This is a genomic window from Frigoribacterium faeni (genome assembly GCF_011761235.1).
GTDB classification, from domain to species: Bacteria; Actinomycetota; Actinomycetes; order Actinomycetales; family Microbacteriaceae; genus Frigoribacterium; species Frigoribacterium faeni_A.
The window spans coordinates 981198-1036531 of record NZ_JAAOYW010000001.1; the positions used below are offsets into that span (position 1 = coordinate 981198).

The following is a 55334-nucleotide window of genomic DNA, read 5'->3' on the forward strand; positions in this document are numbered from 1 at the left end:
TCCCGGTCGGCGACGCGGTGCTCGACAGCTTCTACTACTCGGCCATGGCGTTCACGAACACGGGGTTCACGCCGAACGCCGAGGGGCTGGCCGCCTTCGAGAACGACTACTGGTTCCTCAGCCTGATCATGGTCGGGGTGTTCCTCGGCAGCATCGGGTTCCCCGTCATCTACGCCCTCGCCCGCAACCCGCGGAACCCCCGTCGCTGGTCGGTGCACGTCAAGCTGACGCTGCTCACGACGGCGATCCTCATCGTCGTCGGCACGGTGCTCTACATCGTGCTCGAGTTCGACAACCCCGAGACCTTCGGCGACATCGAGGCGGGGCCGACGGTGTTCCAGTCGCTGTTCCTCAGCATGATGACGAGGTCGGGCGGCTTCTCGACGATCGACGTCGCCGACCTGAACGGGTCGTCCCTGCTGGTCACCGACATGCTGATGTTCATCGGCGGCGGCTCCGCGTCGACCGCGGGCGGCATCAAGGTGACCACCCTCGCCGTGCTGTTCCTCGCCGCGTTCGCGGAGGCCCGCGGCCAGCGCTCGATGGAGGCCTTCGGTCGCCGCATCCCCAGCGACGTGCTGCGCCTGGCGGTCAGCGTCGTGCTCTGGGGCGCCACGATCGTCGCGGTCTCGAGCGTGGTCATCATGCACATCACGAAGGAGCCGCTCGACCACGTGCTCTTCGAGGCGATCTCGGCCTTCGCGACCTCCGGGCTCAGCACGGGGCTCACCGAGCGCCTGCCCGACTCGGCCAAGTACGTGCTCGCCGTCACCATGTGGATGGGCCGCGTTGGTACAGTGACGCTCTCCGTCGCCCTGGCCGCCAGCCAGCGACGCCAGCTGTTCACGAGAGCCGAGGAGCGACCGATCGTTGGTTGACAGGATCAAGCACGACGCGCCGGTGCTCGTCATCGGCCTGGGCCGGTTCGGCGCCGCGACCGCGGGCCAGCTCGAGCGTCAGGACCGGGACGTCCTCGCCGTCGACACCGACGCCGGGCTCGTGCAGAAGTGGGCCGACCGGGTCACGCACGCCGTGCAGGCCGACGCCCGCAGCATCGACGCCCTGCGGCAGATCGGCGCCCAGGACTTCTCGATCGCCGTCGTCGCCGTCGGCTCGTCCATCGAGGCGAGCGTGCTCATCACGGCCAACCTCGTCGACCTCAAGGTGCCGCAGATCTGGGCCAAGGCCATCAGCCAGTCGCACGGCAAGATCCTCGCCCGGATCGGCGCGAACCACGTCATCTACCCCGAGCGCGAGGCCGGCGAGCGCGTCGCGCACCTCGTCTCGGGCCGCATGCTCGACTACATCGAGTTCGACGACGCCTTCGCCATCGTCAAGATGTACCCGCCGAAGCCGGTGCGGGGCGCCTCGCTGGCCGCCTCGAACATCCGCACCAAGTACGGCGTCACCGTCGTCGGGGTGAAGAGCCCGGGAGGCGCGTTCGTCGAGGCGACGCCCGAGACGGTCATCAGCAACCACGACCTCATCATCGTGTCGGGCGACAGCCGCACGATCGAGAAGTTCGCGGGCCTCGAAGGCTGAGGCCCGCCCTCACCGCCCTCGGGCTCAGCGCCCCTCGGCGATCTCGCGGTTGCGGGCGAGGGCGGCCTGCGCGGCCCGGCCGAAGAGGTCGACGAGGTCGCCGCGCTCGAGCTCGGCCACGGCTCGCTCGGTCGTGCCGCCGGGGCTCGTGACCCGTCTGCGCAGCTCGGCGGGCGCCTCCTCGGCCGGGGCCAGGTCGCTCGCGGCGAGCAGCTCGCTCGCTCCGCGGAACGTGCCCTGCACCAGGGTGGCCGCCTGCGCGGGCGTGAAGCCCAGGCCGACCGCCGCCTCCTGCAGGGCCTCGATCAGCAGGTAGACGTACGCGGGGCCGGAGCCCGAGATCGTGCTGAGGGCGTCGAGCTGCGACTCGGGCACGACGACGACGTCGCCGACGACCTCGAAGAGCCGGCGGGCGAGCGCGAGGTCGTCGTCCGACGACCGCGAGCCGGCACTGAGGCCGGTGACTCCGAGCCCGACGTGCGACGGGGTGTTGGGCATGGAGCGCACGACGGCCACCGAGGCGGGCAGCGCGCGCTCCATCGTGGCGGTCGTGACGCCCGCGGCGAGGCTGACGACGACGGCGTCGGGCTCGAGCGCGGGGGCGATCTCGGCTAGCAGGTCGACCACCATGTGCGGCTTGACGCCGACGAGCACGAGTCGCGCGCCGGCGACCGCGGCGGCGTTGGCCCCGGGGTCGGTCTCGGTGGCCAGCGAGACGACGCCGTCCCGGCGCAGGGGGCCCGCCTTGGCCTCGGTGCGGTTCGTGGCGCGGATGCCGCCGTCGACGACGACGTCGGGGCCGAGCAGGCCCGCGAGGACCGCGCCTCCCATCGATCCGGCTCCGAGGACGGCGGTGGCGGGGAGTGTCGTGACCATGGGGCCATCCTAAGATCGACCCGAGACTCGAGGAGACCCCACATGAGCACGTCCGGCGGCAACAAGGCGATCTTCGCGGCGCTCGGCGCCAACCTGGGGATCGCGGTGACGAAGTTCGTCGCCTGGTTCTTCAGCGGCTCGTCGTCGATGCTCGCCGAGGGCGTGCACTCGCTGGCCGACTCGGGCAACCAGCTGCTGCTGCTGCTCGGCGGCCGGCAGGCCCGCAAGGCCGCCGACGCCGACCACCCGTTCGGCCACGGTCGCGAGCGCTACGTCTACGCGTTCGTCGTCTCGATCATCCTGTTCAGCGTCGGCGGCGTGTTCTCGCTCTACGAGGGCGTCGAGAAGCTGCGCGAGCCGCACCCGCTCGAGGTGCCGTGGCTGCCCGTGCTGGTGCTCGCCATCTCGCTCGGCCTCGAGGGCTTCTCGCTGCGCACCGCGATCAAGGAGGCGCGCCCCGCGAAGGGCGCACAGAGCTGGCCCTCCTTCATCCGGCGCGCGAAGGCCCCCGAGCTGCCGGTCGTGCTGCTCGAGGACGCGGCGGCGCTGCTCGGCCTGAGCTTCGCCATGATCGGCGTCGTGCTCACCTGGGTCACCGGCGACGGCGTGTACGACGCGATCGGCACGCTCGCCATCGGCCTGCTGCTCGTGGCCGTCGCCGTCGTGCTCGGCATCGAGACGAAGAGCCTGCTCGTCGGCGAGGGCGCCTCGGCCGGCGACGTCGAGGCCATCCGCACGGCGATCACCGCGGGGCCCGAGGTCGAGCAGATCGTGCACATGAAGACCCTCTACCTCGGCCCCGACGAGCTGCTCGTCGCGGTCAAGGTCGCCATGGACGGCCGCACGGTGCTGCGCGACGTGTCGGCGGCCATCGACGCGGTCGAGGCGCGCGTGCGCGAGGCGGTGCCGATCGCCCGGGTCATCTACGTCGAGCCCGACGTGTGGCACGAGCCCGGCCGGGTCGACCCGCCGACCGACGCCATCGTGATCCGCGCCGCCGACTAGCGCCGCTCGGCGAAGAAGGCGTCGAGCTGGGCCCGGCACTCGGCCTCGCGGACGCCGGCGAACACCTCGGCCCGGTGCGGCAGCCTGCGGTCGCGGAGGATGTCGTAGACGCTGCCGGCGCCTCCTGCCTTGTCGTCCCACGCGCCGTAGACGACCCGCGGCACCCGGGCGGCGAGGATCGCCCCGGCGCACATCGGGCACGGCTCGAGCGTGACGACGAGGGTCGTGCCGGTGAGGTGCCAGTCGCCCGTGTGCCGCGCCGCGGCCCGCAGGGCCAGCACCTCGGCGTGCGCCGTCGGGTCCTGCAGCAGCTCGCGCTCGTTGCGGCCGGTGCCGATCACCCGGCCGTCGGCGTCGAGGACGACCGCGCCGACGGGCACGTCGTCCGAGACGCGGCAGCCCTCGGCCTGGGCGAGGGCGTCGCCCATCCACGCCTCGAGCTGCGACGGGACGAGGGGCACGGCGACGCTCCAGGGGCAGGACTCGCGGGCCGGTCGACTCCGCTACCGTTGAGCCTATGCGAGTGCACGTAGCGGACCACCCCCTCATCACCCACAAGCTGACCGTGCTCCGCGACAAGAGCACCCCCTCCCCCACGTTCCGGGCCCTCACCGAAGAGCTCGTCACGCTGCTCGCCTACGAGGCGACGCGCGACGTGCGCACGACGCCCGTCGACATCGAGACGCCGGTCGGCCCCACCACGGGGCTCGCCATCAGCCAGCCCCGGCCCCTGGTCGTGCCGATCCTCCGGGCCGGCCTCGGCATGCTCGAGGGCATGACGAAGCTCGTCCCGACCGCAGAGGTCGGGTTCCTCGGCATGGTCCGCGACGAAGAGACGCTGCAGCCGACCACCTACGCCGAGCGCCTGCCCGACGACCTCTCGAACCGGCAGTGCTTCGTGCTCGACCCGATGCTCGCCACGGGCGGCTCGCTCATCGCGGCCATCGACTACCTGCTCGACCGCGGCGCCGTCGACGTGACCGCCGTCTGCATCCTCGCCGCGCCCGAGGGCCTGGCAGCCGTCGAGAAGGCCATGGCGGGGCGCGACGTCCACGTCGTGCTCGGCGCCGTCGACGAGAAGCTCAACGAGCAGGGCTACATCGTGCCCGGCCTCGGCGACGCGGGCGACCGCCTCTACGGGCTCGCCTGAGCCGACCCGCACCACCGGAGCGCCCGATCCGGCCACGTCCCCGCGACGTGCGCACGGATCGGGCGCTCCGTCGTGTCACCTTGACAGCGGTCGTACGGCTGGCCGAGAATCGCACCATGACCAACCACGTGTTCGCTCCGACCTCCCTCGAGGCCTCCGGGAGCGCCGGCATGATGATGCCGATGCACGCGGTCATGTGTCGAATGTGTGCCTGACCCGGCCACACACCTCGCCGAGTCGCAGCTGCTGACACCGCCAGCTGAGCTCGCGTCCTGACCCGGACGTCGAGTCATCGACTCCCGGACGCTCCGCGTCGTCACCCGACGCGCGTCTGGACGGTGCACCGCACCGACTGCTCGTGACGCACGGCACCATCGCCGGCGGGATCGAGCACCGTCACACATCGAGCGCGACGCTCCCGCCCCTGGCCGACGCCGGGCGGGGAGGCGTCCCGTCGCCGTCCCGCAAGGAACCCGCCTGTCATGTCCCTCACCCTCGACCGTCCCGTCACCGCCGCCCGCACCGTCTCGCCGGCCCGCACCTCCTCCGCCGCCCCGCTCGACCGGCCCGCCACCGGGTCCGCGACCACCACGACCGCCGCCGCCCCGTCGTCGGCACCGGCCGCTCCCGCCACGACCCGCCCCCGGGCCCTCCCCGAGGGCACCGAGGCCCGTGGCTTCGCCCTCTACGTCGGCATCGACGAGGTGACCGCCGCCCAGACCGGCACCGAGCTCGGCGACATCGTCGCCCAGATCAAGGCCCTGGTGGCGCAGATCGCCCCGGCCGCCGAGACGCACGCCGCCGTCGCCATCGCCCCGACGGGCGCGGGCGGACGAGACGTCGACGTCGTCCGCCTCGCGCTGCAGGACCCGTCCGCCGTCGCCGCCCGGCGCCAGGCCGCCGAGGTCGAGGAGGAGCCCGGCGCCCGCGGCGGCGTGGTCGTCGACATCTCGCGCAAGCGAGTGCTGCTCGACGGCGAGGCCGCGAACCTCACCTACAAGGAGTTCGAGCTGCTGCAGTACCTCGTCCTGCGCGAGGGGCGCACGATCGAGCGCTCCGAGCTGATCGAGGGCCTCTGGGCCGACGGCGACGACGAGGTGCCGAACGAGCGCACCATCGACGTGCACGTCCGCCGGCTGCGCGCCAAGCTCGGCGCCTTCGAGGACGTCGTCCGCACCGTGCGCGGTGCGGGGTACCGCTTCGACCGCCACGCGGACGTCTCGATCCGCCACGCGTCGACGCCCTCGCCCGACCTGTTCTGAGTCCGCGTGACGGGGTACGCGGCGGGGTACGACGGACCTGCCGGGCCTCGCGGTCAGTTCCCAGGAAAATAACGTTTCGATAACTGGACGACCGTTACCGGGTCGTTATATCGTGAGCGGGTCGAGGTCGTTTGCTGTGGCGGCCGAGGCAGGATGTGATTGCAGGACAACTCTTGGTGCAAGGGATGAGGGCCGGTCGCTCAGCGACCGGCCCTCTGTCGTGTCCGGGCTCGTGTGCGGGCTCGTGTCCGGGCTCCGGGCTCGCTCGGCGCGGCCGCGGCGGCCCCCTGTCGGCCGTCGTCCCTAGACTCTCGAGAGGGCCGAGACGGCCGAGAGCACGAGGAGCAGCATGAGCGAGACAGCGGTGGCCGTGGGCGCCTGGGAGTCGCTCTTCCGGGCGCAGGTGACGGTGATGCGCGAGCTCAACGCGTGCTTCCCGACCGACGAGATCTCGTTCAACGAGTACGACGTGCTCTTCAACCTCTCGAACCAGCCGGGCCGCAGCGCCCGCATCCGCGACCTCACCCGGCACCTGCTGCTCACGCAGCCGAGCATCAGCCGCCTCGTCGACCGCCTCGCGTCGCGCGGCATCGTCGCGAAGCACAGCGACCCCGGCGACGGCCGCGGCATCATCGTGTCGATGACCGACGAGGGCTCGGCCCTGTACCGGCGCACGGCCGTCGACCACGCCGCCGCCATCGCCCGCCGGGTCGGCGGCAGCCTCGGGCACGACGAGCTCGTCGCCCTCACCGAGCTCTGCACCCGCCTCCGGGTCGGGCCGGTCGACCCCGACGAGACGACGCCCTCCCCCGGGGCCCACCACGACGAGGGCGCCGCCGTGTCGGCGTCCGGGACGGACGCGACCGCGTGACCACCGCCTCCTCGACCACGAGCCCCGCGATCGTCTGGCTGCGCGACGACCTGCGCATCACCGACAACCCGGCGCTGACCGCCGCCGTCGAGCACGGCGGACCCGTCGTCGTGCTGTACCTGCTCGACGAGGAATCGGAGGGCATCCGCGCCCTCGGCGGCGCGTCCCGCTGGTGGCTGCACCACAGCCTCGCCGCCCTCGCGCACGACCTCGGCGAGCTCGGCGTGCCGCTGACCCTGCGCCGCGGCGCCGCCGCCGCCGTGGTGCCCGCGCTCGTCGACGAGGTCGGCGCCGGGGCCGTGCACTGGAACCGCCGGTACGGCCTCGCCGCCCGCGAGGTGGACGCGGCCCTCAAGACGGCGCTGCACGACGACGGCGTCGACGCCCACAGCCACCAGGGCTCGCTGATGTTCGAGCCGTGGACGGTGCAGACCGGCTCGGGCGAGCCCTTCAAGGTCTTCACGCCGTTCTGGCGCGCCTGCCTCAGCCGGCCCGAGCCGCGCGAGCCGCTGCCGGCCCCCGAGCAGCTCACGCCGCTCGACGAGGCACCGGCCAGCGACGACCTCGACTCGTGGCAGCTGCTCCCGACGCGGCCCGACTGGGCTGCCGGCCTCCGCGACACCTGGACGCCCGGCGAACAGGCCGCCCTCGACGTGCTCGAGGAGTTCGCCACCGGCCACCTCGCCGACTACGGGCAGCGCGACGTCCCGTCGCAGGAGGCCACGAGCCGGCTGTCGCCGCGCCTCCGCTGGGGCGAGGTGAGCCCGTTCCAGGTGTGGCACCGCATGCAGAGCGACCTGCCCGCCGCCTCCCGCGAGCAGGCCCAGGGGTTCCTGCGCGAGGTCGTCTGGCGCGAGTTCAACCACACGGTGCTCTTCGCCAACCCGCACCTCGCGACGAAGAACTACCGGCCCGAGTTCGACGAGTTCCCGTGGGAGGAGCTGCCCGAGGCCGACCTGGAGCGCTGGCGACAGGGCACCACCGGCATCCCCCTCGTCGACGCGGGCATGCGCCAGCTCTGGACGACCGGCTGGATGCACAACCGCGTCCGCATGGTGACGGCGAGCTTCCTCGTCAAGAACCTGCTCGTCGACTGGCGGGTGGGCGAGCAGTGGTTCTGGGACACCCTGGTCGACGCCGACGAGGCCAACAACCCCGCGAACTGGCAGTGGACTGCCGGCTCGGGCGCCGACGCCGCCCCGTACTTCAGGGTGTTCAACCCCGAGCTGCAGGCGAGCAAGTTCGACGGCCACCGCAACTACGTGCGCGAGTGGGTGCCCGAGGTCGACGACGAGTCGTACCCCGAGCCGATGGTCGACCTGAAGCAGTCCCGGCGAGAGGCGCTCGACGCGTACGAGACCATGCGACGGACGACCGCATGACCGCCTCGCCCCGCACCTCCGGCATCGACGCCGTCTTCGACGCTCGTCGCCGCGACGAGAAGGCCCCCAGCGCCGTCTTCGCCACCTTCGACCACGACGGCGTCACGCACCACGGCAGCCGGGGCACGGTCGACGGCACCCCGTCGGGCGCGGTGCCCGGCCCGCACACCGCGTACCGCATCGCCTCCTGCACGAAGAGCGTGACGGCGACCGTGCTGCTCGCGCTGCGCGACGAGGGCCGGCTCGTGCTCGACGCGCCCGTCGCGCACTTCGTCCCCGCCTTCGCCGACGTCGAGCTGCCGACCCCCGACTCCCCCGTGCCGACGGTGCGGATGCTGATGACCATGTCGGGCGGGCTGCCGACCGACGACCCGTGGGGCGACCGCCAGGAGTCGATCACCGACGACGAGCTCGACGCCCTGCTGCGGGGCGGGTTGCGCTTCGACAGCGTGCCCGGCACCGCCTTCGCCTACTCGAACCTGAGCTGGGCCCTGCTCGGCCGTGTCGTCTCCGCGGTGACGGGCAGCCCCTACCGCGAGGTCGTCGAGCGCACCGTGCTCGAGCCCCTCGGGCTCACGTCGACCGGGTTCACCGTCGACGTGCCCGCCTCGGGCGGCCTCGCCGTCGGGCACCGCCGCGGCGACGACGGGTGGGAGGCCCTGCCGTTCTCGGGCCCCGGGGCCTTCTCGCCCATCGGCGGGCTGTTCAGCACCACCACCGACCTCGCCCGGTGGGCCCGCTGGCTGGCGTCGGCGTTCGACCCCGAGGGCCGCGGCGACGTCGACGGCGTGCTCAGCCGCGCCTCCCGACGCGAGATGCAGCAGGTGCACCGCTCCGTGCCCGGCGTCGGGGCGCACCCCGGCGGCTACGGCTTCGGCCTGTTCGTCGAGCACCACCCCGACTTCGGCACCGTCGTCTCGCACAGCGGCGGGTACCCCGGCTTCTCGGCGCACATGCGCTGGCAGACCGCGACCGGGCTCGGCGCCGTGGGGCTCGAGAACGCCACCTACGCGCAGGTGTCCGTGCCCGTGGCGCAGGCGCTCGACGGCATGATGGCCGACGCCGAGGAGGCGCGGGTCGTCGTGCGTCCCTGGCCCGAGACGCTCGCGGCGGCCGAGGCCGTCGAGGCCGTCGTGCGCGGCGGCGCCGTGCCCGACGGGCTGCTGAGCGAGAACGTCGAGCTCGACGTGCCGCTCGAGCGTCGCCGGCGGCTCTGGGCCGAGGCCGTCGAGTCGGTGGGCGGCCTCGTGGGCGTCCCCGGGGTCGCGACCGGCGCCTCCTCGATCGTGCGCGACGAGCCCGACGTGCCGGACGCCTCCTCGGCCGTGCCCTCGCACCGCGTCTGGCACCTGCCCGCCCGTCGCGGGTCGCTGCGCCTCGAGGTCCGCCTGACGCCCGAGGGCCGCCCGCGGGTGCAGACGATCTCGGTGCGGGCCGTCCCGGCGCGCTGAGGGCCCTAGCCTGTCCAGGTGACCGTCCAGTACCGCTCCTCCCCCGTCGCCGGCATCGACCCCGTGCGCCTCTACGACCTGCTGCGCCTGCGCGTCGACGTCTTCGTCGTCGAGCAGGAGTGCCCCTACCCCGAGCTCGACGGGCGCGACCTCGAGCCCGACGCCGTGATGCTCTGGGCCGAGGAGGACGACCAGGTGCTCGCCACCGTCCGCCTGCTCGTCGACCACGCCGACGACGGGATGCGGATCGGACGCGTCGCGACCGCGGCCGCCGCCCGCGGCCGCGGACTGGCCGCCGACCTGATGCGCGTGGCGCTCGAGCGCTGCGCGGGCCGCCTCGTGCGGCTCGACGCGCAGGCGCACCTCGAGGGCTGGTACGCCCGGTTCGGGTTCGTCGTCGACGGCCCCGGGTTCCTCGAGGACGGCATCCCGCACGTGCCGATGTCCCGCTCCGTCCCCGACGCCACGGACTGACGGTCTCGGCGGGGCGCCCCGCCGGCGACCGCGCCCGCCTACACTCGGGCCATGGAACGCCGTCCGACCCCGCCCCGTGAGCGCATCCTCCAGGCCGCCCGGAGCGAGTTCGCCGCGCTGGGCCTCTCCGGCGCCCGCATCGACACGATCGCGCGCGAGGCCGAGGCGAGCAAGGAGCGCCTCTACGCGCACTTCTCGACGAAGCGCGACCTCTTCGACGTGGTGCTCGGCGAGAGCATCGACCGCTGGCTGCGCGCCATCCCCTTCGACGCCCACGACCTGCCCGGCTGGGCCCGGCGGCTCTACGACCACCTCGCCCTCAACCCCGACGACGCCCGCATGCTGCTCTGGGGCCAGATCGAGGGAGCCTCGCTGCCGAGCCCCGGCGTCGTCGACCACGACCAGCTGGAGGCGCGGCGGGCGGCGGTGCAGGAGGCCCAGCAGACGGGCGACATCGCCCCGGGCTGGAACGCCGACGAGCTGCTCACCATGGTGTTCGGCGTCGTGCTGGGCTGGTTCGTCACCCCCGCGGCGACCAACCTGCACGGCGGGCCGCACGAGCGCCGGTGCCTCGTCGTCGAGCAGGCCGTGCGACGGCTCGTCGGCTGACCGCCGCCGGCGTACCGCGGGGCGACGCGCGCCTCGTCGGGGTGCGGGCGCCCTCGGGGGCCGACCCGCGCCTCCTCGGCCCCGGCCGGTCGGGCCCGAGTAGCGTCGCCGTCGTGACCACCTCAGAGCTGCTGCCCGACCTGTCTCCCGACCTCCGCACCGTGCTCGACACGGTGCCCGACACCGGCACCGTCCAGGGCGGCGACGTCGTCTGGGACGACCGGGGCACGCCCCTCGAGGGCTGGCTCGCGACGCCCGGCGAGGCGTCGGACGAGCTGCGGCCCGCCGTGCTCGTGCTGCACGACTGGTTCGGCGTCGTCGACCACGTCAAGGTGCGGGCGACGATGCTCGCCCGCCTCGGCTACGTGGCCCTCGCCGGCGACGTCTACGGCCAGGGCGTGCGACCCGGACCGGCGGAGGCCGGGGCCCAGGCCGGCGCCTGGTACGGCGACGTGCCCGCGTTCCGCGCCCGCCTCGCCGCCAACCTCGAGCGGCTGCGGGCCGAGCCCGGCGTCGACCCGTCGCGCATCGCCGTGATGGGCTACTGCTTCGGCGGCTCGGGCGCGCTCGAGCTCGCCCGGTCGGGCGCCGACGTGGCCGCGGTCGCGTCGTTCCACGGCGGGCTCGGCACGGCCCTGCCCGCCGAGGAGGGGGCGGTCCGCGCCCCGCTGCTCGTCATGACGGGTGCGGCCGACCCCGTCGTGCCGGACGACGCCGTCGTCGGGTTCGAGGACGAGCTGCGCGCCGCGGGCGCGCCCGACTGGCAGATCGTCAGCTACAGCGGCGCGATGCACGCGTTCGCCGTGCCCGGCACCGACTCGCCCGACCACGGCGCCCAGTACCAGGCCGTCGCCGACCAGCGCTCGTGGCGGCAGCTGCAGGCGTTCCTCGACGAGGTGCTCTAGGCGACCCGGCCGGGCGGCGCGGCCGGGCGCTAGGCGCCGCGGCCGGGCGGCGCGGCCGGGCCCTAGGCGGCCGGGCCGCGGCCCGCGAGGGAGCGCAGCTGCACCGCGGTCGCGATCGCGGCGTGGGCCGCCTCGGCGCCCTTGTCCTCCTTCGAGCCGGGCAGGCCGGCCCGGTCGAGGCCCTGCTGCTCGTCGTCGAGGGTCAGCACTCCGAACCCGACGGGCTTGCCCGTGTCGAGCGACACCCGCAGCAGGCCCGACGTCGCGGCGTCCGACACGTACTCGAAGTGCGGCGTGCCGCCGCGGATGATCACGCCGAGGGCGACCACGGCGTCGGCGCCGGCCTCGAGGGCGGCCTTCGCGACCACGGGCAGCTCGAAGCTGCCGGGCACGCGCAGCACCTCGGCCGTCGCGCCGAGGCGCTCGACGGTGGCCAGTGCGCCGGCGAGCAGGCCGTCGGTGATGGTCTCGTGCCAGGTGCCGGCGACGACGGCGACGCGCACGCCGGTCCCGTCGACGTCGATCTCGGTGGGGGCGCCCTCGACGCTCATGCGGTGTCTCCTCGTGTGGGTCCGGTGGACGGGTCTCCGTCGGCGGGGGTGCCGGCGGCGGGGTGGACGGTGGTGTGGGCGGCGGCGGCGGCGTCCGCAGCGGCGGCGGTGTCCGCAGCAGCGGCGGCGGCCCGGTCTCGCTCGTCGAGCCAGACGACGAGCTGGGCGATCGACACGACGGGCACGCCGTCGCGTGCCCCGAGCGCGACGAGGCCGGGCCAGCGCATCATCTCGCCGTCGTCGGCGACGATCTCGCTGATCGCGGCCACGGGGCGCAGGCCGGCGGCGCGCATCAGGTCGACCGCCGCCTCCGTGTGGCCGTCGCGCTCGCGCACGCCGCCGGGCCGGGCGCGCAGGGGCAGCACGTGCCCCGGCCGCCTCAGGTCGTCGCGCGCCGAGGCCGGGTCGGCGAGCACCCGCAGGGTCGTCGCCCGGTCGGAGGCGCTGATGCCCGTCGTCACGCCGACGGAGGCGTCGACGCTCACGGTGTAGGCGGTGCCCCGCGCGTCCTCGTTGCGGGCGACCATCGGCGGCAGGTCGAGGGCGTCCGCGATCTCGGCGGCCATCGGGGCGCAGACGAAGCCCGACGAGACCCGCACGGTCCACGCGAGCCACTCGGGCGTGGCCAGCTCGGCCGACAGCACGACGTCCCCTTCGTCTTCGCGGCCCTCGTCGTCGGCGACGATGACGGGGCGGCCCTGGCGCAGGTGGTCGAGCGCGGCCTCGATCGAGGAGGCGCCGGTCGCCTCGGCCGCCTCGGCCGCGACGGCCGGGTCGGTCCGGTGCACGGCGGCGGAGCCGGGTCGGACCGTGCCCGCCGCGTCGGTCGTCACGCGGTCGCCCCTGCCCCGAGCGCGAGCATGCGGCGCACGTGCCGGGCGACGACGTCGGTCTCGACGTTGACCCGGGTGCCTGCCGCCGCGGCGCCGAGCGTCGTCGCCGCGAGGGTCTCGGGGATGAGGCTCACCTCGAACCAGCCGGGCTGCTCGCCGGGCTCGCTGATGGCGCTCACGGTGAGGCTGACGCCGTCGAGCGTGACCGAGCCCTTGTCGACGAGCAGGGGCGAGAGCTCGTCGTCGAGGGTCAGCCGGACACGGCGCCACGCCTCGCCCTGCTCGGTCTCGACGACGGACGCGGTGCCGTCGACGTGCCCCTGCACGATGTGCCCGCCGAGCCGGTCGCCCACCCGGGCGGCCCGCTCGAGGTTGACCGGCGAGCCCTCCCCCAGCCCGGCGAGCGTGCTCACCGTCAGGGTCTGCTTCATGACGTCGGCGGTGAACGCGCCCTCGGCGCGGTCGACGACGGTGAGGCACACGCCGCTGACCGAGATCGAGTCGCCGTGCCCGGCGTCGTCGACGACGAGGGGTCCGCGCACGGTCAGCCGGACGCTGTCGCCGACGTCGTCGACGCGGACGACCTCGCCGACCTCCTCCACGAGCCCGGTGAACATCAGCGCGCCGCCGTCGCGCCGGGAGCGGCCGCCCACGAGGGGGCCGGGGCGTCGGACGCGCCCGCGCGGCGCGCGGTCACGGCGGCGCACGAGGAGGTGCGGTGCAGCGGTGTCATGTCGGTCTCCGTCCGGATGGGGCGGCTCCGGGGGACGACGCTGGGTCGCTCGGCAGGACGCGCTCCACAGGAGGACGCCCGGCCCGCGCTTCCTCTCATCCGGACTGTGACCGTCGGCACCGGAGTTCCACCGGTTCAACCGGCACCACGCCCTGACGGGCGTCGTACCGGGTCGCGGGCTGTGACCGCCGGTTCAGATTTGCACTGACCCCGGAGCGCGTTGCTCACCGGCGACCCTAGCACCGCGGCCCCGGAGGCGGTCGGGCCCGGGCTCAGTCGACGACGAGGCCCAGGTGCGCGGCGAGGACGCCCGCCATCGACGCGAGCTGCAGCTGGTCGATCGTCGCGCCGCGCAGGCCGTCGAGCCCGTCGACCCGGTCGAGGTCGGTGGTGCGCAGGTCGGTGTGGGCGAGGGAGGCGCCGGTCACGTCGAGCGTGCCGACGCGGCAGTCGACCAGGGCCACCCGCAGCGCCACGGCGCCCTGCAGGTCGAGCTCGCCGACCACGCAGCCCTCGAGCACCACGTCGGTGAGCCGCGCCCCGCGCAGGTTGAGGTAGTCGATCTTGCCGCCCACGACCCGCACCGACTGCCAGGAGGCGTCGAACAGCTCGGCCGACCCCCAGCGCGGGCGCTCGACGCGGACGTCGCGCCAGGTCGCCCGGGCCGACGACAGCTCGGGGGCGAACGAGTCGGACACGACCGACTCGACGACGCGCGTGCCGCGCAGGCGGGCGCCGCCGAGCCGGGGCGACTCGAACACGCACTCGGCGAACGACGACCCCTCGAGGTCGCGGTCGGTGAGGTCGGCGTCGACGAACCGCTCGAGCTCGCGGTGGTCGCGCGGCCCGAGCAGGTCGGAGCCCATGTCGACGAGGCCCTGCGGGTCGAGCGGGTCGAGCCGCGGGGCGTCGGTGCCGCCGGCCGCGCTGGCGACGGACCGGGACGAGGGACGGCGGGGCGGTGTCATGCGGCCACGCTAGCGGCGGGGTCCGACAGCGCCGCCGCCTCCTCGGCCGCCCCGGCCCGCCGGGCGCTCAGCACTCGACGACGTTGACCGCGAGGCCCGCCCGGCTCGTCTCCTTGTAGCTGTCCGCCATGTCGCGACCCGTCTGCCGCATCGTCTCGATGACGGTGTCCAGGCTGACGACGTGGCTGCCGTCGCCGAGCAGCGCCATGCGCGCGGCCGCCACGGCCGTGCCGGCGGCGATCGCGTTGCGCTCGATGCAGGGCACCTGCACGAAGCCGCCGACCGGGTCGCAGGTGAGGCCGAGGTGGTGCTCCATCGCGATCTCGGCGGCGTTCTCGACCTGGCGCGGCGTGCCGCCGAGCAGGCCGGTCAATGCGCCGGCGGCCATCGACGAGGCCGAGCCGACCTCGCCCTGGCAGCCGGCCTCGGCGCCGGAGATCGAGGCGTTCCGCTTGTAGAGGGACCCGATGGCGGCGGCGGTCAGCAGGTAGTCGCGGGCCAGGGAGGCGCGGGTCGCCCCGTGGAACCGCATCGCGTAGTAGCCCACCGCCGGCACGATGCCCGCGGCGCCGTTCGTCGGCGCCGTGACGACGCGCCCGCCGCCCGCGTTCTCCTCGTTGACGGCCATCGCGTAGGCCTGCAGCCACTGCGCCGGGAGGTCGGAGGTGAGCAGCGACGAGGCCTGGCCCTGCTCGACCGCGGTGCCGGACAGGGCGTACCGCTCGGCCCGCTCCTCCTGCAGGCGCAGCCGCTCGGCGACCTGTCGGGCGCGGCGCGGCACCTTCATCCAGCCCGGCAGGACGCCGGAGGCGGCGAGGCCGGTGTCGACGCAGGCCTCCATGGCCGCCCAGCGCGCGTCGAGGCCGGCCCCCGCGGCCTCCTCGCCGTGCAGGGCGACCTCGTTGCGCCAGGCGAGCTCGGCGATGCCGAGGCCCTCGGCGTCGCAGAGGCGCAGCAGGTCGTCGGCGTCGCGGAACGCCAGGGGCGCCTCGCGTGCGGGCACGGCGTGCTCGTCGTCGCCGTCGCGCACGACGAAGCCGCCGCCGATCGAGAAGAAGGTGTCGCGGGCGATGCTGTCGCCGGCGGCGTCGAGGGCCTCGAGGCCCATCGCGTTGGGGTGCCGCGGGATGCGCGTGAGGGGCGCCATGCGCAGGTCGCCGCGGGCGAAGGCGATCTGGTGCGTGCCCAGCAGGCGGATGCCGCCGCCCGCCTCCACCGCCTCCTGCATGCGGGCGACCACGGCCGGGTCGCCGGTCTCGGGGTCGAGCCCCGCGAGGCCGGCGAGCACCGCCGACGGCGTGCCGTGCCCGAGGCCCGTCGCGGCGAGCGAGCCGTAGAGCACCACCTCGACCCGGGCGACGTCGGCGAGGCGGCCGGCGTCGCGCACGCCCTCGACGAAGAGCCGGGCCGCGCGCATCGGGCCCACCGTGTGCGAGCTCGACGGGCCGATGCCGATCGAGAAGAGGTCGAGGCCGGAGACGTAGTCGGTCATCGTGCTGCTCCTGGTGCTGTCGGGGAGTCGGGTGCGGACGCGGTCGCGCCCCGGGCGTGCTCGGCCATCGCGACCGACATGTCGGCGAGGAACCGCTGCACCGTGCGCAGCTCGGCGTCGTCGAAGCGGTCCATCACGGCCCCGCTGAGCCGGCCGAGGGGGCCGAAGAACTGGCCGGCGACCGCGCGCGCGGCCTCGGAGTAGTGCACGAGCACGCGGCGCCGGTCGACGTCGTCGCGGCTGCGGTGCACGTGGCCCGCCCGCTCCAGCCGGTCGATGACGCCCGTCGCGGCGCCCGAGGTCACGCCGAGCAGCTCGCCGAGCCGGCCCGAGGTGACGGGGTCGCCGCGCTGCTCGGCCTGCATGACGTGCAGCAGCGCCTCGAGGTCGATGTGGCCGAGGCCCTGCTGCCCGGCGAAGGCCTGGGCGACCCGCTGCGACTCGGTGGTGAGCCGCTGCATCGAGCTGACGACGTCGCGCCGGACGACGTCGTCGTGGGCGCGGGGGCGCTCGGCGTCGTGCCCGCCCGGTGCGGGCGTCGCGGTCGTCGTCGGGTCGGTCATCGCGCCTCCTCCCCCGATTCTCGTCGATCCCGGGCGCGCGGTGTGCCATGGGCTCAGTCGCTGAGGCTCTCCGGGCCCTGCCGTGGACCGGCGAGAGGCCCCGGATCGACCTCCGAGGCCACCCTCGGGTCGATCGGAGGCCTCTCGCCCTCCCGGTCGGGACCGTGGGTCAGCCGCAGGCGCCCCAGAGCCCGGTCCCCGCGTCGCGGGCCGCCGCCTCGGCCGCGACGAAGGCGTCACGGTAGCGGTACGGCTGGTCGTAGGTGTCCTCGGTGCCGAAGCCCGAGGCGACCAGCTGCTGGTTCAGCATGCCGCCTCCCTCGGTCCAGACGTAGCGGAGCAGCCGGTCGTAGCGGTCGGCGTCGCCCTGCGAGGCGTCGTCCTCGAGCCAGACCGTCGAGCCGACGGGCAGCAGGCCCGTCGTGTAGGCGCTCGCCTCGGGGCCGAAGCAGTCGACCGGGGCGTCGGGCTTCACCGTCTCGGGCGTGTCGACCCCGATCAGGCGGATGCGCTCGCGCCGGCCGTCGTCGGTCGTCACGACGACGAGCGTGTCGCCGTCGACGACGCGCTCGACGCCGGCCTCGACGGCCCCCGCGGGCACCGACGACGGCGGCGCGACGGCGCCCGGCGACCCGCCTCCCGGGCCGCCGTCGAGCAGCTGCGGGAACGCGATCACGACGACGGCGCCCACGACCACCACGGCGAGCCCGAGCAGGGCGCGCCGGCTGCGGGCGGAGGAGCGGGTGCGGCGACGGGACGCCGCGGTCGAGCGGCTCACTCGGCCAGCCGCGTGCCGCGCAGCTCGGGCAGGGCGAGGGCCGCGGCGGCGGCCACCACGAAGACGCCGCCGAACACGGCGAAGAGCACCGGCGTCCCGCCGAGGACGAGGAGGGGCGGCACCGTCAGCGGGGCCGCGATCGAGGCGATCCGGCCGACGCCCGCCGCCCAGCCCGCCCCCGTGCCGCGCAGCCGCGTCGGGTAGAGCTCGGGGGTGACCGCGTACAGCGCGCCCCAGGCGCCGAGGTTGAAGAACGACAGGAACATGCCCGAGACCACGATCTGCGCCGCGCTGCCGCTGACAGCGCCGACGCCGAAGGCGGTGGCCGCGACGGCCGAGCCGAGCAGGAACGTCGCGAGCGTACCGCGACGACCCCACCGCTCGACCAGCCAGGCCGACGCGGCGTAGCCCGGCAGCTGCGCGAGGGTGATGAGCACCGTGTACTCGAACGACTTCACGAGCGGGAACCCGGCCTCGACCAGCAGGGTCGGCAGCCAGACGAACGCGCCGTAGTACGAGAAGTTCGTCGCGAACCAGACGAGCCAGATCGCGACCGTGCGGCGGCGCAGGCCCCCGCCGAGCAGCGAGCCCACGGAGGCGCGGGGCGCGTCGGGCGAGCGGGTCGCGTCGGGTGCGTCGGTCGCGGCCGATGCCGGGGCCGGTGCTGGCGCCAGTGCCGGTGCCGCTGCCGGTGCCGGTGCCGCGGCCCCGGTCGCTGCGGGCGACGCCCCCGGCGCGGGCGACGGCACCGGCACGCCCGCGGCCTGCTCGAACAGCCGCACCGTCCGCTCCGCCTCGTCGTGTCGTCCGCGCGACTCGAGGAACCGCACCGACTCGGGCATGCGCAGGCGCACGAAGACGGCGTACAGCGCCGGCAGAGCGCCGATCAGCAGGGCCCAGCGCCAGCCGTCGTCGCTCGTCGGCACCACGAGCCAGCCCACCAGGGCCGCCGCGATCGAGCCGACGGCCCAGAAGGCCTCGAGCAGCACGACGACGCGGCCGCGGATGCGACGGGGCGAGAACTCCGAGACGAGGGTGGAGGCCACCGGCAGCTCGGCGCCGAGGCCGAGGCCGACCACGAAGCGCAGCACGAGCAGGGCGCCGACCGACCAGCTCAGGGCGCTGACGCCGGTCGCGAGGCCGTAGACGAGCAGGGTGAGGGCGAACACCGTCTTGCGGCCCAGCCGGTCCGACAGCGAGCCGCCGACGGCGGCGCCGATCGCCATGCCCGCGAACCCGGCCGAGGCGACGAACGCGAGGGCGCCCTTGTCGCTGCTCCAGACGACCGCGAGCTGGGCGATGACGAACGACAGCAGCCCGACGTCGAGGGCGTCGAGCGCCCAGCCGAGTCCCGAGCCGACGAGCAGGCGCCCGTGCCGCCGGGTGAAAGGCAGCTCGTCGAGCCGCTCGGTGCGGGTGGGGGGCGTGCGGGTCGCGACGTCGTCGGTCATCGGGGTCCTGGGGTGGGAGGGCGGAGGAGCACGGCCCGGTGCCGCGTCAGGGCGCCGGGTCCGCCGACGGGCCGCCCTCGGCGAGCGCGAGGCCGAGGTGCTGCGCGTACTGCTCGGCCCGGCGCCGCACCTGGGCGCGTCGACGATCGGTCCACGCTACCCAGGGATCGATCTCGACCGCGACCGTGCCGCGCGCGACCGTGCTCCGCCAGGTGCCGACCACGCGCCCGTCGACGACGACGGCGGGCAGGAACCGCCCGTTCGCGGCGGGCACGAGGCGACCGGCGTCGGCCGGCGCGAGCGACGCCTCCCTCGCCCCGTAGCCGAGCAGCAGCTCGTCGAAGGACGGCAGGAGGCGCAGGTCGCCCCGGGCGGGACGCCCCGGCTCCCCCTCCCCCCGCTCGATCCACGCGACGCCGTCGACGACGGTCGTCTCGACGTCGCCGACGAGCGCCACGGCGTGCCGTGCCTCGGTGAGCGTGAGGCCGCCCCACCACGCGACGTCGTGCACGGTGGCGGGACCCCGGCGTGCCAGCCAGCGCCGGACGTACTCGGCGAGCGCCTCGTCCCGGTCGCCGACGCCGCGCGTGCCGGGGAGCCACTCGTCGAACAGCGCGAAGCCCTGCTCGGTGCCCCGCGGCTCGGCGAAGACGATCACGCACCGTGCGCTGAGCCAGCGCAGCAGGTGCGAACCCCGCTCGCCCGCGGTGTCGACGCCGGCCCGGCCGACGGCCCCGAGCAGCTCGGGCCTCGACAGCCTGCCGTGCTCGGCGAGGGAGGCGACCACCGCCTCCTCGGCCCGGGCGAAGTGCTCCGGCTCGAGGCCGGCGCGTCGCCAGAGGCCCCGGCTGGCGAGCAGCGAGCGCGGGGCCAGCAGCTCGGTCAGCCACCGGAGGTCGTCGCCCGCGGTGACGAAGAGCGTGCCGCGGGCGGGCCAGCCGCGGACGACGCTGCGGTCGGCGAGGGCGGCCCGGACGGCGGCCGCGTCGGCGCCCCGGGTGCGGAGCGCGAGGGCCCACGTCGCGGCCGTGAGGTCCTGCGCCTGGGTGCCGAGCATGCCCCGCGCGGTGTCGGCCACGGTCGCGTCGCCGGGCACCGAGGCGCGCTGGGCCGCGGTGCGGGCGACGGCCACGGCGCGGAGGCGCGTCGTGGCCGAGGTGCCGGACGAGGAGGCGCGGGCCATGCCCGCAGTGTAGGAGCCGTGAAGGTGCCCGGCGGGTCGGGCGCGTGGACGATGTGACCGTAGGCTCCGGCGCACCGGACCAGCTCGGTCCGAGACGGAGGCACCACCATGGCAGAGAAATCGGCGAAAAAGGGAACAGCGAAGACGGCGGTGCGGAGCCTCAAGGAGAAGCGCGCCGACAAGAAGGACAAGCGCGACACCGCGTCGCACGCGGAGGACGCGGTCTCGTCCGTCAAGAAGCGCTGACCCGGCCGTCGGGGGACGCCGCCGCGCCGCGGCGCCCCTGACCACCGTCACGACCGGGACGTGCGCCGTCCGATCGGGTGACAACGGGCGTGATGCCGAGATACCCTCGGCTCGGGGCGACAGGGCCCCGATCTGGAGGACCCGCCATGACCCGACGCACCGCCACGCCCCTCTCCCGACCCGCCCGACAGGCGGGCACCCCGCGACGAGGCCGACTGCGGGCCGTCGCCGCCGCCGCCACGACCGGCGTCGTCGCGCTGGCCCTCGCCCTCGGGGGCGCGACCACCGCCTCCGCTGCCCAGGGGTCGTCGTGGGGCGAGTTCCAGGTCACGGGCTCGGCCCGGGCCTACACGGGCACCATGACGCTCGACGGCGGGTTCCCCGCCACGACGTTCACCTCGACCTCGCGGCAGGCCACCGTGCCCAGCGGCTCGAGCACCTGGCAGGCGGCCTCGACGCCGCCCGGCGTCCAGTACGGCAGCAGTCGGGGGCTGCCCTACCTGAACCAGCGCCCGGCGCAGGACTCCCCCACCGCCGCCGGCGCCGCCGTCACCACCTACACGTTCGCCTCGGCGACCCCCTCGTCGGGCTGGTCGTTCGTGCTCGGCGACATCGACGCCGACCAGGCCCGCGTCACCGCGACCGGCGTCGGCGGCGTCACCGTGACCCCGGACCAGCTCGGGTTCCAGGGCGTCTACAACTACTGCCAGGGCGGCGGGACGCCGTCCTGCGACAGCGCGGGCGTCGGCGACCGGCCGCGCTGGGACGCGGCCTCGCAGACCCTCGTCGGCAACCCGGCCGGCACCGACACCGAGGGCGCCGCGGGCTGGTTCAGCCCGTCGGTGCCGCTCGAGACCCTGACGATCACGTACCAGCAGCGCACCGGGTTCCCCGTCTACCAGACGTGGTTCGCGACCAGGACCTTCAGCGCGTCGGGGACGGCGACCGTCGGCACGGGCGAGACGGCGACGCCGTACGCCGGGGCCACCGTCACGATCAGGAGCGCGGCGGGCGCCGTCGTCGCGACCACCGAGACGGACTCGGAGGGCCGCTGGGCGGTGCCTGCCCTCGTCGCCGCCGCCGGCTACACCGCCACCGTCACGCCGCGGGGCGCGGACGACGCGCAGCCCGTCGGCTTCTCGACCGCCACCACGGACGCGACGGGGGTGGACTTCGTGTTCCCGGCCGACGCCGTGGTGCCCGAGACCGTGACGGCGACCGGCGTCGTCGTCGAGGGCGACGAGACCGGCACCCCCGTGGCCGGGCGCGAGGTGCAGATCGTCGCCGAGGGCTCGGACGTGCCCCTCGCCTCGACGACCAGCGCGGACGACGGCACGTTCTCGTTCGCGGGCCTCGACCCCGACAAGCAGTACGCGCTCGTCGACGTCGCGAGCGGCCTCTCGACCGGGTTCTCGGCGCCGCAGGACATCACCGGATACGTCGTGCCCGAGGAGCCTGCCACCGTCGCCGCCAGGGGCACGATCAGCAACGCCGACGGGACCCCCGCCGCGGGCCAGACGCTCGACTTCGTGCCGGTGCCCGACGACCCGGACGCCCAGCCGACGAGCCCCGACGCCACCGTGACGACCGGCGCCGACGGCAGCTTCGCGGTCGACGGGCTCACCCCCGGCGGCGACTACGTGATCGTCGTCGGCGACGACGCGGAGCACCCGATCCCCTTCACGGCTCCCGCCCTCGGCGAGACGCCCGTGCCGGTCGACCTCGTCGTGCCCACGGCCGACTCCGTCTCGGTCGACGGCACCGTCGTCGACGCGGCCGGGGCCCCCGCGCCCGGCGTCGCGGTCAGCCTGCTGCCGGCCGACGGCGACGTGCCGGTCGCGACCACCGAGACCGAGGCCGACGGCCGGTTCGTCTTCACCGACCTGACGCCCGGGACGACCTACCGCCTCCTGGTCGACGGGGCGGGCGACCCCGTCGAGTTCGTCGCGTACGTCGACCGGACGCTCGGCACCTTCGCGCTGCTCGCCGACGAGGTGCCGCCGGTGCAGCCGCCGGTGACCGACCCCGGCACGGGCGACCCCGGCACCACGCCGGGCGGCGGCTCGGGCACGGCGCCGAGCAGCGGCACGGGCACCGGCGCCGGCTCCGGCTCGGGCACGGGCACGTCGACCGGCACGGCCGGCGGCCGCGGCCCGCTCGCCTTCACCGGCGGCGAGCTCGACCAGCCCCTGCTGCTCGCGGGCGGGCTGCTGGCGGCGGGGCTGGGCCTCGTGGGCGCGGGCGCCGTGCTGCGGCGTCGTCGCGCGGCGTCGGCCCCGGCGGCCGAGGTGACCTCCTCGGGGCGCTGACCCGCGCCTCCTCGGCCTCCTCGGCCGGGCACCGACGACGCCCCCGACCACGACGGCCGGGGGCGTCGCCGCGTCCGCGGGCGGCGCGCTGTACCCCGGACGCGGAGCCGACTCGGCGGGTGCGGCCGCGCGCGCGGGCCTACCGTCCAGGGCGCGCCCGGTGGACTCCCGGGGCACCGCGGAACCGCCCGAGGAGGCACACATGAAGGCAGTCGTCTGGCACGGCATCGGGGACATCCGACTCGACGAGGTCGAGAAGCCGACCATCCAGGACCCGAACGACGCGATCGTCCGCATCACGCGCAGCGCGATCTGCGGCACCGACCTGCACTTCGTGCGCGGCACGATGGCGCCGATGCAGGAGGGCACGATCCTCGGCCACGAGGCCGTCGGGGTCGTCGAGCAGGTCGGCGACGCGGTGCGCGGGTTCAGCCCCGGCGACCGGGTCGTCATCAACAGCACCGTCTCGTGCGGCTCCTGCCGGTACTGCCGCGAGGGGCACACGGCCCAGTGCGACAAGGCCAACGTGAACGGCCCCGACGCGGGCACCGCGTTCTTCGGCGGCCCCACCTCGACGGGCCCGATCGACGGCCTGCAGGCCGAGTGGGTCCGCGTGCCGTGGGCGCGCAACAGCCTCCACCCGCTGCCCGACACGGTCAGCGACGACCAGGCGATCCTGCTCAGCGACATCTACCCGACCGGCTGGTTCGGGGCCGAGCTCGCCGGCGTGCGTCGCGGCGACGTCGTCGCCGTGCTCGGCGCCGGCATCGTGGGGCAGTTCGCGATCGCGTCCGCGTTCCAGCAGGGAGCCTCGCGCGTCATCGCCATCGACGGCCTCGAGGACCGCCTCGCCCAGGCCCTCGCCCAGAACGCCGAGGTCGTCGACTTCAACCGCGAGGACCCGGTGCAGGCCGTCAAGGACCTCACCGACGGCATCGGCGTCGACGCCGTGATCGACGCCGTCGGGGTCGACGCGCAGCACCCGTCGTCCGGGCCCGCCGCCCCCTCCGCCGAGGAGAAGAGCGGCTTCGAGCAGGAGGTCGCTCAGGTCGCGCCCGACGCCGCGCCCCGGGGCGACCTGTGGGTGCCCGGCGACGCGCCTTCGCAGGCCGCGCGCTGGGCCGTCGAGATCGTCGCGAAGTACGGCCGGATCGGCGTCATCGGCGTCTACGCGCCCACCGTCGAGACCTACCCCATCGGCGCCGCGATGCTCAAGAACCTCACGATCCGCATGGGCAACTGCGACCACCACTCGGTCACCCCGCCGCTGATCGAGCGCGTCGCCGCCGGCCTGTTCGACCCGACGGCGCTCATCACCGAGCGCGAGCCGGTCGGAGACGCCATCGCGGCCTACGAGGCGTTCGACCGCCGCGAGCCGGGCTGGCTCAAGGTCGAGCTGACGACGGCGTAGGCCCCGGGCCCTGCGGGGCACGGGACAGCCGAGGAGGCGCGGTGCAGGCACGACCTGCACCGCGCCTCCTACGCGTCACGGCTCCGGCGCCTCAGGGACGGACGATGCCGGCTCTGAGCTCGTCGTCGGACAGCTCGGGCGGGCCGTCCTCGGCGGCCTGCGGGTCCATCCACACGGCGTCCCAGTGGTGGCCGTCGAGGTCGTCGAAGCTCTTGCTGTACATGAAGCCGAAGTCCTGGGCGCCGGCGGAGGTGCCGCCGGCCGCGAGGGCCTTCTCGTGGAGCGCGTCCACCGCCTCCTTGCTGTCGGCGGAGAGAGCGAGCTGCACCTCGGTGCTCGTCCGGGCGTCGATGATCTCCTTGCCCGTGAACTGCGCGAAGAACGGCCGGGTCAGCAGCATCGCCCGGATGGTGTCGCTGACGACCACGCTGACGGCGTTCTCGTCGCTGAAGCGGGGGTCGACGGCCCAGCCGAGGGCCTCGTAGAACCGCCGGGCGGCCGGCAGGTCGTCGACGGCCAGGTTGACGAAGATGATCGTGGGCACGGCGCCGTCCGCTCTCTCGGTCCACCGGGGCCGGTCGCCCCGGTGCGTGCTGGAAGTGTGCCGCCGGGCGTGCACGACGTCAAGGGACGGAGCCGGCCGCCCGCGCCGTCGTGGGATGCGGGCGCCGCACAGGACGCGGGTGTTGCCTGACGCCATGCAGAACACCACACTCGGCAACGTCGACGGCGGACTCGACGTCGGTCGCATCGGCCTCGGCCTCATGGGCATGTCCGCCTTCTACACCGGCAGCGGCACGGACGACGACGAGTCGGTCCGCGTGATCCACGCGGCGCTCGGCCACGGCGTCACCCTGCTCGACACGGCCGACATGTACGGACCGCACACGAACGAGCAGCTGCTCGGCCGCGCCCTCAAGGGCCGTCGCGACGACGCCGTCGTCGCCACCAAGTTCGGCAACGTCACCGACCCCGAGGCACGAGCCGAGCGGGCGATCGACGGCCGCCCCGAGTACGTGCGCGCCTCGATCGACAGCTCGCTCAAGCGTCTCGGGATCGACCACGTCGACCTGTACTACCAGCACCGCGTCGACCCCCAGGTGCCCATCGAGGACACCGTCGGCGCCATGGGCGAGCTCGTCCAGGCCGGCAAGGTGCGGTTCCTCGGGCTGTCGGAGGCGTCGCCCGAGACGATCCGCCGGGCCCACGCGACCCACCCGATCACGGCCCTGCAGACCGAGTGGTCGCTCTGGAGCCGCGAGGCCGAGGCCGAGGTGCTGCCGACCGTCCGCGAGCTCGGCATCGGCTTCGTGCCGTACTCGCCCCTGGGCCGCGGGTTCCTCACCGGCACCCTGCGCTCGGTGGACGAGCTCGCCGACGACGACTTCCGCCGGTTCAACCCGCGGTTCGACGGCGACAACCTCAAGGCCAACGTCCGCATCGTCGAGCAGGTCGACGAGGTCGCCCGCCAGGTCGGCGCGAAGCCCGGCCAGGTCGCGCTCGCGTGGCTGCTCGCCAAGGGCGAGGGCATCGTGCCCATCCCCGGCACGAAGCGCCGCGCCTACCTCGACGAGAACGTCGCCGCCGACGCGATCGAGCTCACCGAGGAGCAGGTGCACCAGCTCGACGACGTGGCCGCGCCCCGGGGCGACCGGTACGCCGACATGTCGACGATCGACCGCTAGGGGCGCGCCCGGCCCGGCCTGCCGGCCGGCCCGCCGCCGATCGTCGAGGGCGGGTCTTCCGGGTCCAGGGCGGGTCTCTCGGGACCCGCCCTCGGCCCGGAAGACCCGCCCTCGACGCGTGCCCGGCCGAGGAGGCGCGGGTACGGTCGACCGATGGACGACGTGATCAGACGACGCGCCCTCGTGCACGGCACCGTGCAGGGCGTCGGGTACCGCTTCTCGACCGAGGGCGAGGCCGACCGCCTCGGCGTCGACGGCTTCGTGCGCAACCGTGCCGACGGCACCGTCGAGGTCGAGGCCGAGGGCACGCCGGAGGCGGTCGGGATGCTGCTGGCCTGGCTCGAGGAGGGGCCCGCCGGCTCCGTCGTCGAGCGCGTCGACGTCGAGGAGCTCGCGCCGACGGGCGAGGGCGGCTTCGAGACGCGGCGCTGAGCGGGCCCGCACGGGGCAGGCCCGGCATCGTCCGGGTGGGCACCGACCGGACAGGCACCGTCCGGCCCCGGGACGGAGAAGACCCGACCCGGGTGCTCACACGCACCCGACAGCGTGGAGTTCCCGGACCGGGCCGGTGGCGCCCGCGAAGGGCGCGCCACAAGTAGTAGCAGGCCGGACCCGAGCGTCGCCTGAGACGCGCGGGCGGGCGCGTGATCCGTGCACGCCGTGCAGATCCGCGTCCCGACCTCACAGAGGAGGCTCGGCGTGCGTCTCCATCATGAGCAGCACCACCGAGACAGGAGCGCCCGATGACCACGACCTCCGTCGTCCCCCCGACGATCGACAGCACCGCAGCCCCCTGCCGGCGGGCTCCGTGTGGTCCCGTCCTCGGCCGGTCGTCCTGACGTGCCGCCCTTCGACCGCGTCGTCGAGCGCCACGGCACGACCGTCCTCCGCGTGTGCCGCGCGCTGCTCGACACCGCCGACGCCGACGACGCGTGGTCCGAGACCTTCCTGGCCGCTCTCGTCGCCTGGCCCGACCTCCCGGCCGACGTGAACGTCGAGGCGTGGCTCGTCACCGTCGCGCGGCGCAAGGCCCTCGACGTCCTCCGCGCCCGGGCTCGGCGCCCTCAGCCCGTCGAGCTCGTCCCCGAGCCGCCTGCCCCCGTGCCTTTCGACGAGCTCGTGGCCCGCGACGACGCCCTGCTCGGCGCAGTGAGGTCGCTGCCCGACGGCCAGCGCGACGCGGTCGTGCTGCACCACCTCGCCGGCCTCAGCCACCTCGAGGTGGCCGAGCTGACCGGCCGCAGCCACGCCGCCTGCCGCCGCTCGGCCGCGGACGGCGTCGCGGCCCTGCGCCGAGCCCTCTCCGACGCCGCCCCGGCCGCACTCGACGCCCGACGGGCACGTCGCCCGCTGCCCTCTCCCGAAGGAGCCTTCCGATGACCGACGCCCCCGCACCCGCCGTCGAGCTCGACGACGACCCGTCGCTGCGGCGCGGGCTCGTCGCGGCGACCGACAGCGCGCCGGGGCCACGCCTCGACGCCCATCTCGACGCGCTGCGCGACCGGCTCGCCGACAGCGCCACCTCGGCGGGCACCGTCGACGTGTTCTGGCGCACCGTGCCCTCCCCGGTGGGCGACCTGCTGCTCTGCGCGACCGACGTGGGCCTCGTGCGCGTCGCGTTCGACGTCGAGGACCACGACGCCGTCCTCGACCGCGTGGCCGCGCAGGTGGGGTCGCGCGTGCTCAGGTCGCCGCGCAGGCTCGACGGCGTCGTCGTCGAGCTCGACCAGTACTTCGCGGGCCGCCGCCGCGACTTCGACCTCGTGCTCGACCGCCGGCTGTCGCGGGGCTTCCAGCGCACCGTCCTCGAGCACCTGCCCGAGATCCCCTACGGCGAGACGGCCAGCTACGCCCGGGTCGCCGCGGCGAGCGGCAGTCCCCGCGCCGTGCGGGCCGTCGGCACGGCCTGCGCCACGAACCCGCTGCCCGTCGTCGTGCCGTGCCACCGTGTGGTGCGCAGCGACGGCACCCCCGGGCGCTACCGAGGCGGCGAGGCCGCCAAGGCCGTGCTCATCGGCCTCGAGTCGGGGGCGCGCTCGTGAGCGGCGTCGTCGTCGGCGACGACGGCCTCGCCCGTCCGCCCTGGGCGGCGGTCGACCCGATGCTGCGCGAGTACTACGACACCGAGTGGGGCATGCCCGTCCGCGACGAGCGCGGCCTGTTCGAACGGCTCAGCCTCGAGGCGTTCCAGTCGGGGCTGTCGTGGGCCACCATCCTCCGCAAGCGCGAGGCGTTCCGTGCGGCGTTCCGCGACTTCGACCCCGACGTCGTGGCCCGCTTCGACGACGGTGACCGCGAGCGCCTGATGGCCGACGCGGGGATCGTGCGCAACCGGCTCAAGATCGACGCCACCATCCGCAACGCGGGCGCGACGGTCGCCCTCCGTGAGCAGGGCGGCCTCGTCGACCTCGTCTGGTCGCACCGCCCGGCCGAGACCCCCCGGCCGGTCGAGCTGGCCGACGTGCCGACGACCTCGCCCGAGTCGGCGGCCCTGTCGAAGGCGCTCAAGGCGGCCGGGTTCACGTTCGTCGGCCCAACGACCATGCACGCCCTGATGGAGGCCGCGGGCATCGTCGACACCCATCTCGTCGACAGCCACCGCCGCGGGTCCTCCGGCGTCTGGGGCGACGTCCGGTGACCGACGTCGCCGCCCGGCCGTTCCGGCTGCGACTCGAGACCGACGGGCCCTACGACGACGCCCACGCCATCGGGCTGCTGGCCGCCCACAGCGTTCCCGGAGCCGAGCTGACCGACGTCGAGGCCCGCACCCACTCCCGCCTCGTCGACGTCGCCGACCGTGGCGAGCCGAGCCGCGTGCTGCGGATCGACCTGCGCCTCGACGACCGTGGGGCCGACGTCACGGCCACCGCCTCCGCCGGGCTCCCGCCCTCGCCCCGAGACGCCGAGCGCGTCGAGCACCTGGTCCGGCGCTGGCTCGACCTCGACGCCGACGTCGCCGCGGTGATCGCCGTGTTCCGCGACGACCCGGTGCTCGGGCCGCTCGTGCAGGCGCGCCCCGGCATCCGTGTCACCGGCAGCCCCGATGGGTGGGAGGCGGCGGTCACGACCGTGCTCGGCCAACAGGTCTCGCTCGCGGCCGCGCGCACCTTCGCGGGTCGGCTCGTCGCGGCCCTCGGCAGCGACGTGCCCGGCACGGGGCTCCGACGGTTCCCCCGGGCCGACGTCGTCGCCGCCACGCCGGTCGACGACCTGCGCGCGGCCGTCGGGGTGACCGGCGCCCGGGCCCGCACGCTCCACGCCGTGGCCGAGACGGTGGCGGGCGGCCTCGTCATCGCCCCCGACGGCGACCGCGCCGCGGTGCGCGCGACGCTGCTCGCCCTGCCCGGCATCGGCCCGTGGACGGTCGACTACCTGTCGGTGCGCTCCCTCGGCGACCGCGACGCCTACCCGGCGGGCGACCTCGTCCTGCGCCGGTCGCTCGGCGGCGTCACGACGCGGCAGGCCGAGGTGGCCTCGGCGCCCTGGGCCCCGTGGCGGGCCTACGCGCTCTTCCACCTGTGGTCCGCCGCCCTGCCGGCGGGGCCCTAATCGAGGCCGGCGCCACCCCTGAGCGGGGCCGGGTGCGCCGTCCGCGCCCGCGCCTCGGCGCGCGCGCCGACGCACCCCGCGCACGACGCCTACTGTCGGAGCGGATCCGCCCACCGAGAGGACGCCCCATGAGCCCCACGAACGACCACGCCCCCGAGCACGGCGACGACCGTCCCCTGGAGGAGCGCGTCGAGGAGGCGGCCCTCGCCTCCCACGACGCCGCCGCGGCCCCGGCGGGCCACCCCGCCGACGGCGCGACCGACAGCCAGGGCCGCCCGGCCGGCGACGACGACGCCACCCCCGACGGCGACGTGACCGAGCGCCTCGGCGGCCCGATGTCGGGCGAGGACGGCTACGTCGCGGTCGACGCCGCGGGCGTCTCCGGCGACCGCACCGCCGGCCTCACCGCGGACGACGAGGACGGCCGCGGCGAGAGCCGGGCCGAGCCGGGCGCGCAGGTCACCGGCAGCGGCGGGCGCTGAGCCGGGCCACGGGCCCGACCCGGGCGTCGCAGGGTCGCGGCGTCGCAGGGTCGCGGGGTCGCGGCGTCGCGGCGTCGCGGGGTCGCGGCGTCGCGGCGTCGCGGCGTCGCGGGGTCGGCGGCATGGTGCAAGCTGGTCGGGATGACTTCCTCGCGCGCGCACCTCGACGACTTCGCCTCCTTCATCCAGGCGTCCCCCTCCTCCTTCCACGCCGCGGCCGAGGCCGCCCGCCGGCTCGACGAGGCGGGCTTCACCGCCCTCGACGAGACGGCCGCGTGGCCGACCGGCCCCGGGCGGCGCTACGTCGTCCGTGACGGCGCGGTCATCGCGTGGGTCGAGCCGGGCGGCGCCTCGGCGACGACGCCCTTCCGGGTCGTGGGCGCGCACACCGACTCCCCCGGGTTCAAGCTCAAGCCCAAGCCGACGACGGGCACCCGGGGCTGGGTGCAGGCCGGCGTCGAGGTCTACGGCGGCCCGCTGTTCAACTCGTGGCTCGACCGCGACCTCGAGTTCGCCGGGCGGCTCGTCACACGCGGAGGAGGCTCGCACCTGGTGCGCACCGGGCCGCTGCTGCGCATCCCCCAGCTCGCGGTGCACCTCGACCGCGGCGTCAACTCCGAGGGCCTGACCCTCGACCCCCAGCGGCACCTCGCCCCCGTGGTCGGCGCCGGGCCCCTCGGCCAGGCCGACGTGCTCGGGCACCTCGCCGGCCTCGCCGGCCTGTCGGGGGCGGACGTCGTGGGCTACGACGTCGTCGTCGCCGACACCGCCGCGCCCGCCGTGCTGGGGCTGTCCGGCGAGCTCTTCGCGGCCGGCCGCATGGACAACCTCTCGTCGACCCACGCCGGCCTCGCCGCCCTGATCGCGACCGCCGAGGCGGAGCTCGACCACGTCGCCGTCTTCGCCGCCTTCGACCACGAAGAGGTGGGCTCGGCCACGCCGTCGGGCGCGGCAGGGCCCTTCCTCGAGGACGTCCTGGCCCGGGTCTCCGCCGGGCTCGGGGCCGACGCCACCGACCACCGACGGGCGCTGGCCGCGTCGTGGTGCCTCAGCGCCGACGCCGGCCACGCCGTGCACCCGAACTACCCCGAGCGCCACGACCCTGCCGTCCAGCCGATCGTCAACGGCGGCCCGCTGCTCAAGATCAACGCGAACCAGCGCTACGCCACCGACGGCCTCGGCGCGGCCGAGTGGGTCCGGGCGTGCGAGCAGGCCGGGGTGCCGTTCCAGGAGTTCGTCTCGAACAACAGCGTGCCGTGCGGCTCGACCATCGGACCGATCACGGCGACGCGCCTCGGCATCCGCACCATCGACGTGGGCGTGCCCCTGCTCGGCATGCACTCGGCACGCGAGCTGTGCGGCGTGGACGACCCGGCCTCGCTGTCGGCCGCGGCGGCCGCGTTCCTGGCCCCCGCCTCCTAGGCGCTCCCGCCGCCGGGCCGGTCGCCCCTGTGGGACCGGCCCGAGCAGCAGCCCGGGCAGCCCCGGGCCGCCCCCAGTCCGCCCCCTGGCAGCCCGGCCTCAGCCCAGCGCGACGGCCCCGCGCTGCCCGAGGACCCACGCCGTCATCTCGGGCCAGGGCCCGAAGCCGGACTCGGGGGTGAGGTGGCCGCCGCCTCGGACGACGTGCTGCCGGGCGTCGAGGCGGCCCCGCCAGGTGTCGCCGAGCCCCAGCGGCAGCCACGGGTCGTCGTCGCCCGCGACCACGACGCTGTCGCCCGTCGCGCCCGCCGTGAGCAGGCGTCCGTCGAAGAGCTGCGACTCCGCCGCGTCGGGGTCGGCGGTCGTGCCGCCGTCGACGAACGCGTGCACCGCGTCCTGCCCCGCGATCAGCTCGGGCGACGGGGGCGACACGAGCGCCACCCGGTCGGCCCGCAGCGGGTCCGTCCCCGCCTGGAGCCGCAGCCAGAGCAGCGTCGACAGGCTGTGGCAGACGACGGTGACCGGGCCGGGGCCGAGGGCGGCGTGCTCCGACCGGACCACCGCCTCCCACGCTGCCGGGTCGGGCTCGTCGGGCGAGGGCAGCTGCGGGTAGCGCACGGCCGTGCCGAGGCGTCCGAGCTCGTCGGCGAGGAGGTGCTGCCAGTGGTCGGCGGGCCGGCGGTTCTGCCAGCCGTGCAGCAGCAGCACGCCCGGCGCGGCGCCCGACGGGTCGGCGTCGACGGCCCCCGCAGCGGTGCTCGTGCTCGTGCGTGTGCTCTCGGTCGTGCTCGGCGTCGTGGTCACGTGCCGATCCTGCCCGAGCCGAGCCCGTGCCGTGCCAGGCTCGACCCATGTCGTCACGCAGCGTCCCGCCCGGCTTCGTCGACGCCTGGGACTTCGACGGCGAGCCGATGCTGGCCGGGCCCGTGCCGACGGGGTTCCACGAGACCGTCGTCTCGCGCGTCGTCGGTCACGGCGCCGACGACCACCGGGTCGCCGGGGACGCCGTGCTGGGCTGGCAGGTGCACCGCGGCTCGGGCTTCGTGCCGCTGCAGGTGCCCGACCGGGTGCGGGTCGGCGTCATCAGCCTGTGGGCGATCCCGTTCGGGCCGCTGCGGCCCCGCGTGGCGTGCCGGGTCGTCCGGGTGCTCGACGACGAGCCGGCCGCGCCCGGCGCGGCGACCGGCGACGGTGCGGGCGCCCTGCCCCGCTCGACGGGGTTCCTCCACGCCGCCCTCGTCGGCCACCCGCAGCGGGGCTGGGAGAGCTACCTCGCGACGCGGCACCCCGACGACCGCGTCACGCTCGACATCCGCGTGGTGTGGCGCCCCGGGGCCTGGTGGATGCGCCTCGCCGGGCCGCTCGGCGGCCTCGCCCTCCGCCTCCTGCTGCACCGCAACCTGCGGGCGCTCGACCCGGTGCTGCGCCGCTGAGCCGAGGAGGCGCCCGTCGCGCACACGGACCGCACCGCCGGCAGATGCCAGACTGGCCTCCCCACCGCCCCGCCTCCTGCCCCGGCAGCGGCGTGCGGACAGACCGACGAGGAGGCGCATGGCCGCCAGACGCACACGCCGACGCGACGAGTCCAGCACCCGCGTCCGCGTCACGCGGGTCGAGCGCGGCGACCTGTGGGTGCGCGTCAGCACGATCGGCACGACGGGCGAACGGCCCTTCGTGCTCGTGCCGGGCATCGGCGTCTCGTCCGACTACTTCGAGCGGCTCGCCCCGAACCTCAACTCGTTCGGGCCGGTGCACGCCCTCGACCTGCCCGGCTTCGCCGGCGTGACACACCCGCGCACGGCGCTCGAGATCCGGCAGTTCGCCGACCTGGTCGGCGCCGTCATCGACGACCTCGGCCTGAAGGACCCGATCGTCGTCGGCCACTCGATGGGCACCCAGATCGCGACGGACCTCGCCGCCCGCCGCCCCGAGCTCTCCACCCTCGTGCTGATCGGCCCCGTGGTGAACCCGGCCGAGCGGCGCGTCACGGTCGCCGCCCGACGGTTCCTGCAGGCGGCCTGGCACGAGCCCGGCCGGGTCAAGGTGCTCGCGCTGCGCGCCTACCTCGTGTGCGGGGTGCACTGGTTCTCGCAGGTGCTGCCGAAGATGATGACCTACCCCATCGAGCAGCAGCTGCCGAAGGTGCGCGCGCACACGCTCGTCATCCGGGGCGAGCACGACGCCGTCGCGCCGCGCAGCTGGGTGGAGCAGATCGGCCGTCTCGTGCCGTCGTCCCGGCTGTGGGAGATGCCCGGCGCCGCCCACTCCGTCATGCACGCCCACGCGGAGGAGGTCGCCCGCCTCTGCGTCGAGCACGCCGAGCAGCCGCCCCGGCCCGGCGAGGGCGGCGACCTCAAGCACTACGCCGACGCCGGCGACGGCTCGGAGCGGGGCGAGTTCGCCTTCACGCCCCGGGGCGTCGTGCAGGCCGTGGCGGCGACCGTGCGCGAGGGCGTCGCGATCGCCCGGGGCGACGACGCCGGGGTCGGCCGTGCCAAGTCGGACCACGCGGAGGCGATGCTCGAGGCCCACGAGCGCGCCGAGCGCCGACGCGACGAGGAGGAGCGCCCCGGCGCCGAGGACGCCCACGACGCCGACCGCGACGGCCTCGACGACCGGACCGGCGCCTCCTAGGCTGCAGGGCGGTCTCGACCGCCCTCCGTTGCCGGCGCCTGCTAGGCCCCGCCGGTCACCGTCAGCACGACGAGGGCGACGTTCAGGGCCACGACGATCGCGACGGCCGCCCACGCCACGACGCGGGTGCCCGTCGCGTTGCGGCCCGTCCCCATGAGGCGGGCGTCGCTCGTCACCACGACGAGCGGCACGAGGGCGAAGGCGATGCCGAAGCTCAGCACGACCTGGCTGAGCACGAGCAGCCAGGTCGGGCTGATGCCCGTCGCGAGCAGCACCAGGGCCGGCACGAGGGTGACGACCCGCCGCACCGTGAGCGGCACCCGCACCCGCAGCAGCCCGTGCATGATCTCGGCACCGGCCATCGAGCCGATCGACGTCGACGCCAGGCCCGAGGCGAGCAGCCCCACCGCGAAGAGCACGCCCACCACCGGGCCGAGCGCGTCGCGGATGGCGTCGTGGGCCCCGGGGATGGTGTCGGTGCCGGTGCGCCCGGGCAGGGTCGACGCCGCGAGCACGAGCATCGAGATGTTGACGCCGCCGGCGACCACGAGCGCGAGGACGACGTCCCACCGGGTCGCCCTCAGCACGCGGCGACGGTCGTCGCCCTCGGCCACGGTGCCGTGGTGGTCGCGGACCAGCGCGGAGTGCAGGTAGACGGCGTGCGGCATGACCGTCGCCCCGAGCATGGAGGCGGCGAGCAGCACCGACTGCGCGCCCTCGAACCGGGGCACCAGGCCCTCGAGCATGCCGATGCCGGAGGGCGGCGAGAAGAACAGGCCGGCGCAGAAGCCCACCGTGAGGATCGCCAGCATGCCGATGACGACCGACTGGAAGACGTGTCCGCCCCGGTACCGCGTCAGCATGAGCAGCCCGAGCGAGACCGCGCCCGTGACGATCCCGCCGACCACGAGCGGGACGCCGAAGAGCAGCTGCAGGGCGAGCGCGCCGCCGATGATCTCGGCGACGTCGGTGGCCGCGGCCACCACCTCGGCCTGCCCCCAGTAGGCGAGGCGGGCAGGACGACGGAGGCGCGCGCCCATGACCTCGGGCAGCGACCGGCCGGTCACCACCCCGAGCTTCGCCGACAGGTACTGCACGAGCACCGCGACGGCGTTGGCCGCGACGAGCACCCAGAGCAGGCCGTACTGGTACTGCGCGCCGGCGGTGAGGTTGGCGGCCACGTTGCCGGGGTCGACGTAGGCGATGGCCGCGACGAACGCGGGCCCGAGCAGGGTGCCGCGGGGCCTCGGGTGCGCAGGTCGTGCCGGTCGGCCGTCGGGCGCCTCCTGCACGGCGGAGCCCGGGGGTCGTGTCGTCGCCATGCAGGCAGCCTACCCATGTTTCGGCGTGCCGAACTTCTGTGTTGCTGCGGTCGAAACTCCTGACGGGCCGTCGGACGGACGACGGCCCCGTCCCGTGCCGGTGCACGGGACGGGGCCGTCGGGGCCTGCCGGGCGGACGCGCCCGGGGCGGGCTACTCGGTGGCGACGGTGATGGTCGCGACGCCGACGAGCATCTCGTCCTCGACGGCCTCGGTGCCGAAGGTCTGGTTCAGCAGCTCGGCCGCGTCCGAGCTGACGTGCACCGTGGTGCCCTCGAGGACGGCGTTCGTGCCCTCCATGCGGAGGGGCTGCAGCGTGCCGCCCCAGAGGTCGAAGAGGAAGGCGTCCTGGGCGACGATCTGGTCGCCGACCGTCACCGTGCCGTAGAGCTCGCTCTCGCCCGGGTCGATGCGGAAGTCGCTGAGCTCGACGACCGTGCCGTCGGCGGCGGTCAGGCTGAGGCCCGAGCCGTCGTGGTCGATGTTGCCCTGCACGTACGGCCGCACGTCGCCCTCGGGGTCGTAGTAGTCGACCGTGCCGCCGGTGATCGGGAACGAGAACGTGCCGTCCGTGAACGTGGCGGTGCCGACGACGCCGGGGGTGAGGCCCAGCGTGCCGAGCGCGTCGACGAACGAGGCGTCGACGGCGACCTGCGTGTCGACGCCGGCCGTGAGCTGCGGGATCGAGGCCAGCGGCTCGGCGCTGGCGGCCTCGGACGGCTCGGTCGCGTTGGTGGGGTGCGTCGGGGCCGTGTTGTTGCTCTCCGAGTCGGAGGTCGACGAGCAGGCGGCGAGGCCGAACACGAGGGCGCCCGCGGCGACGACGCCGAGGGTGCTGCGGACGAGGGGGGAACGGTCGAGGAGGCGCATGGTGTCCTTTGCGTGTCGCGGTCCGCGGTCCTCCGGCGGGGCCGGGCGGGGCGGGTGGTGTCGGTGGTGCGGGTGGTGGGGGTGGTGCGGTGATGCGGTGGTGCGGAGGCGGTGCTGGGGCGGCGGTGCGGGCCGGCCGTGGCTCCGGTGTCGCGGGGCCCGGTGCCGGTTCCGGTACACGTCGAGGGATTCGACGCCATGGCCCGGCCGGATCGGTGAGCCGACCTCGAGGCGGTCCCGACGCCCCTCGCGGGGTCGTCGGGACCCGTCGGTCAGACCTGGTGGTCGGGCACGAAGCGATCGACCTTGCGGTGCCAGCGCTGCCCGAGGAGGCCGCCGAGGACTGCCCCGGCGAAGCTGAGCACGAGGAGCAGGCCGAGGAAGACGAACGACTCGAGCGACGACGACGACAGGTCGTCCATCGACGGCACCATGGGGTTCGGAGCCGACTGGTCGCCCGCCTGCACCCCGATCACGGCGCCGACGACGGCGACCACGATCGTGATGACGAGGCCCCAGAGCCAGGTCGCGAGGCCCTGCTTGAAGCCCGAGAACCGGGCCACCCGCGAGGCGGTGAAGCCGCCGACGAAGTAGCCGGCGAACACGATGACGAGCACGACGATGCCGGTCACCAGCGAGTACAGCTCGGCGTTGTCGCCGAGGTAGCCGCGGAACCCGTTGGGGTCGGAGCCCGACGAGGCAGCCACCACCGCGGAGGCGATGGCCGCGAAGACCACGAACAGCGAGACGCCGAAGCCCGTGGCGGCGAACCAGCCGAGCAGGCCAGCGCCGAAGCGGATGCCCGAGAACTCCTGCTTCTGCTCGGTCAGGAGCTCACGACGCAGGGCGACCGGGTCGGCGCCCTCGGCCACGAGCGGGTAGGCCTGCGAGCCGGTCGCGGTGGTCGCGTCGCTCGAGCCGGGTCGAGCGGCCACGCGGCCGTCGTCGGTGCGCCAGGCGGTGGTCGGCGCGTCGTCGCCGCGGGCGGGGGCCGCCACGGGGGCGACGACCGTCGGCGAGTCATCCGAGCGAGCGTCGTCGTCGGCGTCGGAGGCACGACGCTCGTCAGAGGCACGGTGCGCCTCGGCGGCGCGCAGCGCCTCGTCGTCGTGCAGGGGGCGGCCGGAGTCGTCCTGCGGAGCGGCCGACCAGGCACGCGAGGCCGGCGGGGTGGGCGCCACGACGGGCGGCACCACCGGGGCGGCGTCGTCGCGACGGTCGGCGTCGGCGTCGTCACGGCGGTCGGCGTCGGCGTCGTCACGGCGGTCCGCGTCGGCGGCGCGGTCGCCGGTCTCGACGCGGTCGTGGAGCACCTCGGTGTCGGCGTGGTCCGAGGTCGGACGGTCGTCGGCGGTCGAGGACTCAGGAGTCGTCGCCGCGGCGGCGGCGACCCCGGGGCCGTCGGCGGTGCGACGCTCGGCGTCGCCTGAGTCGTCGACACGGGCGGCGTCGAGACGCGAGTCGCGGGCCTGGTCGTCGTGGCCCTGGCCGTCGCCCTGCGCGGCGGCCGAGGCGGGTGCGTCGCCGAACGCGACGGCCGGCGGCGCGGCCGGGCCCGTCGACGAGTCAGGAGCCGAGGTCGACGCTTCGTCGGCCCGGCGCTCGGCCGACCAGCCGCGGTCGTCGTCGCCTGAACGCTCGACGCGGTCCTCGGGGGCGACCGCCGGCTCGGCGGGCCCGTCCGTGGCCGTGCCGGGGCGGTCGGCGTCGGCGCCGAAGTCGACGGCCGGACGGTCGGCAGCGGCGGGCGCACCGAAGTCGACGGCGGGGCGGTCGGCGGCGGGCGAGCCGAAGTCGACGGCGGGCCGGTCCGCGGCGGGCGAGCCGAAGTCGACGGCGGGGCCGTCGGCGCTGCGGTCGGTGCCGTCCGCGGGCGCGTCGGCGATCGTGTCGCCGTCGCCACGCGGGGCGTCGTCGAGGGGGTCGCGGGCGGGTTCGCGCGGGGCGCGGTCGCGTGCGTCGCCCTCGTCGGCGCGGTCTCTGGGGGTGTTCGCGTCGGTCATGGGAGCTCCTCGTGATCGTGGCCTCGCGACGACCCGCTGGCCACGTCGCCGGTGCTCCGTGACCCCGGGTGTCGCCTGTGGTCTTCCTGAACGGTACGCCTGACGGCGGTTCTCGGGCGGGAGCCCCGCCCGGAGCCCGCGGACGACGGCCACGCCGACGCCGGACGGCCCCGACCCCGGCCCGGCCGCGCGCCCGCGCCCGGCCCGCTCCCGGAGGCCCGGTAGCGTGGAGGAGGCGCCCCCCGCGACGAGCGGGCCCCGGCGTCGCGCGACGAGACAGACGACGAGACAGACGAGGACGTCCCATGACCGACACAGCCCCCACCGCCGACGCCGCCGACACCGCCGCGTCCGGCCCGGCCGCCCCCGGTCGCCCCAAGCCCCCCGCCGACATCGCCCGCTCGTGGCTGCTCGTGCCCGGCACGGCCCCCGAGCGGTTCGACCAGGCGTCGCGCTCGCGCGCCGACCAGATCGTCCTCGACATCGAGGACGCCGTCGACCCGGCCCGCAAGCCTGCCGCCCGCGACGACGTCGTCGCCTGGCTGACCGCGGGCGGGCGCGCCTGGGTGCGCATCAACGACCGCTCCACCGACTTCTGGTCCGACGACGTCGACGCGCTGCTCGGCCTGCCCGGCCTGCAGGGGGTCATGCTCGCCAAGACGGAGGCCCCCGAGCACGTCACCGAGACCTTCGACCGCCTCGGCGGCGCCGTCCGCGTGCTCGCCCTGGTCGAGTCCGCGCTCGGCATCGAGGAGAGCCCCGCCATCGCGAAGGCCCGCGGCGCCTTCCGCCTCGCGTTCGGCAGCGGCGACTACCGCCGCGACACGGGCACGAGCGCCGACGACCTGGCGATGGCGTACCCGCGCTCCCGCCTCGTCGTGGCGAGCCGCATCGGCGGCCTGCCCGGCCCGATCGACGGCCCGACGGTCGGCAGCAGCCACCCCGTGCTGCGCGAGCAGGCCGGCGTCGCCGTCGCGCTCGGTCTGACCGGCAAGCTCTGCCTCGACGTCGAGCAGCTGCCGGTCATCAACGAGGTCATCAGCCCCACCCCGTCGGACGTCGCCTGGGCACAGGACTTCCTCGCCGACTTCGAGGGCCGCGGCCGCGTCATCCGCGACGGCAGCGACCTGCCCCGCCTCGGCCGGGCGCAGAAGATCGAGAAGCTCGCCACGGCGTTCGGCGTCGCCCCGGCCAGCTAGCCGGCCGACTGCAGGGCCGAGGAGGCGCACCCCCCGTGGGTGCGCCTCCTTCTTCTTGTTCTCCGCCTTGACACACCGACTGTCAACGACATATCTTTGACACATCGCGACAACCACCGCGACAGACACTTCAGACCCGGTCACGCCGGGTCGACCATCGAGAGGACGTTCCCCATGGGCAACGCACACCACCACATGAACCACGACCACCCCGACCACTCCGACCGCCGCGAGCAGCACGACCGCTTCGCCGGCGGGGGACGCTTCGGCCGCCCCTTCGCCCGCGGCCCTCGCCCCGGCGGCTTCGGCCCCGGCTTCGGACCCGGCGGCCCCGGCCCGTTCGGCGGGTTCCCGGGCTTCGGCCCCGGCGGTCACCGCGGCGGACGTGGCCGCGCCCGCAAGGGCGACGTCCGCCTCGCGGTGCTCTCGCTGCTCGCGGACGCCCCGTCCAACGGCTACGGCCTCATCAAGGCGATCGCCGAGCGCACCGACGGCGTCTGGAAGCCGAGCCCCGGCTCGGTCTACCCCACGCTGCAGCAGCTCGTCGACGAGGAGCTCATCGTCGCCGGCGACCAGGCGGCCAAGGGCGAGTACTCGCTGACCGAGGCCGGCCGCGCCTACGTGGCCGAGCACGCCGAGGCCGTCGAGGCGGCCTGGGCCGCGACCACCGGCGACGAGGGCTCGGACGAGTTCCGCGAGAGCCTCGGCAAGCTCTTCGGCGTCGTGCAGCAGTTCCGCTCGGGCGTCACCGACGCGCAGCGCGCGGCCGCCACCGCGAAGCTCGACGAGACCCGGCGCGCGCTCTACGCGATCCTCGCCGACTGACGACTGTCGCCCGGCGGCCGGCCCTGACGGCCCGCGCCCGGCTGCCGGCGGACGGCGGACGGCGGACCGTCTGCGTCCGAGCCGCGACGGCCCCGTCCCACACCGCCGAGTGGACGGAACACCGCCCACTTCGGCGGTGTTCCGTTCACTCGGCGGTGTCGCGGTGCGGGGCGGCGGTGTCCCGGCGGCGGGGCGGGTCTGCAGGGCGGGTCGCGGGTCGGGTCCAAGGCGCGGGCCGCTGTCGGCGGCACGGTGCACGATGAGGGCGCACCACCCACCGACCAGCAGGAGGCGCGGATGACCATCGCAGACGACCAGCCGGAGGCGGCAGCCGCCCTCGGGTACGACCCCTCGTTCCTCGACGTGCGGGTGCCGCTGCCCGACCCGGGCGCGCGCGCCGTGCGCGAGCTGCCCTACGCCCACTTCACCGTGCTGCTCGACCCGGCACGCCGCCTCGCCGCCCTCACCGCGGTCAACGTCGACGGCGCCTCGCTGGTCGACCTCGAGCGGGGCGACGACTGGCACCTCGACGAGCGCGTCCCGGCCGACCAGCAGTGCGGGCCCGAGGTCTACAGCCGCAACGACCTCGACCGCGGCCACCTCGTCCGGCGCCGCGACCCGGTCTGGGGCACCGCCGCCGTCGCCTCGCGCGCGAACCTCGACACCTTCACGTACACGAACGCGGCGCCGCAGGCGGCCGACTTCAACCAGTCGTCCGAGCTGTGGCTCGGCCTCGAAGACCTGGTCCTCGAGTACGCCGCCGTGCACCGACAGCGGCTCACCGTGCTCACGGGCCCGGTGCTGCACCCCGACGACCCGACGTACCGCGGCGTGCAGCTGCCGCTCCGGTTCTGGAAGATCGCGGCCTGGGCCACCCGCGACGGCGCGGCCCTCCGCACCGCCGGATACCTGCTCGACCAGTCTCCGCAGCTCGACGACGCCGACCTCGAGCGGGCGACGCTGCGGGCCCGCGACGAGGGCGAGCTGCCTCCCCTCGGCCCGTACCGCACCTTCCAGGTGCCGGTGCGCGACATCGCGGCGCTGACCGGGCTCGAGCTGGCCCAGCTGGCCGAGGCCGACTCGCTGCAGGTCGTGCCGACCGTCCGTCCCCCGTCGGGCCTGCCCGAGGGTTGGGTGCCGCTCGACTCGGCGGAGCAGCTCACGTTCTGAGCCGGGGCGGCGCGCCCGGCGGCCGTGCAGGCGTGCGTGGCAGGATCGTCCCCCGTGCTCGACGACGCCCTGACCCCCGACCCGCGACGGCGTGCTCCGGCTCCGGCTCCGGCTCCGGCTCCGGCTCCGGCTCCGGCCACCGTGCTCACGGTGCGGCGCGACCACGACGCGGCCCCCGGCCGAGCGACGCCGTGGCGTGACGTCGTGGCCGAGTTCCGGGTGCCCCGGTCGGCACGCTCGTCCGCCGACCCGGTCCGTGGCCTGTTCGACGAGCCCGAGCTGCACTTCACGCCCGGGCTCCGCCGCGGCGTGCTCGCGCTCCTCCCCCGCACCTCGGCGATGACGAGGGTGGTGCTGTCGTGGGAGTGGTCCGTCGAGGCCGCGGACTTAGCCGTGCACTCGCTCGAGCCCGATCCCTTCGGCGCCGCCGAGCTCCCGGCCCTCGAGCACTGGCTCCGCGACACGGCGCGACGACTCGCCGAGGCCGACGACGCACTCGTCGCCGCGGCCGCCCGGGTCGTCGACGACGTGGTCGCGGGGCACGACCGGAGCGCGCCTCCTCGACTCGACGGCGACGAGGCCGATGCCCGTGAGGCCGACGGCACCGGCACCGAGACCGGCAGCGCCGTCCTCGGGACCCGTGTCGCCGGGCCCGACCCGTCGTCGGCCCACGGGCGGGTCGACGTCCGCCTGCCCGACCCGACGGACCCCGGCCACGAGGTGCTCGTCGAGGTCGCGACCGGCCGAGTGCTCGGCCACCGTCGGACGCTCGCCGAGGGCGGCGACCCCTGGGCGTTCCGGTACGTGGTGGCCGACGGCGTGAACGACGTGACGACGGGCGACCTCGTGCACTGGCACGACCAGCACATCCAGCGGCAGATGCTCGCGGACGACGCCCGCCAGGCCCTCGTGCACCTGCTCGCCGGCCTCGACGCCCCGGCGTCGGTCGGCTACCGCGACTGACGGCCGCGGTCGTCGCACCGCGACTCCGGTCGCGGGGCGCCGGGCGCCGGTGAGCCTGCACCCGCTACCGAGACCAGATGCCTGCACCCGGTGCCGGGGCCAGGTGCCCGCAGCCGGTGCCGGACCCCGTGCCCCGTGCCCCCGCAGCCCTAGAGGCGGTCGTCGACGATCGCGACGAACCTGCTGCCGACGCCCGGCACCTCGGCGCGGACGACGCCCTGCTCGGGCTCGGGCAGCTCGTCGACGCCGTGGTCGTCGCAGCTGAGGTAGGTCCAGGTCGGCCACCACTTCTTCGGCCGGGCGGCCTCGTGGTAGCCGCAGACGACGCACGCGAGGTCGACCCACACCGGCTTGCCGGTGCGGTTGGCCCGCGACTGCAGCAGCCAGGCCGGCGGCGACTTCTCGAGAGCCATCAGCTCGTCGAGCGTCAGGCGAGCGGGGATGCCGTGGCGCGCGGCCATCTCGAGCGGGATGTCCAGCCGCAGGGCGGCGTCTCGTCGCGTGATCATCGTGCCCACCTTAACGGGTGCGACGGCCGCCGGCGGGGGTCAGGCCAGCGGCTTCTCGAAGCAGATCGAGTTCGGCAGGGCGTCGACGTAGGGCTCGTAGGTGGGGATCGGGCGGTAGCCGACGCGCTCGTAGAGGCGCACCGCCTCCGGCTGCCGGTCGCCCGTCTGCAGGATCAGCCGACGGGCCCCGCCCGCCCGGGCGATCGACTCGAGCTCGGCCATGAGGAGGCCGCCGAGGCCGCGGCCGCGCTCGGTCGCGTCGACGATGACCCGCTTGACCTCCCACTCGCCGTCGAGGTCGCGCAACGCGGCGTGGGCGACGGCACGCCCCGAGTCGTCGGTGACGAGCACGGTGGCGTGCACCCGCTCGGGGTCGACGCGCAGGGCGGCGTCGCGGGCGGCCGTGACCGAGGGGTGCTCGACGACGCCGGGGTCGGTGTAGCGCTCGTTCATCTCGGCGTCCATGCGGGCGCGCATCGCGACGGCCCGGGGGTCGTCCCAGGCGACGTGCTGCACCCGCAGCGCGGGACGGTCGGAGGCGTCGGCGACGGCAGGTGCCGGAGCAGGAGGAGCGGTGTCGGCAGGAGGAGCGGTGTTCGTCACCGAGACATCCTGCCACCCCTGCCCGCACGATCCCTGCACGGCCTGCACGCTCTCTCGGGCCGACGGGGTGCCGAGCCGCCGCGACGACGACGTCGCGCCGGCAGGATCAGCCGGGCCGCCCGGGTCAGCCGGGCCGCCCGGATCCAGCGGGTCAGCGGAGGCTGACCCCGCGGGCCGACATGAACGGCACCGGGTCGGTCGAGGCGCCGCCCACGCGGGTCTCGAAGTGCAGGTGGCAGCCGGTGGAGTTGCCGGTGCTGCCGACGAGGGCGATGAGCTGCCCGGCGACGACGGACTGGCCGTTGCTGACCCGGATGCCGCCGTTGACGATGTGCCCGTAGGCGGTGCTGACGCCGCCGCTGTGCGAGATGCGGACGTAGTTGCCGTAGCCGCCGTAGTACCCGGCGTAGGTCACGGTGCCCGAGGCCGCCGCGTAGATCGGGGTGGAGCAGCCGGGCGCGAGGTCCACGCCGTCGTGCAGCTTCCAGACCCCGGAGACCGGGTTCACGCGGTAGCCGTAGCCGCTCGAGATGCCGCCGCCGCTGGGGCGGACCCAGCCGCCCCCGCCACCGCCACCGCCACCGCCGGACGAGGCCGGGGGCGCCGGGTTCGAGGGCGTCGGCGCGGGCGCGCTGGGCCGTGCAGCAGCCGCCGCGGCTGCCGCGGCCGCCGCCGCCGCGCGCTGCTGGCGCAGCTCCTCGGCCTGGCGTGCCGCCTCGGCGGCCCGCGCGGCCTCCTCGGCCGCGATGCGCTGGCGCTCGGCCTCGACGCCGGCCTCGTACTGCTCCTGCGTCTGGGCCGTGGTGTCCTGCAGCACCGCGAGCTGCGCCTGCAGGCGCGACTCGTTCTCCTGCTGCGCGGCCACCGCGGCGGACGCGGCGTCGGCCGCTGCCTGCGACTCGTCCATCGACACCTGGGCCGTGTCGCGGAGGCCGACCAGCGCCTCCTTCGCGACCTTCGCCTGGTCGCCGAGCGACTGGGCGACGTTGCGGTCGGAGACGGCCTGCTCGCGGATGCCGTCGGCCTGCTCGGTGAGCTTGCTCATCGCGCCGAGACGGTAGAGGAGGTCGTCGGCGGCCTCGCCGTCGCCGACCAGCTGCGTCGACACGTCGCCGCCGCCGGTGCGGGCGAGCTGGGCCGAGACCTGCCCGGCGCGCTTCTCGCTCTCGTCGGCGATCGCGTTCTTCTCGTCGACCTGCGCCTGCAGCTCGGCGAGCTTCGCGGCGCCCTGGTCGGCCGCGTCCTGTGCGACCTGGAACGCGGCCCCGAGGCGCTCGGCCTCGGCCTGCGCGTTCACGGCGTCGGTCTGCAGCTGGTCGAGCAGGCCCTGCAGCTCGACGATCTGCGACTGCTTCGTCGCCTCGTTCGCCTGTGCCGCCTTCACGTCGTCCCACGAGGGGTACGACGCCGCCCGGGCGGGCGAGCCGCCGACCACGACGCCGGCGACGACGAAGACGAGCGCGAGGAGCATCGTCGAGACGGCGGCGAAGGCGCTGCGGGAGCGCAGGGCGGGCAGCGGAGAACTCACGTGGCGGTGTCCTGACTCGAGGGGACGACCCGGTGCCGGACGCCTCTCGGCGGCCCGCCACGGGGTCGGGGTACCTGCCCACCCTACGGCGTGGGTCGGCGAGGGTAAACCCGAGGTAGAAGGTTGACCTGTCACCCGACGCCCCCCAGAGAGGGGGCCACAGGACATGACACGAGTCACACGGGTCACACGGGACGCGTCACGCGTCCCCCGCGCCCTCGACCGGGTCGCCCGTGGGGTCGCTCGCCGCGGGGTCGTCGAGCAGGGCGCCGCCGACGGCCGTGCCCGCCCACTCGACCACGTGCCAGCCTGCCTCGGGATCGCCCTCGAGCACGACGGCGCCGGTGTTGGCGAGCTGGTGGTCGCGCACGAACGAGGCGTCGACGTTCGTCGCCCGACGGCCCGCCCAGCCCCGGATGGCCGCGCCGTGGCTGACGAGGGCGACGACGGACTCGCCGCTGGCGAGGGCCGTCTCGACCGCCGCGTCGTAGCGGCCGAAGAACGCGTGGCCGTCCTCTGCGCCGGGCACGCGGGCGTCGAGGTCGCCGTCGACCCAGCGCAGCACCGTGCCGAGGTAGGCGTCGACCGCCTCGTGGTCGGACCGGAGCTCGAGCTCGCCCGCCTCGACCTCGCGGAGGCCGTCGAGCACGGTCGGCTCGAGCCCGAGCGCGGCGGCCAGGGGCGCCGCGGTGAGCTGGGTGCGCACCAGGGTGCTGACGGCCAGCGCGCCGATGCCCTCGCCGGCGAGGGCGGCCGGCAGCGCGGCGGCCTGCTCGCGGCCGAGGTCGGTGAGGCCGGGGCCCGGCACCGTGGTGCCGAGCTCGCCCAGCACGTTGTCGGGGGTCTGACCGTGTCTGATGAGGAGGAGCCGCATGGTCAGCCACCCTACGGACGACCGCCGACACCGGCAGCGCCACCGGCACCGGCAGCCGCCACGAACCGGCGCGTCCCGCTCAGCCGGCGAGCACGTCGTCCGCGCGTGCCCGGGTCGGGCGCACGAACTGCGCCGAGACCTCGTCGGGCCCGGTCGCCCAGGCGAGCGCCGCCTCCTCGGCCATGCCGTGCCGCACGTGGCGGGCGACGAGCCGTCGCAGCCGGTCGCGCTGCGGCACCTCCACCCACCACGCGAGGTCGAGCTCGGCCCGGGCGCTGCGCCAGGGCTCGTCGTCGACGAGCAGGTAGTTGCCCTCCGCGACGACCACCTCGACGGCCGGGGCGACCTCGATCGAGCCGGCCACCGCCTCCTCGAGGCCCCGCACGTAGTCCGGCGCCCAGACGGTCGTGCCGCCCTCGCGGACGCGGCGAAGCAGGGCGAGCCAGCCGTCGGCGTCGAAGGTGTCGACCGCGCCCTTGCGGTCGAGCCGGCCCAGGCGGGCGAGGGCGGCCCCGGCGAGGTGGAAGCCGTCCATGGGCACGACGACGGCCGACGTGCCGGCCGCCACGAGGGCCTCGGCGAGCGCGGCGGCCGTGGTGCTCTTGCCGCTGCCGGGCTCGCCGGCCAGGCCGACGACGACCCGGCCGCCGGTCTCGGCACGGCGGGCGACGACCCGGTCGACGGCGTCGTCGAGGCTCAGCGGCACGACGGGCTCAGGCGTCGGGCGTGGCGGTCGCCCGCCGCGACGAGAGCGCCTTGCGCAGCACGGTGACGAGGATGGGCAGCACCGAGACGAAGACGATGACGATCGCCCACACGTCGATGTGGTCGGCGATGATCGGCACCCCGCCGAGCAGCGAGCCGAGCACGGTGAGGCCCACGGCCCAGAGGAACGCGCCGATCACGTTGAAGGCCAGGAACGCCGGGTAGCGGTAGCCCGCCGTGCCCGCGGCGAGGGGGACGTAGGTGCGCACGATCGGCACGAACCGGCCCAGGATCAGCGAGACGCCGCCGTACTTCGCGAAGAACGCCTCGGCCTTCGCGAGGTGGGCCGTCTTGAGCACGCGCGCGTCGGGACGGAACCACCGACGCCCGAACCGGTTGCCGAGCAGGTAGCCGACCTGGTCGCCGAGGAACGCGGCGGCGAAGGCGCAGAGCGCGATCAGCCACACGGGCAGCTCGAGCGCCTGGTGCAGCAGCCCGGCCGTGAAGAGCAGCGAGTCGCCGGGCAGGAACGGGAACAGCACGCCCGACTCGATGAACACCATGATCGAGATGCCCGCGAGCGCCCACGGGCCGAGGGCCGGCAGCAGCGCCTCCGGGTCGAAGAGCAGGAACCCGCCGGAGGCGGCGGGCAGGGAGGCGAGGAGGGTGGCGGTCGTCACCGGGCGAGTGTAACGACAGGCCGACCCGGCCACCTCCTCCCCCGGTCGTCGCAGGCCGGGCGCCGCCGGGGTCGTCCGGTCGGCGGATGCCCCGCGGCCCGGCCCCCTCCTAGTCTCGACGCAGGCCGACGGCCCCGACGTGCGACGGCGCACGGCCGGGCGGCGGCACCGGCACGACGACGAGAGGCACCTCCATGATCGAAGCTCGATCGCTCACGAAGAGATACGGGACGAAGACGGCGCTCGACGACGTCAGCTTCACGGTCCGTCCGGGCGTCGTCACCGGGTTCCTCGGCCCGAACGGGGCCGGCAAGTCGACGACGATGCGCATGATCGTCGGGCTCGACCGCCCGACCTCGGGCTCGGTCACCGTCAACGGCCGTCGCTACGCCGACCACGCCGCGCCGCTGCGCGAGGTCGGCGTGCTGCTCGACGCGAAGGCCGTGCACAGCGGCCGCAGCGCCTCCGACCACCTGCTCGCGATGGCGGCCACGCACGGCATCGGCAAGGCCCGCGTCCGCGAGGTCATCGCCCTGACCGGCCTCGAGCCGGTGGCGAAGAAGCGGGTGGGCGGGTTCTCGCTCGGCATGGGCCAGCGCCTCGGCATCGCCGCCGCCCTGCTCGGCGACCCGGCGACGGTGATCCTCGACGAGCCCGTCAACGGCCTCGACCCCGAGGGCGTCGTCTGGGTGCGCACGCTCGCCCGGCACCTGGCGAGCGAGGGCCGCACCGTGTTCCTCTCGTCGCACCTCATGAGCGAGATGGCGCAGACCGCCGACCACCTCATCGTCCTCGGCCGGGGCCGCGTCCTCGCCGACGCGCCCGTCAGCACGGTCATCGCTCAGGCCTCGGGCGACGGCGTGCGCGTCCGCAGCCCGCACCTCGCCCAGCTCTCCGACCTGCTGCGCAGCCGCGCCGAGGTCGTCGCGACGACCACCGACGACGGCGCGCTCGACCTGCGGGGCGTCACCGCCGCCCAGGTCGGCGAGGCCGCCGCGGCGCAGGGCATCGTGCTGCACGAGCTCACCCCGCTGGTCCGCTCGCTCGAGGAGGCCTACATGACCCTCACCCAGGACTCGGTCGAGTACCACGCCGGGGGCACAGGCCACGCCGGGGGCGCAGTACACGCAGGAGGCGCCTCCTCGGCTGCCGGCACCGCATCCGCCACGACGACGGGAACGACCCGATGACCACCACGACCACGCCCCGCACGACCGGACACGCCCACACGGCCGGCTCCGGCGTCTCGTTCGCCCGGGTGCTCCGCTCGGAGTGGATCAAGCTGCGCAGCCTGCGGTCGACGGCCTGGTGCTTCGCGGTCATCGTCGTGCTGCTGATCGGCTTCGCCGCCCTCGGCGCCGCGCTGTCGTCCGCCTTCGTCGGGACGGGCTCGACGCCCTCCCAGCAGCAGTCGATCGCCGTCACGATCATCACCTTCGGGTCGCCCTTCGCGCAGCTCGTGGCCGCGGTGCTCGGCGCCCTCGTCATCACCGGCGAGTACGGCACCGGCATGGTCCGCTCCACCTTCACGGCGGTGCCGCGCCGCACGGCCGCCCTGGTGGCCAAGGTCGTGCTCGTCGGCACGAGCACGTTCGTCGTCTCGCTCGTCGCCCTGGCCATCGCGCTCCTCGTGGCCACGCCGTTGCTCGCCGGCCAGGACGTCGACGTCGACCTCGGCGACGGCAGGCTCTGGGCCTCCGTCGTGGGCGCCGCCGCCGCGATCGCCTTCACGGCCATGATCGCCTTCGGCCTCGGCGCGATCATCCGCAACGGCGCGGGCGGCATCGCCGCGGCCATCGGCGTCGTCTTCGTGCTGCCGATCATCTTCGGCATCGCCCAGGGCCTGATCGGCAAGGCGTGGATCTACACGCTCAACGAGTTCACGCCGCCCCAGGCGTCGGCGCGCCTCTACGACTACCCGCTCGACGGCACGTCGATGATCACCATGCCGGCGGTCGACGGCGCGGTCGTGCTCGAGCCGTGGCAGGCGCTGCTGGTGCTGATCGGCTGGGTCGTGGTGCTCTTCACGGTCGCGCTCGCCCTCGTCAAGCGACGCGACGTGTAGTCCGCAGCCGCGCCTCCTCGACGGCGGGCCGACGTGACCTCGGGGTCGCGTCGGCCCTCGTCGTCGGCCGATCGGGAATGAACGACGCCGCCCCGGCGCTGCACCGGTGTCTCGACGGCGAGACACCGACCTCCGCCCGCCCCCACCAGGGAGACCCCATGACGAGCGACACCGCCGCGTCCACCGCCGCCGACACCGGCCCCGCGACCTCCGACGACGACGGCGGGGCGGCCCTCGCGGCACGCAACAAGCTCGTCATCGGCCTGCTGCTCGTCAGCGCCTTCGTCGTCATCCTCAACGAGACGATCATGGGCGTCGCGCTGCCCAGCCTCACCCGCGACCTCGGCATCACCGTCACCGCCGGCCAGTGGCTGACCACCGGCTTCATGCTGACGATGGCGGTCGTCATCCCGATCACCGGGTTCCTGCTGCAGCGGTTCAACACGCGTCCCGTGTTCATCACGGCGATGAGCCTGTTCAGCCTCGGAACGGCCATCTCGGCCGTCGCGCCCGGCTTCGGCGTGCTGCTGCTCGGCCGCGTCGTGCAGGCCTCGGGCACCGCGATCATGATGCCGCTGCTCATGACGACGGTGCTCACGCTCGTGCCGCCGGCGACGCGCGGCCGCACCATGGGCAACATCTCGATCGTCATCTCGGTCGCCCCCGCCATCGGGCCGACCATCTCGGGCCTCATCCTCAGCGTGCTCGAGTGGCGCTTCATGTTCATCATCGTGCTGCCCATCGCCCTGGCCGCCCTCGCGCTCGGCGCCGTGCGCGTGAAGAACGTCACGACGCCCCGCAAGGTGCCGCTCGACGTGTTCTCGGTCGTCCTCTCCGCCTTCGCCTTCGGCGGCATCGTGTTCGGCCTCAGCTCGATCGGCGAGGGCGCCGAGGCGGCCGTGCCCGCGTGGCTGCCCATCGGCGTCGGCGTCGTGGCCCTGCTCGCCTTCGTGCTGCGCCAGCGGGTCCTGCAGCGCGGCGACCGCGCCCTCCTCGACCTGCGCACGTTCCTGTCGCGCACCTTCACCACCTCGGTGCTCGTGCTCGGCGTGGGCATGATCGCCCTGTTCGGCACGCTCATCGTGCTGCCGATCTACCTGCAGAACGTCCACGGCCTCGACCCGCTGGCCACCGGCCTGCTGCTGCTGCCCGGCGGACTGCTGCAGGGCGTGCTCTCGCCGTTCGTCGGCCGGATCTTCGACAGGCACGGCCCGACCGTGCTGCTCGTGCCCGGCACGATGCTGGTCAGCGCCGTGCTGTGGTTCCTCTCGACGGTGTCCGAGACGACGCCCATCCCGATGGTGCTGGGCGCCCACGTCGCCCTCAGCGTCGGCCTCGCGCTGATGTTCACGCCGCTGTTCACGTCGGGGCTCGGCTCGCTGCCCGGACGCCTCTACTCGCATGGCTCGGCGATCGTCGGCACGGTGCAGCAGGTCGCCGGCGCCGCCGGCACGGCCGTGTTCGTCACCGTCATGACCCTCGCCACCGTCTCGGCGGCGAGCGGCGGGGCCGGCGACGTCGCGGCGGCCAGCGCCGGCGTCCGCGCCGCGTTCCTCGTCGGCGCGATCATCTCGCTCTTCGCGGTCGTCGGGGCGTTCTTCGTCCGTCGGCCCCCGGTCACCGAGGGCGCCGAGCCGATCGTCGCGCACTAGACGGGGCCGGCTGCGGCGGGCGACCGGCCTCGGCTGCCGCAGCCGCGCCTCCTCGGCCCTCACGGGGTCGTGGTCGACCGCCCTCCCCGGCCTCGGGGAGGGCGGTCGTGCGTCCGGCGCCGGGAGTACCGTCGCCGGTGTCCGTGCATCCTCTGCACGGATGCACACCGCGCACAGGGGAGACCACCATGAGCAGCTCGTCGTCCACCCCGGCACGAGGAGGCGGCGGCACCGTCCGCAGCCTGGTCCCGGCCCGCATGGACCGCCTCCCCTGGACGAAGTTCCACTGGACGATCGTCGTCGGCCTCGGCTTCTCGTGGGTGCTCGACGGCCTCGAGATCCAGATCGTCGCCTCCGCCGGGTTCCAGGCCGACCTCGGCCTCAGCGCCGCGCAGGTCGGCTACCTCGGCACGATCTACCTGCTGGGGCAGGTCGCGGGGGCGCTGATCTTCGGCCGGCTCAGCGACACGCTCGGCCGCAAGAAGCTCTTCATCCTGACGCTGGCCATCTACCTCGTGGCGAGCGGGCTCGCCGGGCTGTCGCCGAACTTCGCGTTCCTGGCCGTGTTCCGGTTCATCGCCGGGATGGGCATCGGCGGCGAGTACGCCGCGATCAACTCGGCGATCGACGAGATCATCCCGTCGCGGTTCCGCGGCCGCGTCGACATCGCCATCAACGGCACCTACTGGGGCGGCGCCGCCCTCGGCTCGGCCGCCAACCTGTTCCTGCTGAACACCGACTACTTCGCCGAGAACGTCGGCTGGCGCATCGGCTTCTTCATCGGCCCCGTGCTCGGGCTGATCATCATCTACCTGCGCCGGCACATCCCCGAGAGCCCACGGTGGCTGATGACCCACGGCCGTGAGGAGGAGGCGGAGGCGACGGTCACCGACATCGAGCACCGCGTCGAGGCCGAGGGCCGCACCCTCGAGCCGGTGAGCGACGACCAGGCCCTCGAGGTGACCGACAAGGGCCGCATCCCGTTCAGCGTCATCCTGCGCACCCTCACGAAGGACTACCCCAAGCGCACCCTCGTCGCCGCCACGATGATGATCACGCAGTCGTTCCTCTACAACGCGATCTTCTTCACGTACGCGCTCGTGCTGCAGAACTTCTACGGCACCGACCCGGCGTCGACGCAGTACTTCTTCTTCCCGTTCGCGATCGGCAACCTGCTCGGACCGCTGCTGCTCGGCCACCTCTTCGACACGTGGGGGCGGCGGCAGATGATCTTCCTGACCTACGGGGTGTCGGCCGTCGTGCTCGCCGTCTCGGCGGTGCTGTTCCACATGGACGTGCTCAACGCGACGACCCAGACCGTGTTCTGGTGCGTGTCGTTCTTCTTCGCGTCGGCGGGCGCCTCCTCGGCGTACCTCACGGTGAGCGAGATCTTCCCGCTCGAGCTGCGCGGCCAGGTCATCGGCTACTTCTTCGCCCTCGGCCAGATCGCCGGCGCCGTGGCGCCCACCCTCTACGGCTCGCTGATCGGCGACGGGACGGACCGCGGGCCACTGACTGCGGGGTACTTCCTCGGGGCCGGGATCATGCTCGTCGGCGGGGTGGTCGCGCTCGTCTTCGGGGTGGCGGCGGAGCGCAAGTCGCTCGAGGCGATCACGAGCCCGTTGTCGGTCGTGCCGCAGGGCGGGTCGGGCGGCGGGGCGGCGGGCCGGGGGAATTAGGGGCCGCGGGGTCGGCTGGCTCGGGCCGTCGGGCTCGGGCCGTCGGGCTCGGGTTCCGGCCTGATTCGGGCCGCCGGTCGGCGGTCGTGCGTGGCCGCCCGGGGCTCAGGAGGCGCGGTCCTGCACGCTGACGGCCGGCGGCACGTCGGCGAGGTCGGCCAACAGCCCGATGTCGACGAGCACGACCTCGCCCGCCAGCGACGCCGCCGGCTCGATCAGGAGGCCCGCCTTGTGCGCCCCGAAGGTCACCGTCAGGTCGGCGGGCAGCACCGTGGGGTCGGGCACGGCTCCGTCGTCCGGTCCGACGCCGCTCGGCAGGTCGACGGCCACGACGAAGGGTGCGTCGGGGCCCGTGGTCCACGGCAGCAGCGCGGCCACCACGTCGCGGGCCGCGCCCCGGAGGGCCGGGTCGGCGCTGGTGCCGGTCCCGAGCAAGCCGTCGAGGACGACCGCGGCGCCGGTCCTGCGGAGGCCGGCCCCCGCCTCCTCGGCCGTCGACCACCCGCGCACGTCGTCGACGACGACGCCGGAGGCCCGCGCCGCCGCCAGTCCCGGCTCGTGCAGCCGCGAGCCGGTCGGCACCACGGTGACCGGGCAGCCCCGGTCGGCCAGGGCCGCGCCGGCGAAGAGGGCGTCGCCGCCGTTGCTTCCGCTGCCGACGAGCAGCACCACCGGGGCGGGCCACCGGCCGGAGCGGCGCAGCAGCGCCTCGACCTCGAGCGCGAGACCGGCGCTCGCCCGCTGCATCAGCGGTTCGCCCGCGTCGAGGTGCGGCTGCTCGGCCGCCCTCACCTGTGCTGCCGTCCACCCGTGGATCATCGCTCCATCGTGCCCCGCGGGCCGTCGCGCCGCCCGCCCGCCCCGACGCGTGCCGGCTGGCTCGCTGGGTCGCTGGCTCGCTGGCTCGCTGGCTCGCTGGCTCGCCAGCTCGATGGCTGGCTGGCGAACGCCGTTCTGCGGACGCCGGCCCTGCGGACGCCGGCTCGCGGACGCGCTGGCCCGCGGACGCCGGCCCGCGTCGAGGTCTCAGGCATCGTGCGCCTGCAACCGCGGGTCGCCCGCGTCCCGGGGCCGGGAGCGACGCCGTGACCTGAACCCTCGACGTCCGCCCCGCGCGGAGGGCCTGCACGGCGCGCCCGCGCCCGTTCGGTCACAGGCCGACCCGCGCGACCCCGCCCCGGCGCCGACCGCGTCGACGATTCAGGTGCCGACCGACGGCACCCCCGCGCCCCCTCCCCCACCGGACCAGGGACGACACCGTCTGCCTGAGTCCTCGACGCCCGACACACGTCGGAGCCCTGCGGCCGCCAACAGACCCCGCGCGACCGCGGGTCCGCGGCCGACCGCGTCGACGATTCAGGTGACGAGCGGCTGCGTCCCTGCGCCCGCCGGGCGCCGAGGCCGCGGGCGACGCCGCGACCTGAATGCTCCACGCCTGACGCACGTCGCGGGCCCGCGTTCACGTGGAGTCGGGCGCACCCCCCCCCGCCCGCGGACCGCCGGGCCCCGACGTCGACGACTCAGGTGGCGAGCGGCCGCGCCCCCGCGCCCGGCCGCCTGCGGGCCCGTGGACGACACCGTCGCCCGAGTCCTCGACGCGCCTCGCGGATCGCGGGTCGCGGATCGCGGATGCGCGCTGGCGCGTCTCGGGCGACTGCGGGCGGGCGCCGTTCCGGCATCGCACGCGTCGACGAATCAGGTGGCGGGCGACGGCGCCCCCGCGCCCGCCCGCCCGCGGGGCGGCTGGCGACGCCACGACCTGAACCTTCGACCGCCGGCGCGTGGCGCGGGGCCGCGCCCGCGCGGGTGACGGCCGGCTGGCGGGATCGTGGGGCGGCGGCCGACCACGTCGACGGTTCAGGTGACGGGCGACGGTACGCCCGCGCCGGACCGCCTGCGGGGGCCTGAGCGACACGGTCACCTGAGTGTTCGACGCGGGGCCACGCCCGGGCGCGCGCCGCGGCCCGCGGGATCGTGGGGCGGCGGCCGACCACGTCGACGGGTCAGGTGACGGGCGACGGCGCTCCCGCGCCGGACCGCCTGCGGGGGCCTGAGCGACACGGTCACCTGAGTGTTCGACGCGGGGCAGCGCCCGGGCGGGCGGCGCCCGGGCGCGGGGCCGCGGGCCGGCGGGTCCCCGGGTCGGGGACTCAGGTGGCGTGCGGGGGCGGGCCCGCGGCCCGCCGCGCGGCGGGGCGGCGGGCGGCGGCGCCGCCTGAGTGCCCGGCGCCGGGCGGGCGCTGTCAGACTGGACGGATGCGCGACCACGTCCCCAACCCCGTCGACGGCACCGAGATCGCGTACGAGGTCGCGGGCGACGGCCCGCCCCTGCTGCTCGTGCACGGCTCGGGCCTGTCGCGCGGCGCGTGGCGCGGCCTCGGCTACCTGCGCGACCTCGAGCGGGACTTCACCGTCGTCGCGCTCGACATGCGCGGCCACGGGCGCAGCGGCGCCCCGCACGACCCTGCCTCGTACGACATGGCCCTGCACCGCGGCGACGTCGCGGCGGTGCTCGACGCCACGGGCCTCGCGCCCGTGCACTACGTGGGCTACTCGTTCGGCGCCCGCATCGGACTGTCCATCGCGGCCCACGAGCCCGCGCTGCTGCGAACCCTCACCACCATCGGCGGCAGCTGGGCGCCGATGAACGGCAACATCGGCGCGACGTTCGCCCCCGACTGGGAGGAGGCGCTGCTCACCGGGGGCATGCCCGCCTTCGTCGAGCGCTGGGAGCACACCATGGGCCGCCGCCTCGACCCGGCCACCCGCCTCGCCTTCATGAGCGACGACGCGCTGGCCCTCGCCGCGTTCTTCCGCGCGGCCGAGACGGGCGGCGGCCTGACCGCCCGGCAGCTCGACGACGTGTCGGTG

The 55334-nt window shown here is 75.3% G+C and carries 55 protein-coding genes, 1 pseudogene and 1 riboswitch (2 of these 57 cut by a window edge); of the genes and pseudogenes, 33 read left to right on the top strand and 23 right to left on the bottom strand.

Annotation, left to right across the window (positions count from 1 at the left end; translation table 11 throughout):
• Both FHR78_RS04520 and FHR78_RS04525 read left to right on the top strand, forming a co-directional pair.
• Positions 1 to 878 carry the 3' portion of a TrkH family potassium uptake protein gene (locus FHR78_RS04520; RefSeq protein WP_166759261.1) on the top strand. It extends 580 nt beyond the left edge of the window, so the window shows 878 of its 1458 coding nt (coding positions 581-1458); its start codon lies off the left edge, out of view; its stop codon occupies positions 876 to 878.
• Positions 871 to 1542 (top strand): potassium channel family protein, encoded by a 672-nt coding sequence (locus FHR78_RS04525; RefSeq protein ID WP_166759262.1) that lies wholly within the window; start codon positions 871 to 873, stop codon positions 1540 to 1542. Before FHR78_RS04520 ends, FHR78_RS04525 begins: the two co-directional genes overlap by 8 nt.
• 24 nt (positions 1543 to 1566) lie before the next feature.
• On the opposite strand, the gene proC is transcribed toward FHR78_RS04525, so the two are convergent.
• The gene (proC, locus tag FHR78_RS04530) at positions 1567 to 2418 is read right to left on the bottom strand and encodes a pyrroline-5-carboxylate reductase (RefSeq protein ID WP_166759263.1); all 852 of its coding nucleotides are present in this window, start codon (positions 2416 to 2418) and stop codon (positions 1567 to 1569) included.
• Between the two features lie 42 nt (positions 2419 to 2460).
• Here proC and FHR78_RS04535 point away from each other — a divergent pair, with 42 nt between their 5' ends.
• Entirely contained in the window at positions 2461 to 3423 is a 963-nt protein-coding gene (locus FHR78_RS04535; RefSeq protein WP_166759264.1) for a cation diffusion facilitator family transporter, read from the top strand.
• Here FHR78_RS04535 and FHR78_RS04540 read toward each other — a convergent pair.
• Entirely contained in the window at positions 3420 to 3884 is a 465-nt protein-coding gene (locus FHR78_RS04540) for a nucleoside deaminase (protein ID WP_347878047.1), read from the bottom strand. The genes FHR78_RS04535 and FHR78_RS04540 overlap by 4 nt on opposite strands.
• A 56-nt stretch (positions 3885 to 3940) precedes the next feature.
• Between FHR78_RS04540 and upp the strand changes: the two genes are divergently transcribed.
• The 8 genes from upp to FHR78_RS04580 all read left to right on the top strand — a co-directional run bounded on the left by upp (position 3941) and on the right by FHR78_RS04580 (position 11527).
• A complete protein-coding gene (gene upp, locus FHR78_RS04545; RefSeq protein WP_166759265.1) occupies positions 3941 to 4573 on the top strand; it encodes a uracil phosphoribosyltransferase in 633 nt (210 codons plus the stop codon).
• A 482-nt stretch (positions 4574 to 5055) separates the two neighbouring features.
• On the top strand, positions 5056 to 5835 hold the full coding sequence (locus FHR78_RS04550) for a winged helix-turn-helix domain-containing protein (protein WP_166759266.1): 780 nt from the start codon (positions 5056 to 5058) through the stop codon (positions 5833 to 5835).
• Positions 5836 to 6184: 349 nt separating this feature from the next.
• Positions 6185 to 6706: a MarR family winged helix-turn-helix transcriptional regulator gene (locus FHR78_RS04555; RefSeq protein WP_166759267.1), complete on the top strand. Its 522-nt coding sequence runs from the start codon at positions 6185 to 6187 to the stop codon at positions 6704 to 6706.
• Positions 6703 to 8088, top strand: a complete 1386-nt coding sequence (locus FHR78_RS04560; protein WP_166759268.1) for an FAD-binding domain-containing protein — start codon at positions 6703 to 6705, stop codon at positions 8086 to 8088. Before FHR78_RS04555 ends, FHR78_RS04560 begins: the two co-directional genes overlap by 4 nt.
• Positions 8085 to 9539: a serine hydrolase domain-containing protein gene (locus FHR78_RS04565; RefSeq protein ID WP_166759269.1), complete on the top strand. Its 1455-nt coding sequence runs from the start codon at positions 8085 to 8087 to the stop codon at positions 9537 to 9539. Before FHR78_RS04560 ends, FHR78_RS04565 begins: the two co-directional genes overlap by 4 nt.
• 18 nt (positions 9540 to 9557) lie before the next feature.
• Positions 9558 to 10013, top strand: a complete 456-nt coding sequence (locus FHR78_RS04570) for a GNAT family N-acetyltransferase (RefSeq protein ID WP_166759270.1) — start codon at positions 9558 to 9560, stop codon at positions 10011 to 10013.
• A gap of 51 nt (positions 10014 to 10064) precedes the next feature.
• Positions 10065 to 10622, top strand: a complete 558-nt coding sequence (locus FHR78_RS04575; RefSeq protein WP_166759271.1) for a TetR family transcriptional regulator — start codon at positions 10065 to 10067, stop codon at positions 10620 to 10622.
• Between the two features lie 113 nt (positions 10623 to 10735).
• Complete coding sequence (locus FHR78_RS04580) at positions 10736 to 11527, top strand: dienelactone hydrolase family protein (RefSeq protein ID WP_166759272.1); 792 nt, start codon at positions 10736 to 10738, stop codon at positions 11525 to 11527.
• Positions 11528 to 11589: 62 nt separating this feature from the next.
• Here the strand turns inward: FHR78_RS04580 and ribH are convergent, their stop codons facing one another.
• The 9 genes and pseudogenes from ribH to FHR78_RS04625 form a co-directional block, all read right to left on the bottom strand.
• Positions 11590 to 12078: a 6,7-dimethyl-8-ribityllumazine synthase gene (gene ribH / locus FHR78_RS04585; RefSeq protein ID WP_166759273.1), complete on the bottom strand. Its 489-nt coding sequence runs from the start codon at positions 12076 to 12078 to the stop codon at positions 11590 to 11592.
• Between the two features lie 134 nt (positions 12079 to 12212).
• A pseudogene (gene ribB / locus FHR78_RS04590) lies at positions 12213 to 12866 on the bottom strand (3,4-dihydroxy-2-butanone-4-phosphate synthase); the annotation flags it as partial.
• A gap of 41 nt (positions 12867 to 12907) precedes the next feature.
• On the bottom strand, positions 12908 to 13528 hold the full coding sequence (locus FHR78_RS04595) for a riboflavin synthase (protein ID WP_166759274.1): 621 nt from the start codon (positions 13526 to 13528) through the stop codon (positions 12908 to 12910).
• 198 nt (positions 13529 to 13726) lie between these two features.
• Positions 13727 to 13866, bottom strand: a riboswitch (FMN riboswitch).
• A gap of 50 nt (positions 13867 to 13916) precedes the next feature.
• Complete coding sequence (locus tag FHR78_RS04600) at positions 13917 to 14612, bottom strand: pentapeptide repeat-containing protein (RefSeq protein WP_166759275.1); 696 nt, start codon at positions 14610 to 14612, stop codon at positions 13917 to 13919.
• Between the two features lie 67 nt (positions 14613 to 14679).
• On the bottom strand, positions 14680 to 16104 hold the full coding sequence (locus FHR78_RS04605; protein ID WP_166759276.1) for an L-serine ammonia-lyase: 1425 nt from the start codon (positions 16102 to 16104) through the stop codon (positions 14680 to 14682).
• Positions 16101 to 16667 carry a MarR family winged helix-turn-helix transcriptional regulator gene (locus tag FHR78_RS04610; RefSeq protein ID WP_166759277.1) on the bottom strand — a complete coding sequence of 189 codons (567 nt, stop codon included), beginning with the start codon at positions 16665 to 16667 and terminating at the stop codon, positions 16101 to 16103. Before FHR78_RS04610 ends, FHR78_RS04605 begins: the two co-directional genes overlap by 4 nt.
• A gap of 169 nt (positions 16668 to 16836) precedes the next feature.
• A complete protein-coding gene (locus FHR78_RS15560) occupies positions 16837 to 17445 on the bottom strand; it encodes a thermonuclease family protein (RefSeq protein WP_166759278.1) in 609 nt (202 codons plus the stop codon).
• Entirely contained in the window at positions 17442 to 18896 is a 1455-nt protein-coding gene (locus FHR78_RS04620; RefSeq protein ID WP_166759279.1) for an MFS transporter, read from the bottom strand. The genes FHR78_RS15560 and FHR78_RS04620 overlap by 4 nt, the downstream gene beginning before the upstream one ends.
• Before the next feature lie 46 nt (positions 18897 to 18942).
• Positions 18943 to 20079: a winged helix DNA-binding domain-containing protein gene (locus FHR78_RS04625; RefSeq protein WP_166759280.1), complete on the bottom strand. Its 1137-nt coding sequence runs from the start codon at positions 20077 to 20079 to the stop codon at positions 18943 to 18945.
• Between the two features lie 108 nt (positions 20080 to 20187).
• On the opposite strand from FHR78_RS04625, the gene FHR78_RS04630 reads away from it, so the two are divergent.
• The 3 genes from FHR78_RS04630 (at position 20188) to FHR78_RS04640 (ending at position 24045) form a co-directional block, all read left to right on the top strand.
• A complete protein-coding gene (locus tag FHR78_RS04630; protein WP_166759281.1) occupies positions 20188 to 20325 on the top strand; it encodes a hypothetical protein in 138 nt (45 codons plus the stop codon).
• A 146-nt stretch (positions 20326 to 20471) separates the two neighbouring features.
• Positions 20472 to 22634, top strand: a complete 2163-nt coding sequence (locus FHR78_RS04635; protein WP_166759282.1) for a carboxypeptidase regulatory-like domain-containing protein — start codon at positions 20472 to 20474, stop codon at positions 22632 to 22634.
• A gap of 202 nt (positions 22635 to 22836) precedes the next feature.
• Positions 22837 to 24045 carry a zinc-dependent alcohol dehydrogenase gene (locus FHR78_RS04640; protein WP_166759283.1) on the top strand — a complete coding sequence of 403 codons (1209 nt, stop codon included), beginning with the start codon at positions 22837 to 22839 and terminating at the stop codon, positions 24043 to 24045.
• Positions 24046 to 24136: 91 nt separating this feature from the next.
• Here the strand turns inward: FHR78_RS04640 and FHR78_RS04645 are convergent, their stop codons facing one another.
• Complete coding sequence (locus tag FHR78_RS04645; protein WP_166759284.1) at positions 24137 to 24589, bottom strand: VOC family protein; 453 nt, start codon at positions 24587 to 24589, stop codon at positions 24137 to 24139.
• A gap of 154 nt (positions 24590 to 24743) precedes the next feature.
• On the opposite strand from FHR78_RS04645, the gene FHR78_RS04650 reads away from it, so the two are divergent.
• The 8 genes from FHR78_RS04650 to FHR78_RS04685 all read left to right on the top strand — a co-directional run bounded on the left by FHR78_RS04650 (position 24744) and on the right by FHR78_RS04685 (position 31183).
• The gene (locus FHR78_RS04650; RefSeq protein WP_166759285.1) at positions 24744 to 25730 is read left to right on the top strand and encodes an aldo/keto reductase; all 987 of its coding nucleotides are present in this window, start codon (positions 24744 to 24746) and stop codon (positions 25728 to 25730) included.
• Positions 25731 to 25883: 153 nt separating this feature from the next.
• On the top strand, positions 25884 to 26162 hold the full coding sequence (locus FHR78_RS04655) for an acylphosphatase (protein WP_166759286.1): 279 nt from the start codon (positions 25884 to 25886) through the stop codon (positions 26160 to 26162).
• A 408-nt stretch (positions 26163 to 26570) separates the two neighbouring features.
• On the top strand, positions 26571 to 27110 hold the full coding sequence (locus tag FHR78_RS04660) for an RNA polymerase sigma factor (RefSeq protein WP_347878048.1): 540 nt from the start codon (positions 26571 to 26573) through the stop codon (positions 27108 to 27110).
• Positions 27107 to 27772, top strand: coding sequence for a methylated-DNA--[protein]-cysteine S-methyltransferase (locus FHR78_RS04665; RefSeq protein ID WP_166759288.1), 666 nt, complete (start codon positions 27107 to 27109; stop codon positions 27770 to 27772). Before FHR78_RS04660 ends, FHR78_RS04665 begins: the two co-directional genes overlap by 4 nt.
• Entirely contained in the window at positions 27769 to 28368 is a 600-nt protein-coding gene (locus FHR78_RS04670) for a DNA-3-methyladenine glycosylase I (protein WP_166759289.1), read from the top strand. Before FHR78_RS04665 ends, FHR78_RS04670 begins: the two co-directional genes overlap by 4 nt.
• The gene (locus FHR78_RS04675; RefSeq protein WP_347878049.1) at positions 28365 to 29279 is read left to right on the top strand and encodes a DNA-3-methyladenine glycosylase 2; all 915 of its coding nucleotides are present in this window, start codon (positions 28365 to 28367) and stop codon (positions 29277 to 29279) included. Before FHR78_RS04670 ends, FHR78_RS04675 begins: the two co-directional genes overlap by 4 nt.
• Positions 29280 to 29407: 128 nt before the next feature.
• Positions 29408 to 29761 (top strand): hypothetical protein, encoded by a 354-nt coding sequence (locus tag FHR78_RS04680; protein ID WP_166759290.1) that lies wholly within the window; start codon positions 29408 to 29410, stop codon positions 29759 to 29761.
• A gap of 141 nt (positions 29762 to 29902) precedes the next feature.
• Positions 29903 to 31183 carry a M18 family aminopeptidase gene (locus tag FHR78_RS04685; RefSeq protein ID WP_166759291.1) on the top strand — a complete coding sequence of 427 codons (1281 nt, stop codon included), beginning with the start codon at positions 29903 to 29905 and terminating at the stop codon, positions 31181 to 31183.
• A gap of 99 nt (positions 31184 to 31282) precedes the next feature.
• Here FHR78_RS04685 and FHR78_RS04690 read toward each other — a convergent pair whose 3' ends face one another.
• Positions 31283 to 31987 carry an alpha/beta hydrolase gene (locus FHR78_RS04690; RefSeq protein WP_166759292.1) on the bottom strand — a complete coding sequence of 235 codons (705 nt, stop codon included), beginning with the start codon at positions 31985 to 31987 and terminating at the stop codon, positions 31283 to 31285.
• A gap of 47 nt (positions 31988 to 32034) precedes the next feature.
• On the opposite strand from FHR78_RS04690, the gene FHR78_RS04695 reads away from it, so the two are divergent.
• Both FHR78_RS04695 and FHR78_RS04700 read left to right on the top strand, forming a co-directional pair.
• On the top strand, positions 32035 to 32616 hold the full coding sequence (locus tag FHR78_RS04695) for a DUF1990 family protein (RefSeq protein ID WP_166759293.1): 582 nt from the start codon (positions 32035 to 32037) through the stop codon (positions 32614 to 32616).
• A 118-nt stretch (positions 32617 to 32734) separates the two neighbouring features.
• The gene (locus tag FHR78_RS04700; protein WP_166759294.1) at positions 32735 to 33817 is read left to right on the top strand and encodes an alpha/beta fold hydrolase; all 1083 of its coding nucleotides are present in this window, start codon (positions 32735 to 32737) and stop codon (positions 33815 to 33817) included.
• Between the two features lie 41 nt (positions 33818 to 33858).
• Here the strand turns inward: FHR78_RS04700 and FHR78_RS04705 are convergent, their stop codons facing one another.
• The 3 genes from FHR78_RS04705 to FHR78_RS04715 form a co-directional block, all read right to left on the bottom strand.
• A complete protein-coding gene (locus FHR78_RS04705) occupies positions 33859 to 35139 on the bottom strand; it encodes an Nramp family divalent metal transporter (RefSeq protein WP_166759295.1) in 1281 nt (426 codons plus the stop codon).
• Positions 35140 to 35291: 152 nt separating this feature from the next.
• The gene (locus tag FHR78_RS04710) at positions 35292 to 36008 is read right to left on the bottom strand and encodes a hypothetical protein (protein ID WP_166759296.1); all 717 of its coding nucleotides are present in this window, start codon (positions 36006 to 36008) and stop codon (positions 35292 to 35294) included.
• 272 nt (positions 36009 to 36280) lie between these two features.
• The gene (locus FHR78_RS04715) at positions 36281 to 38011 is read right to left on the bottom strand and encodes a hypothetical protein (protein WP_166759297.1); all 1731 of its coding nucleotides are present in this window, start codon (positions 38009 to 38011) and stop codon (positions 36281 to 36283) included.
• Between the two features lie 305 nt (positions 38012 to 38316).
• On the opposite strand from FHR78_RS04715, the gene FHR78_RS04720 reads away from it, so the two are divergent.
• The 4 genes from FHR78_RS04720 (at position 38317) to FHR78_RS14820 (ending at position 42168) form a co-directional block, all read left to right on the top strand.
• Positions 38317 to 39210 carry an HpcH/HpaI aldolase/citrate lyase family protein gene (locus FHR78_RS04720; protein WP_166759298.1) on the top strand — a complete coding sequence of 298 codons (894 nt, stop codon included), beginning with the start codon at positions 38317 to 38319 and terminating at the stop codon, positions 39208 to 39210.
• Between the two features lie 195 nt (positions 39211 to 39405).
• Positions 39406 to 40035 carry a PadR family transcriptional regulator gene (locus FHR78_RS04725; protein ID WP_166759715.1) on the top strand — a complete coding sequence of 210 codons (630 nt, stop codon included), beginning with the start codon at positions 39406 to 39408 and terminating at the stop codon, positions 40033 to 40035.
• A 297-nt stretch (positions 40036 to 40332) separates the two neighbouring features.
• Complete coding sequence (locus tag FHR78_RS04730) at positions 40333 to 41205, top strand: DNA/RNA non-specific endonuclease (protein WP_166759299.1); 873 nt, start codon at positions 40333 to 40335, stop codon at positions 41203 to 41205.
• A 54-nt stretch (positions 41206 to 41259) separates the two neighbouring features.
• Positions 41260 to 42168, top strand: a complete 909-nt coding sequence (locus tag FHR78_RS14820) for a hypothetical protein (protein WP_208392754.1) — start codon at positions 41260 to 41262, stop codon at positions 42166 to 42168.
• A 149-nt stretch (positions 42169 to 42317) separates the two neighbouring features.
• Here FHR78_RS14820 and FHR78_RS04740 read toward each other — a convergent pair whose 3' ends face one another.
• From FHR78_RS04740 to FHR78_RS04765, 6 genes are all read right to left on the bottom strand, one after another.
• Positions 42318 to 42677, bottom strand: a complete 360-nt coding sequence (locus tag FHR78_RS04740) for a hypothetical protein (protein ID WP_166759300.1) — start codon at positions 42675 to 42677, stop codon at positions 42318 to 42320.
• A gap of 39 nt (positions 42678 to 42716) precedes the next feature.
• Positions 42717 to 43280: a GNAT family N-acetyltransferase gene (locus FHR78_RS04745; protein WP_347878050.1), complete on the bottom strand. Its 564-nt coding sequence runs from the start codon at positions 43278 to 43280 to the stop codon at positions 42717 to 42719.
• Positions 43281 to 43431: 151 nt separating this feature from the next.
• Positions 43432 to 44808: a peptidoglycan DD-metalloendopeptidase family protein gene (locus FHR78_RS15565; RefSeq protein ID WP_166759301.1), complete on the bottom strand. Its 1377-nt coding sequence runs from the start codon at positions 44806 to 44808 to the stop codon at positions 43432 to 43434.
• Positions 44809 to 45007: 199 nt separating this feature from the next.
• A complete protein-coding gene (locus FHR78_RS04755; protein ID WP_166759302.1) occupies positions 45008 to 45682 on the bottom strand; it encodes a histidine phosphatase family protein in 675 nt (224 codons plus the stop codon).
• A 79-nt stretch (positions 45683 to 45761) separates the two neighbouring features.
• Complete coding sequence (locus FHR78_RS04760) at positions 45762 to 46388, bottom strand: nucleoside/nucleotide kinase family protein (protein WP_347878051.1); 627 nt, start codon at positions 46386 to 46388, stop codon at positions 45762 to 45764.
• 7 nt (positions 46389 to 46395) lie between these two features.
• On the bottom strand, positions 46396 to 47067 hold the full coding sequence (locus FHR78_RS04765; RefSeq protein WP_347878052.1) for a DedA family protein: 672 nt from the start codon (positions 47065 to 47067) through the stop codon (positions 46396 to 46398).
• A gap of 194 nt (positions 47068 to 47261) precedes the next feature.
• Here FHR78_RS04765 and FHR78_RS04770 point away from each other — a divergent pair, with 194 nt between their 5' ends.
• The 4 genes from FHR78_RS04770 (at position 47262) to FHR78_RS04785 (ending at position 52463) form a co-directional block, all read left to right on the top strand.
• On the top strand, positions 47262 to 48257 hold the full coding sequence (locus FHR78_RS04770) for an ABC transporter ATP-binding protein (RefSeq protein WP_166759303.1): 996 nt from the start codon (positions 47262 to 47264) through the stop codon (positions 48255 to 48257).
• The gene (locus FHR78_RS04775) at positions 48254 to 49132 is read left to right on the top strand and encodes an ABC transporter permease subunit (RefSeq protein WP_166759304.1); all 879 of its coding nucleotides are present in this window, start codon (positions 48254 to 48256) and stop codon (positions 49130 to 49132) included. Before FHR78_RS04770 ends, FHR78_RS04775 begins: the two co-directional genes overlap by 4 nt.
• Positions 49133 to 49290: 158 nt before the next feature.
• Positions 49291 to 50784 carry a DHA2 family efflux MFS transporter permease subunit gene (locus FHR78_RS04780; protein WP_166759305.1) on the top strand — a complete coding sequence of 498 codons (1494 nt, stop codon included), beginning with the start codon at positions 49291 to 49293 and terminating at the stop codon, positions 50782 to 50784.
• 188 nt (positions 50785 to 50972) lie between these two features.
• Positions 50973 to 52463, top strand: coding sequence for an MFS transporter (locus FHR78_RS04785; RefSeq protein ID WP_166759306.1), 1491 nt, complete (start codon positions 50973 to 50975; stop codon positions 52461 to 52463).
• Between the two features lie 105 nt (positions 52464 to 52568).
• On the opposite strand, the gene FHR78_RS04790 is transcribed toward FHR78_RS04785, so the two are convergent.
• The gene (locus tag FHR78_RS04790; RefSeq protein ID WP_166759307.1) at positions 52569 to 53282 is read right to left on the bottom strand and encodes an NAD(P)H-hydrate epimerase; all 714 of its coding nucleotides are present in this window, start codon (positions 53280 to 53282) and stop codon (positions 52569 to 52571) included.
• A gap of 1437 nt (positions 53283 to 54719) precedes the next feature.
• Here FHR78_RS04790 and FHR78_RS04795 point away from each other — a divergent pair.
• On the top strand, positions 54720 to 55334 hold the 5' portion of the coding sequence (locus tag FHR78_RS04795; protein WP_166759308.1) for an alpha/beta fold hydrolase. Its footprint extends 183 nt past the window's final position; 615 of the gene's 798 nt are visible here — the first part of the coding sequence; its start codon is at positions 54720 to 54722; its stop codon lies off the right edge, out of view.

Bases quoted from the DNA above. Each gene is read 5' to 3' on its own strand.
- ribH (WP_166759273.1), bottom strand. From the start codon at position 12,078: ATGAGCGTCGAGGGCGCCCCCACCGAGATCGACGTCGACGGGACCGGC.
- FHR78_RS04665 (WP_166759288.1), top strand. From the start codon at position 27,107: ATGACCGACGCCCCCGCACCCGCCGTCGAGCTCGACGACGACCCGTCG.
- FHR78_RS04715 (WP_166759297.1), bottom strand. From the start codon at position 38,011: ATGACCGACGCGAACACCCCCAGAGACCGCGCCGACGAGGGCGACGCA.
- FHR78_RS04695 (WP_166759293.1), top strand. From the start codon at position 32,035: ATGTCGTCACGCAGCGTCCCGCCCGGCTTCGTCGACGCCTGGGACTTC.
- FHR78_RS04630 (WP_166759281.1), top strand. From the start codon at position 20,188: ATGGCAGAGAAATCGGCGAAAAAGGGAACAGCGAAGACGGCGGTGCGG.
- FHR78_RS04620 (WP_166759279.1), bottom strand. From the start codon at position 18,896: ATGACCGACGACGTCGCGACCCGCACGCCCCCCACCCGCACCGAGCGG.
- FHR78_RS04610 (WP_166759277.1), bottom strand. From the start codon at position 16,667: ATGACCGACCCGACGACGACCGCGACGCCCGCACCGGGCGGGCACGAC.
- FHR78_RS04680 (WP_166759290.1), top strand. From the start codon at position 29,408: ATGAGCCCCACGAACGACCACGCCCCCGAGCACGGCGACGACCGTCCC.
- FHR78_RS04595 (WP_166759274.1), bottom strand. From the start codon at position 13,528: ATGTTCACCGGGCTCGTGGAGGAGGTCGGCGAGGTCGTCCGCGTCGAC.
- FHR78_RS04710 (WP_166759296.1), bottom strand. From the start codon at position 36,008: ATGCGCCTCCTCGACCGTTCCCCCCTCGTCCGCAGCACCCTCGGCGTC.
- upp (WP_166759265.1), top strand. From the start codon at position 3,941: ATGCGAGTGCACGTAGCGGACCACCCCCTCATCACCCACAAGCTGACC.
- FHR78_RS04650 (WP_166759285.1), top strand. From the start codon at position 24,744: ATGCAGAACACCACACTCGGCAACGTCGACGGCGGACTCGACGTCGGT.
- FHR78_RS04720 (WP_166759298.1), top strand. From the start codon at position 38,317: ATGACCGACACAGCCCCCACCGCCGACGCCGCCGACACCGCCGCGTCC.
- FHR78_RS04535 (WP_166759264.1), top strand. From the start codon at position 2,461: ATGAGCACGTCCGGCGGCAACAAGGCGATCTTCGCGGCGCTCGGCGCC.
- FHR78_RS04725 (WP_166759715.1), top strand. From the start codon at position 39,406: ATGAACCACGACCACCCCGACCACTCCGACCGCCGCGAGCAGCACGAC.
- FHR78_RS04550 (WP_166759266.1), top strand. From the start codon at position 5,056: ATGTCCCTCACCCTCGACCGTCCCGTCACCGCCGCCCGCACCGTCTCG.
- FHR78_RS04555 (WP_166759267.1), top strand. From the start codon at position 6,185: ATGAGCGAGACAGCGGTGGCCGTGGGCGCCTGGGAGTCGCTCTTCCGG.
- FHR78_RS04780 (WP_166759305.1), top strand. From the start codon at position 49,291: ATGACGAGCGACACCGCCGCGTCCACCGCCGCCGACACCGGCCCCGCG.
- proC (WP_166759263.1), bottom strand. From the start codon at position 2,418: ATGGTCACGACACTCCCCGCCACCGCCGTCCTCGGAGCCGGATCGATG.
- FHR78_RS04700 (WP_166759294.1), top strand. From the start codon at position 32,735: ATGGCCGCCAGACGCACACGCCGACGCGACGAGTCCAGCACCCGCGTC.
- FHR78_RS04705 (WP_166759295.1), bottom strand. From the start codon at position 35,139: ATGGCGACGACACGACCCCCGGGCTCCGCCGTGCAGGAGGCGCCCGAC.
- FHR78_RS04600 (WP_166759275.1), bottom strand. From the start codon at position 14,612: ATGACACCGCCCCGCCGTCCCTCGTCCCGGTCCGTCGCCAGCGCGGCC.
- FHR78_RS04625 (WP_166759280.1), bottom strand. From the start codon at position 20,079: ATGGCCCGCGCCTCCTCGTCCGGCACCTCGGCCACGACGCGCCTCCGC.
- FHR78_RS04655 (WP_166759286.1), top strand. From the start codon at position 25,884: ATGGACGACGTGATCAGACGACGCGCCCTCGTGCACGGCACCGTGCAG.
- FHR78_RS04575 (WP_166759271.1), top strand. From the start codon at position 10,065: ATGGAACGCCGTCCGACCCCGCCCCGTGAGCGCATCCTCCAGGCCGCC.
- FHR78_RS04640 (WP_166759283.1), top strand. From the start codon at position 22,837: ATGAAGGCAGTCGTCTGGCACGGCATCGGGGACATCCGACTCGACGAG.
- FHR78_RS04785 (WP_166759306.1), top strand. From the start codon at position 50,973: ATGAGCAGCTCGTCGTCCACCCCGGCACGAGGAGGCGGCGGCACCGTC.
- FHR78_RS04770 (WP_166759303.1), top strand. From the start codon at position 47,262: ATGATCGAAGCTCGATCGCTCACGAAGAGATACGGGACGAAGACGGCG.
- FHR78_RS04790 (WP_166759307.1), bottom strand. From the start codon at position 53,282: ATGATCCACGGGTGGACGGCAGCACAGGTGAGGGCGGCCGAGCAGCCG.
- FHR78_RS04605 (WP_166759276.1), bottom strand. From the start codon at position 16,104: ATGACCGACTACGTCTCCGGCCTCGACCTCTTCTCGATCGGCATCGGC.
- FHR78_RS04635 (WP_166759282.1), top strand. From the start codon at position 20,472: ATGACCCGACGCACCGCCACGCCCCTCTCCCGACCCGCCCGACAGGCG.
- FHR78_RS04730 (WP_166759299.1), top strand. From the start codon at position 40,333: ATGACCATCGCAGACGACCAGCCGGAGGCGGCAGCCGCCCTCGGGTAC.
- FHR78_RS04775 (WP_166759304.1), top strand. From the start codon at position 48,254: ATGACCACCACGACCACGCCCCGCACGACCGGACACGCCCACACGGCC.
- FHR78_RS04565 (WP_166759269.1), top strand. From the start codon at position 8,085: ATGACCGCCTCGCCCCGCACCTCCGGCATCGACGCCGTCTTCGACGCT.
- FHR78_RS04685 (WP_166759291.1), top strand. From the start codon at position 29,903: ATGACTTCCTCGCGCGCGCACCTCGACGACTTCGCCTCCTTCATCCAG.
- FHR78_RS04740 (WP_166759300.1), bottom strand. From the start codon at position 42,677: ATGATCACGCGACGAGACGCCGCCCTGCGGCTGGACATCCCGCTCGAG.
- FHR78_RS04755 (WP_166759302.1), bottom strand. From the start codon at position 45,682: ATGCGGCTCCTCCTCATCAGACACGGTCAGACCCCCGACAACGTGCTG.